Origin of the sequence: Bradyrhizobium centrosematis (genome assembly GCF_045571495.1) — a bacterium.
In the GTDB taxonomy this organism is placed as follows: Bacteria; Pseudomonadota; Alphaproteobacteria; order Rhizobiales; family Xanthobacteraceae; genus Bradyrhizobium; species Bradyrhizobium centrosematis.
The window spans coordinates 734,329-790,280 of the sequence record NZ_CP120703.1 but is presented as its reverse complement, the minus strand read 5'-3'; the positions used below and the strand labels follow the sequence as shown (position 1 = coordinate 790,280).

59 protein-coding genes and 1 pseudogene (2 of these 60 only partly in view) are annotated in these 55,952 nt (G+C 60.5%); 17 read left to right on the top strand and 43 right to left on the bottom strand.

The features are described from left to right. The 4 genes from tnpC to P6U31_RS03725 all read left to right on the top strand — a co-directional run. Nucleotides 1-1,052, top strand: partial view of an IS66 family transposase gene (gene tnpC, locus P6U31_RS03740; protein WP_407186920.1) — the 3' portion only. The gene continues 514 nt to the left of window position 1, outside the view; 1,052 of the gene's 1,566 nt are visible here — the last part of the coding sequence; the start codon falls outside the window, past its left edge; it ends in the stop codon at nt 1,050-1,052. Continuing rightward, nucleotides 1,049-1,651, top strand: a complete 603-nt coding sequence (locus P6U31_RS03735) for a plasmid pRiA4b ORF-3 family protein (RefSeq protein WP_407186919.1) — start codon at nt 1,049-1,051, stop codon at nt 1,649-1,651. The genes tnpC and P6U31_RS03735 overlap by 4 nt, the downstream gene beginning before the upstream one ends. Nucleotides 1,652-1,730: 79 nt before the next feature. Further along, complete coding sequence (locus P6U31_RS03730) at nt 1,731-2,231, top strand: transposase (protein ID WP_407186918.1); 501 nt, start codon at nt 1,731-1,733, stop codon at nt 2,229-2,231. Nucleotides 2,232-2,264: 33 nt separating this feature from the next. Further along, complete coding sequence (locus P6U31_RS03725) at nt 2,265-2,684, top strand: transposase (RefSeq protein ID WP_407186917.1); 420 nt, start codon at nt 2,265-2,267, stop codon at nt 2,682-2,684. Nucleotides 2,685-3,020: 336 nt separating this feature from the next. Here the strand turns inward: P6U31_RS03725 and P6U31_RS03720 are convergent, their stop codons facing one another. After that, the gene (locus P6U31_RS03720) at nt 3,021-3,341 is read right to left on the bottom strand and encodes a hypothetical protein (protein ID WP_407186916.1); all 321 of its coding nucleotides are present in this window, start codon (nt 3,339-3,341) and stop codon (nt 3,021-3,023) included. A gap of 236 nt (nt 3,342-3,577) precedes the next feature. After that, on the bottom strand, nt 3,578-4,846 hold the full coding sequence (ectB, locus tag P6U31_RS03715) for a diaminobutyrate--2-oxoglutarate transaminase (RefSeq protein WP_407190080.1): 1,269 nt from the start codon (nt 4,844-4,846) through the stop codon (nt 3,578-3,580). 1,278 nt (nt 4,847-6,124) lie between these two features. Between ectB and P6U31_RS03710 the strand changes: the two genes are divergently transcribed. The 6 genes and pseudogenes from P6U31_RS03710 to P6U31_RS03685 all read left to right on the top strand — a co-directional run. Then, nucleotides 6,125-6,892, top strand: a complete 768-nt coding sequence (locus P6U31_RS03710; RefSeq protein ID WP_407186915.1) for an SDR family NAD(P)-dependent oxidoreductase — start codon at nt 6,125-6,127, stop codon at nt 6,890-6,892. A 121-nt stretch (nt 6,893-7,013) separates the two neighbouring features. Beyond that, nucleotides 7,014-8,333, top strand: a complete 1,320-nt coding sequence (locus P6U31_RS03705) for a M20 family metallopeptidase (RefSeq protein ID WP_407186914.1) — start codon at nt 7,014-7,016, stop codon at nt 8,331-8,333. A 1,437-nt stretch (nt 8,334-9,770) separates the two neighbouring features. Next, nucleotides 9,771-11,147, top strand: coding sequence for an aspartate aminotransferase family protein (locus P6U31_RS03700; RefSeq protein WP_407186913.1), 1,377 nt, complete (start codon nt 9,771-9,773; stop codon nt 11,145-11,147). Between the two features lie 923 nt (nt 11,148-12,070). Beyond that, nucleotides 12,071-12,781: a hypothetical protein gene (locus P6U31_RS03695; protein ID WP_407186912.1), complete on the top strand. Its 711-nt coding sequence runs from the start codon at nt 12,071-12,073 to the stop codon at nt 12,779-12,781. A gap of 210 nt (nt 12,782-12,991) precedes the next feature. Further along, the gene (locus P6U31_RS03690) at nt 12,992-13,648 is read left to right on the top strand and encodes an isochorismatase family cysteine hydrolase (protein WP_407186911.1); all 657 of its coding nucleotides are present in this window, start codon (nt 12,992-12,994) and stop codon (nt 13,646-13,648) included. A gap of 230 nt (nt 13,649-13,878) precedes the next feature. Further along, nucleotides 13,879-14,076: pseudogene (locus P6U31_RS03685) on the top strand (IS3 family transposase); the annotation flags it as partial. Here the strand turns inward: P6U31_RS03685 and P6U31_RS03680 are convergent. Next, on the bottom strand, nt 14,040-14,504 hold the full coding sequence (locus tag P6U31_RS03680; protein ID WP_407186910.1) for an Lrp/AsnC family transcriptional regulator: 465 nt from the start codon (nt 14,502-14,504) through the stop codon (nt 14,040-14,042). The pseudogene P6U31_RS03685 and the gene P6U31_RS03680 sit on opposite strands and share 37 nt — an antisense overlap. Nucleotides 14,505-14,619: 115 nt before the next feature. Here P6U31_RS03680 and alr point away from each other — a divergent pair, with 115 nt between their 5' ends. The 4 genes from alr to P6U31_RS03660 all read left to right on the top strand — a co-directional run bounded on the left by alr (nt 14,620) and on the right by P6U31_RS03660 (nt 19,445). Further along, complete coding sequence (alr, locus tag P6U31_RS03675) at nt 14,620-15,762, top strand: alanine racemase (RefSeq protein WP_407186909.1); 1,143 nt, start codon at nt 14,620-14,622, stop codon at nt 15,760-15,762. A gap of 51 nt (nt 15,763-15,813) precedes the next feature. Beyond that, nucleotides 15,814-17,064, top strand: coding sequence for a D-amino acid dehydrogenase (locus P6U31_RS03670; RefSeq protein ID WP_407186908.1), 1,251 nt, complete (start codon nt 15,814-15,816; stop codon nt 17,062-17,064). Between the two features lie 337 nt (nt 17,065-17,401). Continuing rightward, the gene (locus P6U31_RS03665) at nt 17,402-17,683 is read left to right on the top strand and encodes a helix-turn-helix domain-containing protein (protein ID WP_407186907.1); all 282 of its coding nucleotides are present in this window, start codon (nt 17,402-17,404) and stop codon (nt 17,681-17,683) included. 847 nt (nt 17,684-18,530) lie between these two features. Next, entirely contained in the window at nt 18,531-19,445 is a 915-nt protein-coding gene (locus tag P6U31_RS03660; RefSeq protein ID WP_407186906.1) for a LysR substrate-binding domain-containing protein, read from the top strand. Here the strand turns inward: P6U31_RS03660 and P6U31_RS03655 are convergent. The 14 genes from P6U31_RS03655 to P6U31_RS03590 all read right to left on the bottom strand — a co-directional run bounded on the left by P6U31_RS03655 (nt 19,409) and on the right by P6U31_RS03590 (nt 32,207). Then, complete coding sequence (locus P6U31_RS03655) at nt 19,409-19,666, bottom strand: DUF2274 domain-containing protein (RefSeq protein WP_407186905.1); 258 nt, start codon at nt 19,664-19,666, stop codon at nt 19,409-19,411. The genes P6U31_RS03660 and P6U31_RS03655 overlap by 37 nt on opposite strands. Next, nucleotides 19,663-20,868, bottom strand: a complete 1,206-nt coding sequence (locus P6U31_RS03650) for a TrbI/VirB10 family protein (protein WP_407186904.1) — start codon at nt 20,866-20,868, stop codon at nt 19,663-19,665. The genes P6U31_RS03655 and P6U31_RS03650 overlap by 4 nt, the downstream gene beginning before the upstream one ends. Continuing rightward, complete coding sequence (gene trbG, locus P6U31_RS03645) at nt 20,859-21,938, bottom strand: P-type conjugative transfer protein TrbG (RefSeq protein ID WP_407190079.1); 1,080 nt, start codon at nt 21,936-21,938, stop codon at nt 20,859-20,861. Before trbG ends, P6U31_RS03650 begins: the two co-directional genes overlap by 10 nt. After that, nucleotides 21,935-22,624: a conjugal transfer protein TrbF gene (trbF, locus tag P6U31_RS03640; RefSeq protein WP_407186903.1), complete on the bottom strand. Its 690-nt coding sequence runs from the start codon at nt 22,622-22,624 to the stop codon at nt 21,935-21,937. The genes trbG and trbF overlap by 4 nt, the downstream gene beginning before the upstream one ends. A 2-nt stretch (nt 22,625-22,626) precedes the next feature. Beyond that, nucleotides 22,627-23,988 (bottom strand): P-type conjugative transfer protein TrbL, encoded by a 1,362-nt coding sequence (gene trbL, locus P6U31_RS03635; protein WP_407186902.1) that lies wholly within the window; start codon nt 23,986-23,988, stop codon nt 22,627-22,629. Beyond that, entirely contained in the window at nt 23,985-24,305 is a 321-nt protein-coding gene (trbK-alt, locus tag P6U31_RS03630) for a putative entry exclusion protein TrbK-alt (RefSeq protein ID WP_407186901.1), read from the bottom strand. The genes trbL and trbK-alt overlap by 4 nt, the downstream gene beginning before the upstream one ends. Nucleotides 24,306-24,317: 12 nt before the next feature. Further along, nucleotides 24,318-25,076 (bottom strand): P-type conjugative transfer protein TrbJ, encoded by a 759-nt coding sequence (gene trbJ / locus P6U31_RS03625; RefSeq protein ID WP_407186900.1) that lies wholly within the window; start codon nt 25,074-25,076, stop codon nt 24,318-24,320. Beyond that, the gene (gene trbE, locus P6U31_RS03620; protein WP_407186899.1) at nt 25,073-27,511 is read right to left on the bottom strand and encodes a conjugal transfer protein TrbE; all 2,439 of its coding nucleotides are present in this window, start codon (nt 27,509-27,511) and stop codon (nt 25,073-25,075) included. The genes trbJ and trbE overlap by 4 nt, the downstream gene beginning before the upstream one ends. 7 nt (nt 27,512-27,518) lie before the next feature. Further along, the gene (locus tag P6U31_RS03615; protein WP_407186898.1) at nt 27,519-27,794 is read right to left on the bottom strand and encodes a VirB3 family type IV secretion system protein; all 276 of its coding nucleotides are present in this window, start codon (nt 27,792-27,794) and stop codon (nt 27,519-27,521) included. Continuing rightward, nucleotides 27,794-28,135, bottom strand: coding sequence for a TrbC/VirB2 family protein (locus P6U31_RS03610; RefSeq protein WP_407186897.1), 342 nt, complete (start codon nt 28,133-28,135; stop codon nt 27,794-27,796). The genes P6U31_RS03615 and P6U31_RS03610 overlap by 1 nt, the downstream gene beginning before the upstream one ends. Continuing rightward, nucleotides 28,132-29,130, bottom strand: coding sequence for a P-type conjugative transfer ATPase TrbB (gene trbB, locus P6U31_RS03605; RefSeq protein ID WP_407186896.1), 999 nt, complete (start codon nt 29,128-29,130; stop codon nt 28,132-28,134). The genes P6U31_RS03610 and trbB overlap by 4 nt, the downstream gene beginning before the upstream one ends. 478 nt (nt 29,131-29,608) lie before the next feature. Next, nucleotides 29,609-30,019: a hypothetical protein gene (locus tag P6U31_RS03600; RefSeq protein WP_407186895.1), complete on the bottom strand. Its 411-nt coding sequence runs from the start codon at nt 30,017-30,019 to the stop codon at nt 29,609-29,611. Between the two features lie 40 nt (nt 30,020-30,059). Beyond that, on the bottom strand, nt 30,060-31,862 hold the full coding sequence (locus tag P6U31_RS03595) for a serine protease (RefSeq protein WP_407186894.1): 1,803 nt from the start codon (nt 31,860-31,862) through the stop codon (nt 30,060-30,062). A 42-nt stretch (nt 31,863-31,904) separates the two neighbouring features. Then, a complete protein-coding gene (locus tag P6U31_RS03590) occupies nt 31,905-32,207 on the bottom strand; it encodes a CU044_2847 family protein (protein ID WP_407186893.1) in 303 nt (100 codons plus the stop codon). Between the two features lie 334 nt (nt 32,208-32,541). Here P6U31_RS03590 and P6U31_RS03585 point away from each other — a divergent pair, with 334 nt between their 5' ends. Beyond that, nucleotides 32,542-33,525, top strand: coding sequence for a S1/P1 nuclease (locus tag P6U31_RS03585; protein ID WP_407186892.1), 984 nt, complete (start codon nt 32,542-32,544; stop codon nt 33,523-33,525). A gap of 68 nt (nt 33,526-33,593) precedes the next feature. Then, the gene (locus tag P6U31_RS03580) at nt 33,594-34,259 is read left to right on the top strand and encodes an SGNH/GDSL hydrolase family protein (RefSeq protein WP_407186891.1); all 666 of its coding nucleotides are present in this window, start codon (nt 33,594-33,596) and stop codon (nt 34,257-34,259) included. Between the two features lie 66 nt (nt 34,260-34,325). Here P6U31_RS03580 and P6U31_RS03575 read toward each other — a convergent pair whose 3' ends face one another. The 14 genes from P6U31_RS03575 to P6U31_RS03510 form a co-directional block, all read right to left on the bottom strand. Then, on the bottom strand, nt 34,326-34,763 hold the full coding sequence (locus tag P6U31_RS03575) for a CopG family ribbon-helix-helix protein (RefSeq protein WP_407186890.1): 438 nt from the start codon (nt 34,761-34,763) through the stop codon (nt 34,326-34,328). 7 nt (nt 34,764-34,770) lie between these two features. Beyond that, complete coding sequence (locus P6U31_RS03570) at nt 34,771-36,750, bottom strand: conjugal transfer protein TraG (RefSeq protein ID WP_407186889.1); 1,980 nt, start codon at nt 36,748-36,750, stop codon at nt 34,771-34,773. A 41-nt stretch (nt 36,751-36,791) separates the two neighbouring features. Further along, nucleotides 36,792-38,531: a relaxase/mobilization nuclease domain-containing protein gene (locus tag P6U31_RS03565; RefSeq protein ID WP_407186888.1), complete on the bottom strand. Its 1,740-nt coding sequence runs from the start codon at nt 38,529-38,531 to the stop codon at nt 36,792-36,794. Between the two features lie 576 nt (nt 38,532-39,107). Continuing rightward, entirely contained in the window at nt 39,108-39,860 is a 753-nt protein-coding gene (locus P6U31_RS03560; protein ID WP_407190078.1) for a lytic transglycosylase domain-containing protein, read from the bottom strand. Nucleotides 39,861-40,041: 181 nt separating this feature from the next. Further along, entirely contained in the window at nt 40,042-40,377 is a 336-nt protein-coding gene (locus P6U31_RS03555; protein WP_407186887.1) for a DUF736 domain-containing protein, read from the bottom strand. A gap of 34 nt (nt 40,378-40,411) precedes the next feature. Beyond that, a complete protein-coding gene (locus P6U31_RS03550; protein ID WP_407186886.1) occupies nt 40,412-40,957 on the bottom strand; it encodes a S26 family signal peptidase in 546 nt (181 codons plus the stop codon). Beyond that, nucleotides 40,954-41,472: a DUF2840 domain-containing protein gene (locus P6U31_RS03545; protein ID WP_407186885.1), complete on the bottom strand. Its 519-nt coding sequence runs from the start codon at nt 41,470-41,472 to the stop codon at nt 40,954-40,956. The genes P6U31_RS03550 and P6U31_RS03545 overlap by 4 nt, the downstream gene beginning before the upstream one ends. Continuing rightward, nucleotides 41,469-41,723: a hypothetical protein gene (locus P6U31_RS03540; protein ID WP_407186884.1), complete on the bottom strand. Its 255-nt coding sequence runs from the start codon at nt 41,721-41,723 to the stop codon at nt 41,469-41,471. Before P6U31_RS03540 ends, P6U31_RS03545 begins: the two co-directional genes overlap by 4 nt. Next, the gene (gene parA, locus P6U31_RS03535) at nt 41,720-42,358 is read right to left on the bottom strand and encodes a ParA family partition ATPase (protein ID WP_407186883.1); all 639 of its coding nucleotides are present in this window, start codon (nt 42,356-42,358) and stop codon (nt 41,720-41,722) included. Before parA ends, P6U31_RS03540 begins: the two co-directional genes overlap by 4 nt. Then, the gene (locus tag P6U31_RS03530; RefSeq protein WP_407186882.1) at nt 42,355-43,470 is read right to left on the bottom strand and encodes a replication initiator protein A; all 1,116 of its coding nucleotides are present in this window, start codon (nt 43,468-43,470) and stop codon (nt 42,355-42,357) included. Before P6U31_RS03530 ends, parA begins: the two co-directional genes overlap by 4 nt. Nucleotides 43,471-43,484: 14 nt before the next feature. After that, entirely contained in the window at nt 43,485-43,736 is a 252-nt protein-coding gene (locus P6U31_RS03525) for an AlpA family transcriptional regulator (RefSeq protein ID WP_247532350.1), read from the bottom strand. A 202-nt stretch (nt 43,737-43,938) separates the two neighbouring features. Further along, entirely contained in the window at nt 43,939-44,457 is a 519-nt protein-coding gene (locus P6U31_RS03520) for a DUF2285 domain-containing protein (protein ID WP_407186881.1), read from the bottom strand. Between the two features lie 61 nt (nt 44,458-44,518). Continuing rightward, nucleotides 44,519-44,749, bottom strand: a complete 231-nt coding sequence (locus P6U31_RS03515) for a transcriptional regulator domain-containing protein (protein ID WP_407186880.1) — start codon at nt 44,747-44,749, stop codon at nt 44,519-44,521. A 108-nt stretch (nt 44,750-44,857) separates the two neighbouring features. Beyond that, entirely contained in the window at nt 44,858-45,121 is a 264-nt protein-coding gene (locus P6U31_RS03510) for a DUF2285 domain-containing protein (protein ID WP_407186879.1), read from the bottom strand. A 229-nt stretch (nt 45,122-45,350) separates the two neighbouring features. Between P6U31_RS03510 and P6U31_RS03505 the strand changes: the two genes are divergently transcribed. Next, the gene (locus tag P6U31_RS03505) at nt 45,351-45,584 is read left to right on the top strand and encodes a helix-turn-helix domain-containing protein (protein WP_407186878.1); all 234 of its coding nucleotides are present in this window, start codon (nt 45,351-45,353) and stop codon (nt 45,582-45,584) included. Nucleotides 45,585-45,627: 43 nt separating this feature from the next. Here the strand turns inward: P6U31_RS03505 and P6U31_RS03500 are convergent, their stop codons facing one another. The 12 genes from P6U31_RS03500 to P6U31_RS03445 all read right to left on the bottom strand — a co-directional run. Next, on the bottom strand, nt 45,628-46,356 hold the full coding sequence (locus P6U31_RS03500; protein WP_407186877.1) for a class I SAM-dependent methyltransferase: 729 nt from the start codon (nt 46,354-46,356) through the stop codon (nt 45,628-45,630). 434 nt (nt 46,357-46,790) lie between these two features. Next, the gene (locus P6U31_RS03495; protein ID WP_407186876.1) at nt 46,791-47,117 is read right to left on the bottom strand and encodes a DUF736 domain-containing protein; all 327 of its coding nucleotides are present in this window, start codon (nt 47,115-47,117) and stop codon (nt 46,791-46,793) included. Nucleotides 47,118-47,720: 603 nt separating this feature from the next. Further along, on the bottom strand, nt 47,721-47,942 hold the full coding sequence (locus tag P6U31_RS03490; RefSeq protein WP_407186875.1) for a hypothetical protein: 222 nt from the start codon (nt 47,940-47,942) through the stop codon (nt 47,721-47,723). A 21-nt stretch (nt 47,943-47,963) separates the two neighbouring features. After that, a complete protein-coding gene (locus tag P6U31_RS03485) occupies nt 47,964-48,665 on the bottom strand; it encodes an urease accessory protein (protein ID WP_407186874.1) in 702 nt (233 codons plus the stop codon). A gap of 15 nt (nt 48,666-48,680) precedes the next feature. Beyond that, nucleotides 48,681-49,646 (bottom strand): hydrogenase nickel incorporation protein HypB, encoded by a 966-nt coding sequence (hypB, locus tag P6U31_RS03480; protein WP_407186873.1) that lies wholly within the window; start codon nt 49,644-49,646, stop codon nt 48,681-48,683. After that, nucleotides 49,646-49,987, bottom strand: coding sequence for a hydrogenase maturation nickel metallochaperone HypA (locus tag P6U31_RS03475; protein WP_025038302.1), 342 nt, complete (start codon nt 49,985-49,987; stop codon nt 49,646-49,648). The genes hypB and P6U31_RS03475 overlap by 1 nt, the downstream gene beginning before the upstream one ends. A gap of 9 nt (nt 49,988-49,996) precedes the next feature. Beyond that, nucleotides 49,997-51,064 (bottom strand): hydrogenase expression/formation protein HypE, encoded by a 1,068-nt coding sequence (hypE, locus tag P6U31_RS03470; RefSeq protein ID WP_407190077.1) that lies wholly within the window; start codon nt 51,062-51,064, stop codon nt 49,997-49,999. Further along, complete coding sequence (gene hypD / locus P6U31_RS03465; protein WP_407186872.1) at nt 51,061-52,191, bottom strand: hydrogenase formation protein HypD; 1,131 nt, start codon at nt 52,189-52,191, stop codon at nt 51,061-51,063. Before hypD ends, hypE begins: the two co-directional genes overlap by 4 nt. Next, on the bottom strand, nt 52,188-52,880 hold the full coding sequence (locus P6U31_RS03460; RefSeq protein ID WP_407186871.1) for an SIS domain-containing protein: 693 nt from the start codon (nt 52,878-52,880) through the stop codon (nt 52,188-52,190). Before P6U31_RS03460 ends, hypD begins: the two co-directional genes overlap by 4 nt. A gap of 4 nt (nt 52,881-52,884) precedes the next feature. Further along, nucleotides 52,885-53,175, bottom strand: a complete 291-nt coding sequence (locus P6U31_RS03455; protein WP_407186870.1) for a HypC/HybG/HupF family hydrogenase formation chaperone — start codon at nt 53,173-53,175, stop codon at nt 52,885-52,887. Further along, the gene (gene hypF / locus P6U31_RS03450; RefSeq protein WP_407186869.1) at nt 53,145-55,601 is read right to left on the bottom strand and encodes a carbamoyltransferase HypF; all 2,457 of its coding nucleotides are present in this window, start codon (nt 55,599-55,601) and stop codon (nt 53,145-53,147) included. The genes P6U31_RS03455 and hypF overlap by 31 nt, the downstream gene beginning before the upstream one ends. Next, nucleotides 55,598-55,952, bottom strand: partial view of an NHL repeat-containing protein gene (locus P6U31_RS03445; RefSeq protein WP_407186868.1) — the final stretch only. 845 nt of this gene lie beyond the right edge of the window; the window shows 355 of its 1,200 coding nt (coding positions 846-1,200); its start codon lies beyond the right edge, outside the window — the gene reads right to left on this strand; it ends in the stop codon at nt 55,598-55,600. The genes hypF and P6U31_RS03445 overlap by 4 nt, the downstream gene beginning before the upstream one ends.

The following is a 55,952-nucleotide window of genomic DNA, read 5'->3' as shown; positions in this document are numbered from 1 at the left end:
AGCGGCTCGTCGCGCATGTGATCGACGCCAAGTATCATTGGCATTTGCCGCTCTACCGCCAGGCGCAGATGCTGGCGACCCACGGAATTGCCATCGATCGTTCCACGCTCGCCTTCTGGGTCGGCTATGCTGCCCAGGAGCTGAAGCCCTTGTGGGGTCGTCTGCGCGAGGTTTTGCTCGCCTCCGCGAAGCTTTGTGTCGATGAGACCCCGGCGCCAGTGCTGGATCCGGGGCGCGGCAGGACCAAAACCGGCTACTTCTGGGCGCTCTCGCGCGATGACCGGCCTTGGGCCGGGCCTGATCCGCCTGGGGTGGTCTATGCCTATGCGCCGGGCCGTGGGGCCATCCATGGCTTGAGGCTGCTTGAGGGCTACCGCGGCATCATCCATTGCGATGGCTATGAGGCTTACAAGACCATGACCCGAGAGACGCGTGCGGACGCGCTGTCCGGCACGCTCGCCTTCTGCTGGTCGCATCTACGGCGCCAGTTTGTGAAGATCGAGCGCGAGGCTTCGCCGGCGCCGGCTCCGGTTGCACGCGAGGCCCTCGAGCGCATCGCCCAGCTCTACGCGGTCGAGAAAGCCCTCCGCGGCCGATCTGATGCCGAGCGTCGCGCGGGCCGACAAGCGCATGCCCGGCCTCTGGCTGCAGCCTTGAAGCAGTGGTTTGAGGCAATGCTTGATCACCTTGCGGGGAAGAGCGACACGGCGAAGGCTTTGCGTTATGCACTGCGTCATTGGGACGGCTTGACGCTCTACCTTGATGACGGGCGTATCGAGATGGACACGAATGCAGTCGAACGTGCGATGCGCCCGATCAAGCTCAATGCCAAGAACGCCCTGTTCGCTGGGTGCGACGAGGGTGCCGAGAATTGGGCATTGCTGGCTTCGCTCATTGAAACGTGCAAGCTCAATGGAGTCAGCGCCGAGCACTGGCTCTCCGACGTCCTCGCAAAGCTCGTCAATGGATGGCCTGCGGCGCGACTGGACGAACTGCTTCCCTGGGCGTCGACCTACACGATGCACGCGCACGATCCGAGGCTGGCAGCATGAGCCTGAACACGACCGCCGTCCGGATCAGGATAACCCTCAAGGACGTGAAGCCGGAGGTGATGCGTTGCCTTGTCGTACCCGTCACCCTGCGCCTTGATCGGCTGCATCTGACGCTTCAGGCGGCATTTGGCTGGACCAACAGCCACCTCTTCGAGTTCCTGGCTGGCGAAGGGCGTTGGGGCATCCCTGATCCCGACGGTGATTTTGGCCCCCAGCCGATCGATGCTCGCAAGGCGCGGCTCTCCGATATCGTTCAAGAGACAGGCGCCAAGACGATCCATTATCTCTATGACTTCGGCGACAGCTGGGACCATGTGATCAAACTCGAAAAATGGTTCGACAACACGACGATAGAGGGACTTCCCCTCCTGCTCGAGGCCGCCGGTCGTTGTCCTCCAGAGGACGTCGGCGGTGCGCCAGGCTATGCCGAATACCTCGACGCCATCAGCGACCCTGCTCATCCAGAACATGAAAATATGCGCCTCTGGGGCCCCGAACAGTTCGATCCCAACGTCATCGACCGGAAGACGATCGAGGCCGCCGTCAACGCATTGTCCGGAATTTGGAAGCCACGCCCGCGCAAGCTGCGATCAAAATAGACGCAAGCGCCAATCAAAAGGGCCGCAGAGCTACGCTTACGAAGAAACCAGCATTTGCGTTTTGGATCAGGCCGGCGGCGTGACATTCGAAGGTTGTGCGCCGACCAATCCGGAGGCGATCGCTAAGCTCCTGCGGCGTCACGCAGGCAATGCTGAGCGAATCGGTTTTGAAACGGGCTCGCTATCCAATTGGCTTTGGCATCAACTCAGGGCACTGGGCTTTCCGGTGATTTGCCTTGATGCGCGTCACGCCAACGCGGCGTTATCGATGCGCATCAACAAGTCGGATCAGAACGATGCCAAGGGGTTGTCTCAAATGGCCCGCATGGGATGGTACCGGGAAGCTGCCGTGAAGGGGGCGGAGAGCTGGAAAACTCGTTCGATGCTGGCGGCACGAACCAAGCTGGTGAATCTACGGCGAGATATTGACAACCAAATGCGCGGTCTGTGCAAGGGGTTAGGAATAGTGCTCGGCAAGGCCGGCTCGACCAGCCTGGCTCGCAAAGTGGACGCCGTGCTTGCTGAAACGCCGGATTTGCAAGATATTTTCGTACCGCTGCTGCTTGCCAGTCCTGTTTGACTGAACAAATCGAGAAGTTCGAATCGACAACTCATGGCAGTGGCAAAAGGCGACCAAATTGTTCGGCGAATGACGACCTTTCCCGGTGTCGGTCCCCTGACTGCCCTGTCCTTCGTCGTTACCATCGACGACCCCAATCGCTTCAGACATTCCGCCGAGGTGGGCGCCTATCTCGGCCTGACACCAAGACGTTATCAATCCGGTGAGATGGATCGCACTGGCCGCATCTCCAAGCGCGGCAACCACCAGATGCGCACTTATTTGTTCGAGGCTGCGAACGTCCTGCTGACTGTTGTCAGGCGAGGTTCTGCGCTCAAGCGCTGGGGCAGCAAACTGGCCAAACGCATCGGCACCAAGAAGGCCAAGGTTGCCGTCGCTGGCAAAATGGCTGTCATCCTCCATGCCATCTGGACTGATGGCACTGAATTCCAGGCAGAGATGCGCACCGCATGAACCAGTCTTAAACCAACCCAGATCCGCCTTCGGCGGAACAAGCGTCCCTGCCGGGACGATGGTGTGGGCAATCTCGAAGTCGTCCCTGCGGGCTTTACGCACCGCGCTCTTAACATCGGGATGCCACACCTCTTGAACGCCATCATGCGGCGCTCCTGCATAGAGACGACCGCGGAAAGAACCATGAACCCGGCAGCGGATCATTTGTGTCTATCGGGGTTGACATCGTGCCCGCGATTAAAGAACGGACGACTAGATCTCACGCCCGGTTCCAGCTTGTTGGTGCGTGGCCGGCGCTGGAGCCTCTATTCATCGCAATATTCGGTCCGGCCCTCCTCAATCGCTTTGCTGTTTGACACTTGCCATGGCTGCAGCAATTTCGCCGGACGGTCGTTCCAGGCAGTCCGACCGATGCGACCCTTGGATTCGGCGATTTGAGGTCTGGGCAACATGAGCGAACTCCAGCTCGGATATTCCGATTACTACCTCGGAACGCCCGCTTTCCAGCACGAACTTGACGGCTTGGGCGCGGTTCACGAACAGGCCGCCTAACGCGCCGTTCTTCTCTCGAACGACCCACTTACCTTGTTGATCCCTGTCGACAAAGAAGATAGACGCGGCAGGGCGACTCAACGGATCGATGGATTTACTCATCATATGCCTCTCCTGATGTTGAAACCGATCAGTCTCGCGACACGCTCTGGTTGATCAGAACCCCGGGGCTCAAGAACTTGAGGAGAAATCGGAGCTCCCTCCTGGAGGAAATAGTTGCGCGCTCCCTTTTCGATTGAAAAAATTACGCCGGGACGAGGTGAAGTTGCGTAAAGTTCCTGCGAGTACGTGCGCAACGAACGCTTCGTCGCACCTCGGGCTGCACAATGATCGGCGCGAAATCAGCCAGGCTTGCTTTTCTCCAGCCTAATTGCCTCCCTCACAGAGTCTTCAAAAATCTCAAGTCCCTGAGAGAGCGTCTCAAGATCAATCGTGAGTGCGGGCAGAAATTTTAAGACCTGATCAGTGGCCCCGCATCGCTCGATAATCAATCCTTTGGAAAACGCGATGCAAGCGATAGTGCCTGCAGTTTCTGCCGCCTGGCAATCAAACCCTAAGACCATACCGCGCCCTCGTACCGTAAAGCGGTTTCCGTACTCGGTTGCAACAGCTTCCAGGCGCCCGCGCATCACTTGAGCAGTGCGATCAATCGACTGTGAAAATGCCTGGCACCGCCAATAATTATTGATAGCTGCTGTTGCAGATACTAAGGCCAGGTTGTTTCCTCGAAATGTGCCCGTATGCTCTCCCGGCAGCCACGCATCAACTTGCTCCTTTATCAAAAGCATTGACAATGGAAGACCATATCCACTTAGAGATTTCGACATTACAACAATGTCTGGCGACAGCGCTGCGAATTCAAAACTGAAGAACTGGCCGGTGCGACCGCAGCCCATTTGGACATCGTCGATGATAAGGAGAGCACCGAACTCCCGCGCTATGCTTTGAATTGATTGCAGCCAATCCGCACTAGCCACATTTATTCCACCCTCGCCCTGGACGGTCTCAACTAGAATAGCAGCGGGCAAGTCGAGGCCGCTACTCTCATCGAGCAATGCCTTTCGCAGTTGGTCAGCTGTATCAACAGCCTGCCCAAAGTAGCCATCATAGGGCATGAAGGTGACGCCAGATAAATGTACGCCACTGCCCTTGCGATAGAATCGATTGCCGCTCGCAGCAACCGCTCCTAAACTCATGCCATGATAGCCGTTGGTGAACGAAATAACATTCTGACGCCCTGTGACTTTGCGGGCTAGCTTCAATGCTGCTTCGATTGCATTGGCGCCGGTCGGTCCGGTAAACTGAAACCGATAATGCAGTCCCCGCGGCTTAAGTATCACGGAGCAGAACGTTTCCATATACTCGCGCTTTGCAGGAGTGGCCATATCAAGACCGTGGATAACGGCATCCGACATCAGATAGTCAGCGAGAGCTTCTTTGATCGCATGGTTGTTATGCCCGTAATTCAGCGCACCTGCGCCAGCGAGGAAGTCGATTAGCTTTCGACCGCCCTCCGTCAACATAATAGATCCACGTGCCCTGCTGAAGATACCGGGAAAAGAACGTGAGTAAGTCCGAACGTTCGATTCTAGAGCTGCAATCGTTTGCATCCCCTTCAATTCGCTGGTCGGCATGTCCATGATCAACCCCAGTTAGCTCTGTGTCAGTGGCAGCCAGGTTTCCATTGCTGATCACCAGCCGAACGAATGGTAGTCCGAGGGTGCACTCGCGGGGCGAGTGGCCCGCTAACAACCTCTCCTGAATAGCCGAGTGCCCAGAGCAACGAGCCTATCAACGCTAGTAGTCGCCTGTGCGCGTGTCTGGCCTTCGCCCTCTTGGTTTGGTCGTTCCGCTTCAACCTTGTGCGGGAGAATGTCAGGCAAAGACGCCGTTCGATCTATTTCGCGACTCTCACCGTCAGGGGAAGCGCCATTTCTCGAGTCCTCGTATTTCTGACATGTTACCGCAGCAGGTCGCGTCGTGCAGAGACATCATGCCCTCAAGTATGTCGCGTGGATCGACAATGGGCTCAGAGCGCTTCCGGCGGCAATTGTAAGCTGAGACATCCCCGATCGGAGCGCGGGCGCTGAAAACGATTGTCCTAGCGAGCAGATAGGCCTCATCATTTCGAGGCCGCCCCAGAAGCAGCTCGACAACGCGCCGTCAGGCCAGGCGCGCCGGATGGCGATGGCTTCGCCATCCCCAGCCTCGGGAAGTGGCGGCTGCGGCGCCATCGCCAATCTCATGCAAAAAATGCCGGTACGCCTGGCGGTGAGCTCCTTTGCTCATCGCCACTCCTGATGTGCGGGACATCTTGTTGCTCCCAGTCCGGCAGCGCTCCACTCAATGCCCTGCCACTTTCCGCAGCGAACTTTGCGCATTCAACGCTCCCACGTGACGATGGCTCGCGCAAACCGAAATGACGCCATCCTTGCTCCGAAGCGATCGCTCCTCCGCGGTAGCGATCAATTCTCACCCGGTCAGCGCCCCCACCAAGACTAGTAGTGTCTTAGCCACCCTTGCATGTTGTATCGAAACGTTGTCTCGCAACAGATGATGTCTGACATCAGGACAGGACGGGGGATCTCGTAACGATGCCTGCTTAGCGCCTTGCATTTATCGCGCTTCCATCAGCGCGTGAGTTCCCCGCCTAGGAAGAGGCTTACCGCCGCCTCCCGGAATCAATCTAGACAACGAGATTGATATTAGACGTGAGGCGCCTGCCAATGGCATATACCAGACTTTCAGCCAAATCGATCGCTGCGCCTTCCACAATCTCGCTCGGCGCCCGCCGATGTCTACTGTAACCACGGGTTCTGCGAGTTGACGAAGATCCGGATCTTACTTGACCCTAGGGCGAAATTTGCGGGATCGGAGAGGATGAGCAAGTGGCTATTGTCTTTATTACGGGAAGTGCAGACGGTTTGGGACGCGCTGCAGCCGAAACGCTGCTGAGGGAAGGGCACAGAGTGTTGCTCCATGCCAGGTCAAAGGACCGCATTCATGCCATGGGTGACTTTGCTTCGCGTGCCGCTGGTATTGCGGTTGGCGATCTCTGCAGCGCCCGAGATGTCAGAAGCATCGCCGATCAAGTGAACGCGATCGGTCGCATGGATGCGGTCATTCACAATGCCGGCGTATACACCGAACAAACACGTGGGTTGACGCCTGAGGGGCATCCGACCACGCTTGCCGTCAATTCCCTGGCACCATACATGCTGACCGCTTTGATGAAGCGCCCGTCCAGGCTGGTTTACCTCAGCAGCGGTTTACATCGGGGCGGCGAAGGTTCACTCGGCGATCTCGACTGGACCAAGCGGCCTTGGGATTGGGCGAGAGCGTACGCCGAAAGCAAGCTCCATGTCGTCGCGCTCGCCCTCGCGCTGTCGGTACGATGGCCGCACGTGTTGAGTAACGCCGTCGATCCTGGCTGGGTGCGCACGAGAATGGGCGGCCTCGACGCCCCGGTAGACATCGACACTGGTCAGTGCACACAGAGTTGGCTCGCCGTGAGCGGCGAGCCAACAGCCAAGGTCAGCGGCCGCTATTGGCGCCACCTTAAGCAAGAAGCGCCTGAAAACGAGGCGACCCGTCCGGAATTCCAGGCGCGGTTGATCGCAGAGTTTGCCAGAATGACCGGCGTGGCGCTTCCTTGAAGATTCTGGGATCGATTACTCCCTTTAAAGTGCTGCCGCAAAAGGCGGCGGGGACGGGCGCTCAACATTGGTCTGGTCACCCCGATCGTCGCTATCAACCGAAACGCTGACAAACAAGGACATGATGGACTCAGTTGAAGCTGCAGTGAAGGCTGCCTGGGCGGCGATTGATCGCGAGCGTAGCTATGTGACAGAACTCACCCAAAAAATGGTTCGGATTCCATCGGTGAATCCAAAGTTTCTAATTGACCCGATGCAGAATCGCGAAGTCGCAGTCCAAGACTTGATCGCATCTACGCTGAAGTCACTTGGAATGGAGATTGACCGATGGGACGTGTTCCCGGCCAGACCGAATGTCGTTGGTCAACTCGCCGGCTCTGATAAGCGCAGCTTACTCTTGTGTGGCCACATCGACGTGGTGCCGATTGGCGAGCGGAGCGCATGGACAGTGGATCCATTCGGGGCCGAAATCAAAGACGGTAGACTTTACGGCCGCGGGGCCATTGATATGAAGAGCGGACTAGCAGCCGCCATTGCCGCTGTCAGAGGCATCAAGGCCGCGGGTATCGAACTTGATGGCCGGATTTCCATCCATTCCGTCATTGATGAGGAAGCTGGCGGCTTCGGCGCCATTGCTGCCGTGAAGCGGGGCCATCTGGCCAAAGCAGCCATCATCACTGAGCCAAGCTGGGGCAATATACTGGTTTGCGAAGGTGGCTTAGAATGGATTCGCGTCACGATCACCGGTCGCCAGGGCCATTCGGCTTGGCGCTACAACGAAATATGGCCGCAGCGCGAAGAGCCTAATCGATCGGGGCGAGCTGTAAATGCAATCGATATTGCTGCACGATTTCTGGACGCGCTCAGACACTACGAAAGCTCACGATGTCGGTATCGCCAGCATCCGCTATTGCCACCGGGAATAAACACAATAAACGTAGGTGCGATCCGCGCTGGCGCGGGCCTCGGGGCGGATGGTTTGCCGCTCGTCATGACCAATCCCGCAATTATCCCGGACGTCGCTGTCCTTGACCTCGACTACAAATTTCTTCCAAACGAAACGAAGGAAGATGTGCGATCCGAGTTTGAAGCTTTTGTGCACCACTTCTGTCAGCAGGACCTCTGGCTCCAGCAGAACCCTATCAAGATCCATTGGGAACTGAGCGGCCTGCATTTCCCGCCGATGAATACGCCATCGGAGCATCCGATTGCACAGTCGCTTTACAAGCGCCGAGTCCAACTTGGAGGTGAGCCAAAGATCACGGGATTCGTGGCTGTGGCAGACTGCGCACATTACGCCGGCGCCGGTGTGGATAGCATGATCTACGGCGCCTCTGGTGACGGTCTTCACGGCAGCGACGAATACGTCGTCATTGCTTCGTTGGAGCAGACAACGAAAACGCTGGCTGCCGGAATAATCGACTGGTGTGGAATCAGGTGAGTACATTTCTACGTGAAAACGCGGGGTCGGCACGCTGGGCACGCAAGCCGACAAGTTCGATTGCCGCATCACCGAAGAGCCAGCCCCTAAGGCCAAAAACTCCCTGCAGAAGATCGGGCCGCCCCAAACGAAGGTCGGCGGCCGATCTGGCGTTCGACACCTTCATTGGAGCTATACTCCCGAATATAGGATAGCGACCGCCTGTGGAGATATTGAGACTTAGCCAAATCGACTGACCGTCATGCCACAACGCCGAACCCCGCGATCATTAGCTTTTCAGCTCGAGCTTGAGCGTGATCGCCGCGGTTCAATCGTGCGACTGCATTGCCGTTCAGCATGTGGCCAGCACTATAAAGCGCCAACTTGAGAGCGCATACTGGATGGTATCACCAACCTGGCTTTTTGAAATAACTACTGCGGCGCCGCGCGGACTTGCGGGTCGAAAGCTCCCGCCGGGTGGACATTTCGGCTGCTCAATAAGGTGGCGCCCCGCCCTTTGCCCGGGACCATTGTGAGAAGAAGTGACGACTGCCGGCTGTAGGCTGTAGCACTACATCCGGCATGAGGGCCTCTTTCCCGCCGATCTCGAACCCCAAGTACGTACTTTCACTTAGCACCACGATTCGGGTTGCTTTCGTAAGATCATCAACAACCCACACCAGCTGGCGTGCGAGGCGATTTAGGAGGGCGAAGCGAGTCAGGCGCTTTCAGAAATCGCCGTCCGCAGCAAATGAACCTGCGCCTCTCCTCCCAAACCTCATCTGTTTTGGTTTTAGCTCTATCCAAACTCCTCAGGTCACCACCCTCGAACCGGAGCGCTCGTGTCCTACAGAAGCACAGGGCTTCTCGCCACCTAAGAGACGCCTCCAACCACAGCGGTCCTTTGACGTTCTATGGCTCGGAAATTGCTTTGGCATCCACGTCATCTTGGTCAACCTGGTTGCGAGCTTTGGAGTTGGCGAATGATTGCCGAATGGATGACGCAACTTCATCAGCGATGGCTGGCAATTCACGTCGAAAGAACGCTCGCGAAAACCACCAACGGTAGATCTATGTTGAGCTGCAGCATGCTCGTGACACCAGCGTGTGCTAGCGGAATTGCATCTAGCTCTTGGCATGATAAGTCCCGCCAGAAAAGCTTTCAAAAGACAGCCGTATAGCCGAGCAACCTGCCTGACCCGTTCGCGTCCCTCCGTGTTTGCCAAGCTCAAGCGCTCTCAGCCTGAGTGCCGCGCACCGTTGTCACGCCACTACCAACCTTGGCTGGGATCGGCCTCTTTTTTGCGACAGATGAGTTCTTTATTATCTCGGTTGTACCGTCCAACAGGATCGGAACTTACAGTGAGGCAAGCAGCCCATCGTAGAGTCATAAGCGGGGCACTTGTCGCCATAGGATATGGCTGATGCCATTTGATGCGATGTAGCAAAGGAAGCAGAATGTTCGATAAATCGAACGCACTCGTCGCCTGGGACCGCGACCACCTCTTCCACCCAGCTACGCAAGCTGGCGCCCATGCGCGAGGTGAAATGCAAACGCGCATCATAAGCGGAGGTAAAGGAGTCTACATCACAGATAGGTCTGGCAGAACTAGCCTTGACGCCTTTGCGGGGCTCTTTTGTGTGAATGTCGGGTATGGACGCCAGAAGATCGCCGAGGCGATTGCAAAGCAGGCGAACGAGCTCGCCTACTACCATGCATTTGCCGAGTACGGCACAGAAGCTTCGATCACGCTATCCAAAATGATCATCGATCGCGCGCCGGCTGGCATGAGTCGCGTCTTTTTCGGCCTATCGGGCTCGGACGCCAACGAGACAAATATCAAACTCGCTTGGTATTATAATAATGTGCTCGGACGGCCGGAGAAGAAGAAGATTATCTCACGCTGGCGCGCCTATCACGGCTCAACTGTCATGACGGCCTCACTGACGGGCCTTGAACTCTACCACAACGCCTTTGATCTACCGCGCACGCCGATCCTCCACACTGAAGCACCGTACTATTTTCGCCGCGCCGATACTACTATGAACGAGGAACAGTTCGCCCAGGCCTGTGTCGACAAGCTTGAAGAGATGATTTTGGCCGAGGGTGCCGATACAATCGCAGCGTTCATCGGGGAGCCGATCCAGGGTGCTGGAGGCATCATTCCGCCGCCCACCGGCTACTGGCCAAAGGTGCAATCCGTCTTGAAGAAATACGACATTCTACTTATCGCGGACGAAGTCGTCTCCGGATTTGGCCGCCTGGGGAGGATGTTTGCTTCCGACCACTACGACATCCGACCGGACCTGATTACTATTTCAAAAGGTCTGACCTCCGCCTACGCGCCCCTCTCCGGGGTCGTCGTTTCGGACAAAGTTTGGCAGGTTATCGTGAAGGGATCCGACCAACTCGGTCCTTTCGGTCATGGCTGGACATGTTCCGCGCACCCTATCTGCGCAGCGGCTGCCATTGCAAATCTCGAACTGATTGATGAAATGGGCCTGGTTGAGAACGCCCGCGATACTGGAGCCTATCTCCGTTCTGCACTAGCTGAGAGGCTGGGCCATCATGGAAACGTCGGCGACGTGCGCGGCGATGGGCTGATGGCCGCGGTGGAGTTTGTCGAGGATAGGGATAACCGTATCTTCTTCGATGCATCCAAAAAGGTCGGGGAGCATGTCGCTGCCGCGCTGCTTGAGCGGGGCGTCATCGGCCGCGCCATGCCACAGGGCGACATTCTCGGGCTCGCGCCACCACTGTGCTTAACAAGGGACGAAGCTGATGTCATAATCGAGAGCACACTGAAAGCAATCAATGCCGTCTTTGTCCATTAAGCGAGAACGAGACGGCAGTCGTTTTGAGAAATATCGAAAGGCGCCTCTACCACTGTCCTTTTCCCTCGCGAACATGATTTTTATGGCGGCCTAAGTGCGAAGCGGCGAGCTAAGCAAATCGCGCCGCAATCCGAGGAAAAGTGACGGTATATCCACGATCTCGCGATTGCCAGCCTCCGGCCTAGCCGAGATAAGAACAGAATCCGTTCAGCAGATCGTCACGCACCTCGCGGTTGAATCTTTCTGTGGGGCCTTTCTTCATGGGCTTCGCGAGCGAAATGGAGCCCCAACCGACGGATACCTCGTCGCACAAAGGGATATGGCGTTCAGGCGAGCTCGGCCCCGACTGTATCATTCCCGACTTGCTCCGTTGCTCGCCATTGCCCTTAGTTCACGGGCCGCGCGCCGCCCTGAACTGCCCCTCCTGAACGGCATCAGGCATACTTAGTGATGCCGCCGTCGATGCTGAGGATGCTAAAGCGACGGCCTCGCCGAACTGGTCCTGAATACAGTCCGCGAGCAGCTTGCACGCCGCAACAGGAGCGCTTGTCCAGCGCCCCTTGCGACGAGCCCTCCCTTGCGGACGATGAGGCGTTCCTCGCGATGTAGCGGGATACGATTGATCCCCGACGGCCCGTGCTCCGGCCTCGCGCTCCAACAGAGACAAACAGCGGGCGGTACCTAAAACGAAGCCGCTCGCTGGCGAAGTCACGCAGCCGGCCACCGCGAGCCACGTTGGAATGGAGCGATAGCGGATCATTTTCCGATCCGCCGCCGCCACGACCCCGCCCGCCATTCTGACAGGCGCACGATCGAGCGATCCTCCCTACCGGAACAGGTAGTGTGATGATTCTGACCAATGTTTTAACGACCTGTGACCGAAAGGTGCTCCGGTTTTAAACGCAAAGGTATGCGGCAATGCAATGAAGAACGCAGTTGACCTATTACACGTCGCGAGGGCGATTCGGAAATATGATGTCGACGCGTCTCAAAGGGGCATAAAGCTTTCGCTGGGCGTCGACTTTATGGAATACGTCTCGATTACTGAGTCGACTCCGACAAAGGGGCGTACATCTCCAATTTTTAGACCTGATCGCTCGCCGATTGAATCGGCGGAAGGATTTTGGGTCGTTGGTCGTGACAGGGACAATGAAGTTGCGGTTTTGGAGGCAGTGCGGCTTTACGAACTTTCAGGCAGTAACTTTGCAGAACATCTTGAAACTCTGAAGGCGTTTTACGGATCGCCGACGCAACATGCGCATCCTCACGACAAATGCGTATGTATTGCAGAAGGTGCAAAGAGAATGACCGGGAAAGTCGCCTACCACGGGGATGTCTGGGTGCGCCGAGACTACCGAGGCGCTGGGATGACAAATATCTTGGCAGGAATCGCCTTTGCCGTGTCTTTTGCTATGTGGGCTCCAGAAATCGTCTGTGCACTCGTGGCGCACTGGGCGATCGAGAAGGGTGTCGTCTCACGATACGGATATGCGCATCAAGAGAGAGGCGGCTCAGCACTGCGGCTGGTGGAAGAAGGAATTGTCGACGACGATTGGCTGGTTTGGCTGACCGGGGAGGAGCTGAGAAGCCGCATAGTCTCCGATGAGAAAACCGATCTGAGGTTAGGGTTCTAGCCATGCCGAAGTTTGGCTTGCCTCTGCTGCCGGCGATGCAGTTGCCAGTGAGCGCGACGGATTGCCAGTTGCAAGCATCAAATCAGCTCGAAGACGATCTCGCGGTCTGCTGGACACGGCCTGCCAAGTGTTCGATGGTTCTCGTGGGCGCGCAGCGCAATGGATAAACCTTGATCTCCGCTATCTGACCAATGTGAGGATGAGAGAAGTATGTCAAAAACACAGTGTCCGGCCACGCGCGAGATTCCGCTCGATCCGAAGAAGTCTGCCCTACTGTTCATCGACGTGCAAAACTTTTGTGTGCACCGTGATGGTGGCGAGTTCAAGAACGTGTCTAACATGGAGCTTGCAGCCAAGTATGGCTATTATTTCGACCGCCTAAGTACCATTGCGGTACCCAACATGCAGCTGTTGCAGGCAGCATTTCGTAGAACAGGCATAGAAGTGCTCTACACAACTATCGAGAATCTGACCAGAGACGGTCGAGATCGTGGGCTGAACTACAAGATCTTGGGCTTTAACGTGCCGAAGGGAGCATGGGACGGGAAAGTTATTGATCAGATCGCCCCCGGCGATGATGAAATCATACTGCCGAAAACATCATCGAGTGCGTTCGCGTCTACCCAAATCGATTACTTGCTGCGCAATCTAGGGGTTAGGCAACTCGTGCTGGCGGGGGTCCTTACCGACGAGTGCGTCGAGTCCGCCGCGCGCGATGCCTGTGATCTCGGCTACCTGGTCACTCTCGTACCAGATGCGTGTGCTACCTACAGCCAGGAGCGCCACGAGAACAGTTTGCGGGTCAGCGCAACTTATTGCCGTTTGATCTCTACCGAAGCACTGATTAAGGAGATTGGTGGCCTCTGATCAGAGGTGCCGACCATAAGTGCGGTCGATGAGGGATGTAGAGCGGCACCCCATGCGGCTGCGTCGTCCATTCGGCGTGGGAGCCTCGCTGGGCCCGATCCGAGTTTCGAGGTCGCGAGGACGCAAGGCGAAGCCGCGCCTGCTGGAGCGCTCAATCATGACGCGGACCCAGCGACTTCAGCAGCGAGAACGGTGATCTAGGGACGGAGAGTGAGGATCCTCGACCGCGGTTCAGCGGCAGGTGCTGTTCAGGGCGCGTCTCGACTAGGATGGAAGCAGCACGCTGCCTCCAGACGCTGGAGGACGCTCTCGCTCGCCCGCGGGCAGGCTGAAGATCTTCAACACGACGGGCTCGCGGTTCACCGGCTCCGCATTCACGTGTGCTCGCCAGTCATGGCACACAGCGTCGCCCCTTTGGCCGGTTCGCGAGTACGTTCCTGATCGAAAAGCTGGAATGAATACGTGAGATGCCTGGAAGCATCGAGAGGATCTCCTTGTGAATGCGCTCGAACTCGACAGCATTTGCCGCTTCCACTCGCAGGAAGTAATCCGCTCCCCCCGTCATGAGGTAGCACTCTTGAATCTCGGGATACTTGCGTACCGCAGCCTCAAATCTGTTAAGATACTCTACTGTCTGCCGTTCCAACGTGATGTTGATCAGCACGGCAAGACCTTGTGAGTCGGCACCCGTCTCAACGAGTGCCGTGTACCCGCGAATGATGCCCGCGTTCTCGAGCAGCTTGATCCGTCTCAGACACGCCGAAGGAGAAAGCCCAACTTCCTCCGCCAGATTTACGTTGCTCACGCGGGCGTTCACGCGGAGCGCGCGCAAGATGTTGCGATCTATGCTGTCCATAAGCGTGTACGATTTGTTCGAAAACTTGGTAGATTGTTCGAATCTATAGCAATCCTCGAATAATCGGGCAAGGAATGCCCGGCACTTGCTCGAATCTTGCGCTAAGCCTTTCCTCATGGAAAGCGAAGAGACATTGGACCGGACTGCTCCCGGGGCTGTAGAAGGAAAAGCGCGCGGTTTTCCCGGGTATATGACCGTCGATTTGGCCGCATTGCGCCGCAATTTTCAGCGCGTTGCATCGATCACGAATCCAGCTCGCGTGGCGGGAGTGGTGAAAGCTAATGCCTATGGCTTGGGCGCCATTCGAGTGGCGGCCACGTTGCTTGACGCCGGCTGCAGACACTTTTTCGTGGCGCATGCGGAGGAGGCCATTGCATTGCGGCCTCATCTCTCCAGCGGAGCGCAGCTCTTCGTGCTGAACGGCCTATTGCCCGGTGCGGAGGCTGTTTGTGCGTCTGCCGCCGTTACTCCCGTCATCAACTCCTTAACCCAGCTTCACCGTTGGCGCGCTCAGGCCCGCGTGGAGCGGAGACGCCTTCCTGCTGTTCTGCAGTTTGATACCGGCATGTCACGGCTCGGATTTGCGCCAGCTGAGCGCGCTGCAGTGCGCATGGAAATTGCGCAATCGCCGGAGCTCGAGGTCCTCTACGTCATGAGCCATCTCGCATCCGCAGATGAGCCCACGAGAGCCCAAAATGTTACGCAGCTCGCAGAGATGGAGAGGGTGGCCAACGAATTTGCGCCGCTGCCCTTCTGCTTCGCGAACTCTGGCGGCGTGCTGTTGGGCAGGGACTATCACGGCTCTCTTGTTCGTCCAGGAATTGCACTGTATGGCGGCGCGCCGCAGCCAAGTGTAGCAAATCCGATGGAGCCTGTAGTCAGCCTCTCAATTGCCGTTGTGCAGACCCGCAGGGTCCGAGGCGGGACCATGGTCGGCTACAGTGGAACGCACGTAACCAGCAACTGCACCCGGCTTGCTACACTTTACGCTGGCTATGCCGACGGGCTCCCACGCGGCCTGAGCGGTCGGGGAGCCGTCTACTTCCACGGTCAGCGTCTGCCTATCGTGGGGCGAGTGTCGATGGACAGTATGACAGTCGATATCTCCGATCTGCCGGATGACGCACTCGATCTAGGAAGCCTCGTCGAAGTGATCGGTCCCCATCAAACCCTCGAGATGCTGGCGACTGACGCCGGCACGATTTCCTACGAGATCCTCACCGGCCTCGGTAGTCGCTTCTTCAGAAGCTATTGCTGAACGTTCGCCGCAGATGAGCCGGCATCATCAAGCAAGACGTTGGATTAGATAATGAAAGTCACAATTCTAGGCGCAGGCGTTATCGGCGTCACAACCGCATATCAGCTTGCAAAGCTCGGGCACGAAGTCGTTGTTCTCGATAGGCAGTCGGGTCCTGCGCTGGAAACGAGTTTCGCAAACGCGGGGGAAGTTTCCTTTGGTTACTGCTCGCCGTGGGCTGCCCCGGGAATCCCCATGAAGGCCGTCAAATGGATGCTCATGCGGCATGCCCCGTTGATCCTTCGTCCGAAGCTTGATGCAGCCATGCTGTCTTGGCTTGTTCGCATGCTATTCAACTGCACGGCCACCCGATATGCAGTCAATAAAGGACGGATGCTGCGTCTGGCGGACTACAGTCGCACGGCACTTGCCGAGCTGAGAGGAGAGGTCTCGTTGAGGTATGACGAGCGCATGCAGGGAACCCTGCAGCTGTTCCGCACTCAGCAACAGCTCGATGCATCGGCAAAGGACGTGAAGGCTCTTGCGGCAGACGGCGTTCCTTTCGAGGTACTCGATCGCGATGGTTGTGTTCGGGCCGAACCCGCATTGCGCTACGTGCGCCACCGGATAGTCGGAGGACTTTTGACTCCGAAAGACGAGACCGGCGATTGCTTCAAATTCAGCAATGCGGTTGAGCAAAAAGCCGCAGCGTTGGGCGTCGATTTTCGTTACGGACATCTCATCAGCGGGCTGGAAATCGACGCTGGCCAGGTGCGTGGTGTGATCACCGATCGCGGGATTATTCGCTCGGACGCAGCAGTTGTCGCACTTGGAAGCTATTCACCGCTTCTCCTTAAGAAGATCGGAATCGAGCTTCCAGTGTATCCTGTCAAAGGATACTCGTTGACAATTCCAATCACCGACACTTCGCGTGCTCCCCAATCGACGGTCATGGATGAGACATACAAGATCGCGATTACCCGTCTCGGCGATCGAATTCGTGTCGGCGGAATGGCTGAGATCTCGGGCTATACGAATGATCTCGTCGAAGCACGTCGGCGGACCTTGGAGTACTCGGTGATGGATCTATTCCCCGGTGGAGATCCCAAGAGTGCATCCTTCTGGTCGGGCCTGCGACCTATGACTCCGGACGGCACCCCAATCATCGGCCGGACCAAGTTCAGAAATCTATTCTTGAACACCGGGCATGGCACTCTCGGTTGGACGATGAGCTGCGGTTCCTCTCGGGTCATAGCGGATCTTGTCTCGGGACGGAAACCCGATATCGAAACAGAGGATCTCGGCCTAGGGCGCTACGGATAGTTCCGCGTCATTCCATCAGTGGGCTGGGTTGACACTTGCCGTGATCCCGGTCGACGCTCGCCTGCCGTCGATCACGCTTGGAAAGCAGCTTATCCATTTCAAGTCGGCAGGACCTCCATGCAGCGCGTCATTCAGGCCTCTATTGGATGGAGGGCATGATAGCGCCGGACGACGATCGACGCGCGATAAAGAAGAGCCTCAACGGGCTGCTCACAAAACCGCAGCATGAATGCAGATCTTTCGCAGGCCCTTGAGCACACGTTACTGCAGAGGTAAGACCTAATAGTGGGATTATAGCCAGTGTTTTCACGGTTGGCCCCATGGCATGAGTTGGTGCATGAAAACTCGTGCGATTGTGGCCTGGAATGTGCGCCGGATTCGCGTAGATCAAGGTATCTCGCAAGAGAAATTGGCTTGCGAGGCCGGGATCGACCGCTCCTACATCAGTGGTCTGGAGCGGCAATCGAAGAATCCGACAATTGATCTTCTCGACCGCGTCGCCGAAACGCTGGACGTCCATTTATCAGAGTTGTTTGTTCGGCCGCCGAAAGGTGCGAGGTTTCCCAAGACCTTGCCTAAAACTCGCAAACCAGCGCGTCCACGTCGCAGGAAGAAATAATTGCGGCTGTCGCGCACCCACTGGACGGGACTTACAAGACCAATCTCGTTCTAAGATTATGTTTAGCAGCCGAACGGCAGCAAGGGGTATCCCATCCGGTGTGTTGTTCGGCTTTCATGTGATTAGTGAGGTCAGACAGGCCATACAGGGGCGCTGCGATGGATGACTGGATTCGTCTCCGAAAGTTGGATCAACGTGCCTCGTCCGACGTCATGTCCCAAAGCATCCGCTCTGATAGTTACATCCTAATCAGAAAACCGGTTCTCGCATCGACCAAACATACATCGCATCGCTAGATGATGTGTTCCGGTCTTCGATGAATGACGTAAAGACCTGCCGGCGCTTGGCTCTTTGGCCCAGAAATCCACGTGCCTCCTCTTCAGAGGCGGCAGCAGGGGGAAGGCTAGCCATCATTGTTGTCCTAGCGTCCCTTTCGCTCTAAGGGTTGGGTAAGCTTGAGTAACATCGAAAGATTCTAAAAGGCGCTGCCGATTGGGGAAAAGGCAGACACCCACCAACTTTAGCTTTTGGTGTTGGAAGAACAGAAGCGTCCCGATGATTCAAGATCTTCCTTCGCTTTGGCTCATAGACTGTCAGAGACTCGCCGCCCTCGGCTTTTAGTCCCCCGCTGTCGCTGGGCAGCGTTCAGCAAGCGACTGGCCTGAGGCAGTCTCGCGCAGAGGGGCCATGAAAACGGATATTCCCGGTATTACCCATTTCGGTTGAAACTTTGCTTCCGATGAATTCGGAGAAAGTTCTACTACCGGTTGATATTTTGTCGATCCGAACTGCATCGAATCGTGGCACTTGACCGAATAATACGAGTTAGAGGGGTTACGCTCCGACCGTGCCAGTGGAATTTCGAGACCTACGCTGGGCAATCGTCGCGTCCCAGCACCGAAGCCTTCGCCAAGCAGCAGAGGCGCTCAGGATCAAGCAGCCAACGCTCAGTCGCTGTCTTGGGAATCTCGAGCACGTGGTGGGTAGCAAGCTCTTCGAGCGCACCAATGCTGGGACGCGACCAACTATCGAAGGTCAAGAATTCCTCGAGGACGCCCGGCGCATCGTAGGCGCAACTGAAGCCATGACCGCTCGCCTCAAGACCCGCTCGCGTGGCGAGAGTGGTCGGTTGGTCATCGGCATTCACACCTCGCTCTCAGCCGGCAATCTCCGGGCCACTCTCCTTGAGCACCGGTTGCGCTTTCCCGATGTCGATAGACAATTTGTCGACGGCGCGAGCGATCATTTAATCTCGGATCTGACCAGATCTGCCGTCGACGTTGCCGTGGTGACTGGCTCCCATCCGAGCTGGAGCGACAGGTCATTGTTGCTCTGGAGCGAGCGTGTCGTTGCTGCCCTCCCAGCAAAGCATCCTCTCACAAATCGCGACCTTATTCACTGGAGCGAACTGAAAGGCGAACAGCTGTTGATCTCACAGCGTGCCCCAGGACCGGAACTTCTGAAGCTTCTCGTCAGTAAGTTGGAGTGCAACCCTTGTGCGCTTCTTCGCCACGAAGTGGTGCTCGATCAGCTGCTACCCTTGGTCGGCTCGGACTGGGGCATTCTGTTGGCATTGGAAAGTGCGACCGGCACTACCTTTCCTGGTGTCACCTTCCGCGAAGTTCATGATGCCGAAGGACCAACGCGGCTGAGCTTTCGAGCGTATTGGCGGGAGGCGAACGGCAACCCGTCGTTGCGTCCGCTTCTCGATCTGCTTCGTGAACGCTATCCGGATTTTTCTGTGGCGGCGGGAACTGACTGAGCAGCATTTCTGCGCGCCTTCGCAAACGCGCGGTCTGTTGTCATAAAACGCTCGATCATCGGCGCAATCAATCTGGCAGGTTCGGTCGGCGTCGTTGCCCCTCCGCTACGCGTTAGAATCTCGGCGTAGTTTTTGAGGTCCCTAAAGACCGCCGCCGGCAACTCGATGGTGAGCTTGACGGGTTTGTCGTCTTCAAGCGGCCCAAGCTTGAGCTTCGTCATCGCGTTACTCCCTTGCCGTAGGGTGACAATACCAAATCCCGCGTGACGATGACCCGCACCGGGAAACCTGGCCGGATGGTCAGTGTCGGCTGGATGTTGAGCTGGCGCTGAACGATTTGCTGGCCGGTCTGGCTGATGCTGTTAGACGCGCCGCTGCGGATTGCCTGAACGAGGTTGTTTTCATTCTGGCTCGTGCCCGCCTCGGCGCCGACGCTGAGCATGGTCGAGAGGACGGCGGCCTTGAACAGCATGCCCCAATGGTTGTCGACCTCGTCCTCAAGCCCGGCATAACCGCCGGTGTCGGCACCGGGCTGGCGCTCCAGCACGATCGAGTTGCCGTTCGGCATGATGATGCGGGTCCAGACCAGGAGGATTCGGCTCTGGCCAAAAGCCACAGAGCTATCGTACTGGCCGATCAGCTTGGCACCTTGGGGAACCAAAAGATATTTGCCGGACGGACTGTCATAGACCGCCTCCGTGACCGCGGCGGTAACTTGGCCGGGTAGATCGGAGCGGATGCCCGTGATCAGCGCAGCCGGGACCACGGTGCCTGCTTGCACGACGTAAGGAGAGACTTTGGCCTCGAGCCGGTCGGGACTGACGGTGCGCTTATCCGTCGAAGCATTGAGGAAGGCCGTCTTGCGGTCCTGCATGTTCTGAGCGGATCCGGCATCGACGGGCGGTGTCGCGGCCGGGGTCGTCGCGGTTGCGGTCGAGCTATTCGGAACGATTTGGCCGACGCTCTGCGGCTGCTGAACAGTCTGGGCGAAGAGGCGGCTGACGCGCGCCGCTTCAATCTCCTGTGCTCTATGCTGCGCCTCCGGATCGGCCGTCGTTCCGGGGACGGTGTTCAATGCAGCGCCCGCGTTGAGGATCGGCTTGCCGAGATCGCCGGGCAGCGGCGGCCCGAGCGGCGGCGCCTGACGCGGCAGGCCCGTGTAGTCCTTCGGCAGGGCCGCGAGGCCCTCGGCAGAAGGGCTATTCTGGGTGCTGAGCAGCTCCTGGCCGGCTTGCTGCCTGTTGCGGGTTTGCAGGGCGTAGCCGAGTGCTCCCGCCACTGCGAGGGCAGACACCGCGCCGACCCCGATCAGGATCTTGCGTGAGAGGCGTGTGACCGGTGGCCGCTCGGCGCGGAGCCGAAGATCCGGCGGCGCGACGGGTGGGACATCGCGTTGATGTTCGTCTTCGCCGCTTATCGCCATGAGCGCGGCCTTCCGTCGGTGCGGACAATGCGGACGCGCCGCTCGCTGTCCTTGTCGCCAAGACGCAATTCGGCGGCGGCGAACAGGCGATCGACGATGTAGTAGTTGCGGTTCGCACGGTAGTTGACCAGTTCGGAGCCGCCGGCCGGACCGATGACGAACAGCGGCGGCATTTCGCCCTGGGCGATGCCGCTGGGGAATTCAATGTAGACCTTGTTGCCGTCGTCGAAGGCGCGCAGCGGACGCCAGGCCGGATCATCGCCCTCGATCGCGTAGCGGAAGTTGATCGAGCCGAGATCGACCCCGGTGGCGATCGGCGCTGCGGCCTCCGCCGTCGCATTCTGCTGGCGAAGCGCGATCAGTTGATCCTCAGGATATTGCCAGGAGACCGAGGCCATATAGGTCTTCTCCGTCGAGCGCAGCTCGAGGAGATAGGTCCGCCGATCGGTGTTGATGACGAGATTGGTGATCAACTCCGGCCGCGTCGGCTTGACCAGGATGTGGATCTTCCTGGTCGCACCGGCGCCACTCTCGGTATCACCGATGATCCAGCGCACGGTATCGCCGGCAGCGACCGGACCGGAGCCTGTGAGCTGCTCACCCTCCTGGAGGGCGACATCGGTGATCTGGCCCGGTGCCGTATAGACCTGGTAAAGCGCTCCGCCGGAGAACGGATAGACCTGGACCGCGTTGATGAAGCCGTTGCGGACCGGCTGCACACGTGCTGCGGCGTTGGCCTGTTTGACGCGAACTTTTGGGTCGGCGGCTTCCGGTACACGTTTGCCAGCAGCGAGCGGTTTCAACTGCCCGGGAAGCGGGAGGGGTTTTGGCAATTCCACAATCTTGATCGGCGCGGGCGGATCAGCGGTGAGTGTTGCCGGCTCCGCGGTATCGTAGTTGATGTCAGGCGGAATGAAATTGTGCGCGCAGCCACCAAGGGCCGAGACGGACATCAGCAAAGCCGCCAAAGCGGATTTACGGAAGCACGTATCCCCGTCTTTCCGTTTTTGGTGAATGACGGAGAGACGTGCAGCCGGACCGCCGGCATGTGATGAAAACGGCGGGTTCATTGTCCCAGCTCCTTCGACCAGTTGATAGCGTTGACGTAGATGCCGAGCGGATTCTTGCGCAGCCGATCGGCATCGGTGGGCGGCTGAATTGCGATGGTGAGGATCGCGGTCCAACGTGTAGTGCCGGCAAGCGCCCCGTCCTGATAGCGGTGCTCGACCCAGGCGACCCGAAAACTGTCGGGCGAGGCGCGGATGACGCTGGAGACGTCGATCGCGACCTGCTGCTTGCCGAGACTGGCGAAGGGGTCATTGGCGCGGGCGTAGTCGTTCAACGCCATCGCGCCCGCCGTGGTCGTGAAGTCGTACGCCTTCAGCCAGTTCTCCCGCACGATGATCGGATCGGCCGGAAGCGAGCGCACCATCGCGATGAAGTGCGCGAGGTACCAGGCAATCTGCGGATCGCTCGGCCGGTAGTCGGTGACAGCAGGCGCCACGGCTTGCGCTTCGCCGAGCTTGTCGACCTGCACCACCCAGGGAACGACGGTGCCGTGCGTGGACTGCCAGACGAGCCCGGCGGCAAGACCACAGCTAAGGATCAGCGAACCGAAGGCCATCAGCCGCCAGTTCCTGGCCTGCACGCGCGCCGAGCCGATGCGATCGTCCCACGCTTGCGCGGCACGCTGATACGGGGTTGCGGGCTCGGGCGTGCGGCCGTAGCGGACCGACGATCGCCGAAAGACTGACATTATTATTCTCCTCTCGAGAGATCGACGGAGTGACCGCCGCCGTGGCTGTCGCCGGATTTGAGGGCTTGGGCTGCGGTCTGCGCGCCGTGAACGATCGTCTGATTGCGCCTGACGCGCTGGGCCCAGGCGGGTGGACCGCTCTCGCTTGCCGCTCCAGGGGTGGCTCCATCATTTGCGGCCGCGCCACGCTCGATGGTCCCTATGGTCGAGGAGCCACCGGTGTTTGCGACACCGGCGCGGGCGCCAGAGGTAAAGCTCTCGCTCATTGCACTGGCCGCTTGCGCAGCGGCACGTCTGGCGGGAGCTGCCACGCTGCTGGCCGCAGCACGGCCCGCGCCACCGAGACCGGAGGCAACTCCACTAGCGCCGGACCCGCCGGCTGATGCAAGGTTGTAAGCGGAGGACATGCCGCCTGCCGTCGCCGCACCACCACGTGCGGCCGCCGCAGCACCGGAGGTCGCGGCCATCGCTCCCCTCCCCGCAAGCCCAAGCCCTGCGCCCGCCGCCATCGCGGTGCCGGCGACGGCAAGGCCGGTGCCGACGGCTGCGCCCGCACCAAGCTGCGGTGCCCCGGACACAAGCCCGGTTGCGATGCCGGGCCCGAAGATCCCAAGGCCCAGCATGGCGAGCGAAGCGAGCACGACCGAGAGCGCCTGCTCGATCGTCGGCTGGCCGCCGGCATAGGCTGACGTGAACTGGGAGAAGAGTCCGGTGCCGATGCCGACGATGATGGCGAGCACCATCACCTTCACGCCGGAGGCGACGACGTTTCCGAGCACCTTCTCGGCGAGGAACGCGGTCTTGTTGAACAGCGCGAAGGGAATCAGGATGAAGCCGGCGAGTGTCGTCAGCTTGAACTCGATCAGGGTCACGAACAGCTGCACCGCTAGAATGAAGAAGGCGATCAGCACCAGCAGCCAGGACACCATCAATACGGCGATCTGCACAAAATTGGCAAAGAAGCTGGTAAAACCCATCATCTGGCTTGCGGCATCGAGCAGCGGCTGCCCGGCATCGAGGCCGACCTGCGCGAGCCGGCCAGGACGCAAAAAGTCCGCGGTCGAGATCGAGGAGCCGCCGGCTTTCAGGCCAAGGCCAGCGAAACTGTTGAAGATGACGCCCGAGAGATTGTTGAAATTGGTGACGACGAAGGCGAAGAAGCCGATATAGAGCGTCTTCTTCACGAGACGCTGGAGAACGTCTTCGTCAGCGCCCCAGGCCCAGAACACGCCGGCCAAGGTGATGTCGATGACGATCAGGGTCGAAGCGAGATAGGTGACCTCGCCTTTGATCAGGCCGAAGCCTGAATCGATATAGGTGGTGAAGGTATTGAGGAAGGTATCAATTACTCCGACGTTGTTCACCGCGCGTCTCCTTCCGTAGCCTTCGGCGTCGGCGGAGTGGCCGGCGCGGCCTGTGGCAGCAGAGGCCGCGCCGGCCTGCCGAAGAAGCGCGCGCGGTTCTCCTCCCAGACCGCCCTGCAGTGCGGATCTTCGGCATCCTCTGGCCCAAGCGCGCGGCAGCGACGCAGCTCGGCCGAGAGATCGTCGGGCGTGGAGACGGCGGGAGCGTCGGATGTGGGCCGCGGCTCGGAGCGCCGATGGATGAAGGATAGCGTGGCCATGAAGACGGCCAGCACAGCGATCATCGCGACTGCGCGCCAGAAATCCGAGCGATCCATAGTCCTACGCCTTCAGTTGCCGCTGAACATGGTGATGTTGCCGGGCTGGTAGCCGCTGCGCGTCGCAAAGATCTTGTATTGCTGGGCGCCTTGCGACTCCGTCGCCGTCACGCGCGCCTGCTCCAGCGCATCCGCTCGTCCCTTGGCGGCGAGAACCGCGACCAGGTCTGAGAGCTGCTGGGATTGCAGGGCAAGGAGCTGGTTGCCGGCTTGAGCTGCTTGCAGCGCGCCACTTGCGGACTGGCTGGCCGTGACCAGCGACGTCATCGCGCCGGAGTTGGTCGGGATATTGCCGACGACGCCGGCCTGCACCTTCAGCGAGTCCTCGAAAGCGCCGACCGAGTTCTGCCAACGGGTTTGGGCGGCGGCAAACAGCGTCGCGTTGGACCCGGTGGCTGGCGCTGTGCCATAGCTGCTGGAATACGCGGTCTGAACCTGCTGGACGTTGAAAGAGATGTTCTGCGCCTGGCTCAGCAGCGATTGCGTCCGCGCGATCGTCGACTGGAGCTGGGCCAGCGTCGACATCGGCAGGCTCGCCAGATTCTTCGCCTGATTCACCAGGCTCTGGGACTGGTTGGTCAGCATCTGGATCTGATTGTTGATCTGCTGCAGCTCACGCGCCGCCGTCAGCACGTTTTGGCTGAAGTTGCTGGGGTCGTAGACGATCCACTGCGCGTCAGCCCGCGTCGTCAAAAGCGGTGGAAGCGACAGGGCGAGTGAGAGGGCGGTCGCGGCCATCAGGCTTGCGCGCCGCATCTTACGGACGGTCATGATTGCACCTCCAGGTTTGTTAGGTCAGGGATGAGATCGGCGGCCCAAAGCAGCTCGTGATCGGCGAGCCAGGCCGCCGTAAAGTCCTCACGGCCATGCTCGGCCAGCAGCCGTTCGATTGAAGCATGGTCGGCTTTTGAGGATGCCGCGCAGAAGGCGAGCGCGATCGGCCCGAGACCGAGCTCGAAAAGCCGATTGCCGCGCCGCGATTGGCAGTAGTAGTCCCGCTTGGGCGTCGCTCGCGCGATGATCTCGATCTGACGATCATTCAGACCGAAGCGCCGATAGATCGGGGTAAGCTGCGGCTCGATCGCGCGCTCGTTCGGCAGGAAGATGCGGGTCGGGCAGCTCTCGACGATAGCCGGCGCAATGTTGCTGCCGTCGATGTCGGAGAGCGATTGCGTGGCGAAGACGACGGACGCATTCTTCTTCCGGAGCGTCTTCAGCCATTCGCGCAGCTGCTGGGCGAAGGCGGGATCGTCGAGGACGAGCCAACCCTCGTCGATGATGAGGAGCGTCGGCCGGCCGTCGAGCCGTCCCTCGATGCGATGAAAGAGGTAGGTGAGGACGGCCGGCGCAGCACCAGCACCGATCAGGCCCTCGGTCTCGAAAGCCTGGACTGACGCCAAGCCAAGACGCTCATCCTCGGCGTCGAGCAGCCGGCCGGAGGGACCGCCGACGCAGTACGGTTGCAGCGCCTGCTTGAGCGCGGTCGATTGCAACAAAACCGTCAGGCCGGTGATCGTCCGCTCCTCGACCCGCGAGGAAGCCAGTGAGGTCAGCGCCGACCAGACATGCTCCTTCGCCGTCGGATCGATGGTGATGCCTTCCTTGGCAAGGATCGCGGTCACCCATTCGGCAGCCCAGGCGCGCTCCGCCGCATCGCCAATGCGCGCGAGCGGCTGAAGCGAGACGGAATCCTCGGCACTATCAGACAGGCTGCCGCCGAGGTCATGCCAGTCGCCGCCCATGGCGAGTGCCGCGGTGCGGATCGAGCCCCCGAAATCAAAGGCAAAGATCTGGCTGTTGCGATAGCGGCGGAACTGGATCGCCATTAGCGCCAACAGCACGGACTTGCCGGCACCGGTCGGGCCGACGATCAGGGTGTGGCCGACGTCGCCGACATGCAACGAAAAGCGGAACGGCGTCGAACCTTCGGTCTTGCCAAAGAACAGCGGGGCGGCACGGAAATGCTCATCGCGTGCCGGCCCAGCCCAGACCGCCGAAAGCGGGATCATGTGGGCCAGGTTCAACGTCGAGAGCGGCGGCTGGCGGACGTTGGCGTAGGCGTGCCCCGGCAGCGAGCCGAGCCAGGCTTCGAGTGCATTCACCCCTTCCACCATGCAGGTGAAGTCGCGACCCTGGATGACTTTCTCGACGAGACGGAGCTTCTCAGTGGCGCGGCCGGGATCTTCGTCCCAGACGGTGACGGTCGCGGTGACGTAGGCCTGGCCGACGTCATCGGTGCCGAGTTCCTGCAAGGCGAGATCGGCATCGACGGCCTTGTTGGCGGCGTCGCTATCGACCAGCGTCGAGGCCTCGTTCGTCATCACCTCCTTGACGATGGCGGCGATCGACTTGCGCTTGGCGAACCACTGGCGGCGGATCCTGGTCAGCAGCTTTACAGCCTCGGTCTTGTCGAGCAGGATCGCGCGGGTCGACCAGCGGTAAGGGAAGGCCAGCCGGTTCAGCTCGTCGAGAATTCCGGGATGGGTCGCGGTCGGAAAGCCGACCACGGTGAGTGTGCGAAGGTGGTGGCTGCCGAGACGCGGCTCGAGGCCGCCGGCGAGCGGCTCGTCCGCGAGCAGCGCGTCGAGATGCATCGGCGTCTCCGGGAGGCGGACGCGCTGAAGCCGGGTCGAGATGGTCGAGTGCAGGTAAGTCAGGGTGTCGCCGTCATCTAGCCACGCCACCTCCGGCATGAAGCCTTCGACTAGTTGCAGGACGCGGTTGGTCCGATCGACGAAGCCGCGCAGAAGTTCGTAAGGGTCGACACCGTTCTGCGCGCGGCCCTCATAGAGCCAACTCTCGATGCGAGAGGCGTCCTCGGCCGGCGGAAGCCAGACAAAGGTCAGGAAGTAGCGGCTCTCGAAATGCGCGCCGGCCTCCTCGAAAGCATCCCGCCGCTCCAGGTCAACCAGCGCGGATGCGGGATCGGGAAAGGCGCTGTAGGGATAGGTCTGAGCAGCGGCGCGCTGGGCTTCGACGAAGATCGCCCAGCCTGAGCCGAGGCGGCGCAATGCGTTGTTGAGGCGGGCCGTCACGCCGACCAGTTCGGCTGACGTCGCGCTGTCGAGGTCCGGACCACGGAAGCGTGCTGTCCGCTGGAACGATCCATCCTTGTTGAGGACCACGCCGCGCTCGACCAGAGCGGCCCAGGGCAGGAAGTCGGGAAGGCTGGCGGGTCGATTGCGATATTCGGCGAGGTTCAGCATGGAAGCCTCATGTGACGAGGTAGGGCGGATAACGGAGGTGGCGTCGCACGACGTCCACGAACTGCGGGTCGCGCTTGGCCGCCCAGACGGCCGCGGCGTGGCCCACGGCCCAGATCAGCGCGCCGGGAATCCAGAGGCGCAGGCCAAGGGCAATGGCAGCCGCCAACGTGCCATTCGCGATTGCGACGCTGCGCGGCGCGCCGCCCATCAGGATTGGATCCGTGAGCGCGCGGTGGACCGGCGCGAAAAAGCCCGGCACCTCGGGATCGACCATCGCAGCCATCAGACCAGCGCGCCGCCCGAGAAGCTGAAGAAGGTGAGGAAGAAGCTCGAGGCAGCGAAGGCGATCGACAGGCCGAAGACGATCTGGATCAACCGGCGGAAGCCGCCGGCGGTGTCGCCGAACGCCAGCGTCAGGCCGGTCACGGTGATGATGATGACGGAGATGATCTTCGCGACCGGACCTTGCACCGATTCCAGGATCTGGTTCAGCGGCGTCTCCCACGGCATCGAGGAGCCAGAGGCATAGGCCGCAGGCGCGAAGGCGATCGAGATGAAGGCGATCGCCGCGACGAGGCTGAAGCGGCGACGCACGCGACGGATCGCGCAAGGAAACTGGATCATGGGGGATCTCCGGGAAGCGAGGGGTCACCGCCCGCCCCGGCGGATTGGACACGGTAGTCGCCGGTGGCGGGATCGAGGCCGGCGACGAGAGCAAGTTCGGCGAGGCGGCGTTCGCTGCCGCGGCCGCGCAGCACCGCGACGACATCGATCGTCTCTGCGATCAGCGCCTTGGGAACGGTGAGGACGGCTTCCTGGATAAGCTGCTCGAGACGACGAAGCGCGCCGAGCGCAGTCCCAGCGTGAATCGTGCCGATCCCACCGGGGTGGCCAGTCCCCCAGGCTTTGAGAAGCTCCAATGCTTCGCTGCCCCGCACCTCCCCAACCGGAATGCGGTCCGGACGCAGCCGCAGCGAGGACCGAACGAGATCGGACAGGGACGCGACGCCGTCCTTGGTGCGCAACGCGACTAAATTCGGAGCGCGGCACTGCAGCTCGCGCGTGTCCTCGATCAGCACCACGCGATCGGTGGTGCCGGCGATTTCGGCGAGTAGTGCATTGGTGAGGGTGGTCTTGCCGGTCGAGGTGCCGCCGGCAACCAGGATGTTCTTGCGCGAAGCCACGGCGGCCTTCAGAGCCGTCGCCTGACCGGCGGTCATCGTCCCCGCTGCGACGTAATCATCGAGCGTGAACACCGCGACCGCGGGCTTGCGGATCGCAAAGGCTGGCGCCGAGACGACCGGCGGAAGAAGTCCTTCGAACCTCTCTCCCGTCTCGGGAAGCTCGGCCGAGACCCGCGGCCTCTCGGCATGCACCTCAGCGCCCACATGGTGCGCGACCAGGCGCACGATCCGCTCGCCATCGGCGGCGGACATCGTGCGTCCGCTATCTTCCAGGCCACCTGACAGCCTGTCGATCCAGAGCCGGCCATCGGGGTTGAGCATCACCTCGACGATCGAGGGGTCTTCGAGGAACGTCGCGATCGCCGGGCCAAGCGCGGTGCGCAACATCCGCGCACCACGCGAGAAGGCTTCCGAATGGAGTGAAGTGCCCGCCACGATCGGTTCCCGTCGAGCGCCAATCGCAGAAATGCGATCGGCGACGGGGATGGATAGAAAAGGCAGGAAATGGGTTAGTTCAACAAGTATTCAGGCGTCGTATGGAGCCAGCGTAGAGCAGAGAAAAAATACTTGCTCTATCGAAAGCGTTCCGATCGCCGCGACTAAACATCTCTGCGATAGGTTGCGTCAATCAAGCTGTGGCTGCGCAGTCTCACCTTAGTCGGAAAGCCGATGTCGAAAAGCACGCGTCCCGCGTGCGTTATCGGAGCGAGCAATCGCACGCACTTCGGCATCCGCAACGGTGCCGCACACGGCTATGTCGACAAGAGGTTACGCCGGCACCACGTGCCTCGCCGGCTGCTTTGGGGCGAAGGTAACTCGGCCCTGCGATTCCGACCGCACCGCCGCTCGTGCGGCGGATGGGGTGCTAACCCGATCTGGAGAATCAGGATATTCGCACGCAGCTGCTTGCCGACTAGTTGCCGTCGCTTTGGATTTGTTTGAGCGCCTTTATCAGATAGTCGAGTTTTTCGTTGTCAGCAGGAGCCAAAAAGAGAACGAGGCTGGTACGGCTATCGAGTCCCAGATTTTGCGCTGCAAGCCTTCGGGCCTGAGGAGTGGCAGGGTAGCCGGCTTGTTCTAAAGTTCGGCCCCACGCTTCTCCGATCGTCTGTCTTCCGTTGCCGCAATCAACTTCGCCCGGCACAATGTCCTGAAAAACAGTAATGCCACACTTCTTCTTAAAATTATCCGCCGCGGTATTGATCTGCTCCAAAGTCGCTTTTGCGAGCGAGCGCCTTGCTTCGAGGCCGCTGCTGGCCTGAGCCATACAAGTGCGCGAACACGCCGAAGCGATAAGGATCACAACTAGACATTTCTTGAGCATGAGTTCTCCTGACTTTCTAATTCGCCCAGTTCGGAACAGTTTAAGTGTGAGTAGGCTTGTTTGCATCACCTGCAGCTCTTCGGCGAGCGACGCGCACATTCCACACCCGATCGCCGACGGCAAAGAGCGCGAACACCACGAAAGCGTGCCAGACAGTTACAAGTCCAAAGAGAGTTGCGCCCGTGAGATTGGTCACTAACAGACTACGGAGATTCTCGGTTCGCGAGGCCTCTCGATTCAGGGTCGCCAGTGGCCCGATAACGCTGGAATATTCGAGCAAATCGCTGAGTTGGACTTCTTGCAAGGCCGTTCCCATATCGAGTGACGTTTCACGCAGAGAGATGGCCAATCGAAGGGCTTTTAGGCTACCGCCAACCGAGAATTGTGCGTCGAGGTATGGGCCGTCTCCCAATTCGGAGCCGACATCGGGCTCGCCCCGCGGAAGCGTAGCGCTGATTTGCGATCCATTCGGCACGAATTCGAGCTTGTTGAGATCGGTGGCTACACAGCGGAGAGATTTTTGGCAATCTTCCAGAGGAATGCTCAACCCGGTGAGGACGGAGGTGCTGACGAGCGGTTCGAGGAAATTGTTGTTGTTGGAATACCAGGTGCCCGCTGCGGCTTGAACATAGTAGAATGCGTGTTTAGCCTTATAGAATGTGGTGGCCTTCCATCGCCGCCAAGCCCTAAGGCGAGCGGTAGCTTCCGCAGTATCCTTGGGCGGAGAGGCAACAAAAAGCCGGCAGATCTCAGGAGGATCCAATACACCTATCGAGTTAAAGGGCGGAGCAGCAATTTCGAGTTGGCGCTTTGCCGCTTCCTGCCGGCATTCATTCTGCACGGTGTTCGGGGTTGCGTAGGAGACGTCCCTCTCCGAAATGGCAAGGGCCGGAGTATCCTCACGAAAACTTCGTAAGGACCTTCTAATCGGGGTAGGTGCTATTTGAACGAAATCGCCGTCGCGCCGCATGACGAAGATCAGATTCGAGAACTCGGACTCGCCTTGAGCCTTTTCAAGGCCTCGCGCCCTCAGGTAGGACACTGGCGAAAAGTTCACTAGATCAAAAAGAGGTTGGGAGCCCAGAGGTCCCTCGCGCGAGAACAGGAGGCGGTTCGCCTGATACGTGCTCAAGATTATCGAGAGCAGAAAGAGAGCCGCAAAGCCAAGACCGCCGAGATAGGCAATTCGAAAAGCGGTCCGCGGTCGGAAATTTAGACTGAAGATTCGCGCCAACCACACCAGTAGCTGCCAATACCAGTCCCTTCTTCCTCTGGAAGACTGCTGGAGTTCGGGAAACTCAGTAAAAACAACTTCTAACGGACAGCCGATGCCGCCCGGTCCGGTGTTGAGCCGCCTGTAGAGCATCCCACATACCGCGAGCGTTTGACGATTGACCAGCGGCGATCCGCTTAGCTCATGGGCAAGGCGTGCCTCCGCTGCCAGGCAAAGCCCCTTGGAAGTGGATTGCCCAAGGGCGACGCGAGTGCCTTTGTAGATCAAGGGAATCGGTTCAAGCGTGACTTGCGAGGTCGACGTCTGAAAACCATAGCCGAGGAGACTCTGCTCGTACAGCAAAGCGTCATCCAGCACGACATACCGATTGGAAAGATCCTCCATCCTCAGCAGCGCCAGATCTGCCCGCTCGGACACCTCGATCTTGACTGGCTTTTGCTGGGCAAATGTGCCGTCAGAAGAAATCTTCTTAATCACAACGTCGAGAAGTGCACCCTTTTCGTCGACAACGTTGTGCTTGCAGGTGAGAACAAGACCGGGGCCCACAAAGAAGCCAGTTCCGTTTACCGATGCCCCCTTAGCTTCGGTCTTAACTGTGACCTCGAACATTCGAGGCATTACAAGGTTAAAGAGACGGCCGCGCATCGCTCGTTACCAATCGAGCTTCACTTTCAGATTTGCCTTGCCAGTGCCCTTGGCCAGAAGCGCGGTTAACGAACCAGTTTCCAAGCCAATCTCAAGCCCGAATTCCATGCTGGCTGATTTCGGCTTGAGGTCCACAATCGCGTCCCTCACCACTTCAGCGATGCCAGCGATCTTCTCTTTCAAATCAGAAAGGTTGATCTCCTTGCCCGCAATGTTTTCTTCGCGGTCGAGGAGTTGCACTTCGGCATAGATTATGGCGCCGTTAGGAAGCTTGATCTTCAAGATCTCAGTCGGAAGGTCCGTATCCAAGGCTCTGCTCCTGTCTAAAAGTATCGTCCAGCATAATTTTGGTTTCCGATGCGGACAAGCCGACCGACGAGCGGATTTCGTTCAGGAAATTAGATTTCCCATGTCAACGAGCTGCGCCGCGAACTGAATTTGCCGCGACAAGCACGCTAGCGGCGATAGGCCCCGAAATCCCACGACTTGACGAAGGCCAACTTGCCGCGTGGATCATACCTCTGCAATAGATCGCCATTATCATACGCCCTGTTGGGCTTTCCGTAGTCGGGTAGCTCGCCAAGATGTCGGCCCTCAAATATGAGCGTGCCGAGAAAAATCATTTTGACCGATGGATTGCAATATGACGGACGTTCTAGCTAAAGTCGAGACATTGATCGAAAATAATAATCGCCTGAATGGAGAGCCGGTGATGAGCAATCGATTTCCTTTCTGGAAAGGTTGGGCTTTTCTGACACTGGTTTTCACTATTTTTGCTTCCGACGCTTGGGCATGGGGTGAGGAGGGCCACTCGATCGTCGCCGAGATCGCTCAACGACGGCTCTCTCAGAACGCGGCCCAGGCCATAACCCAAATCCTTCGAGCCAATCCTAACACGACGCCATATTCGACTCCCTCGCTGGCATCGGTTTCAACGTGGGCCGATGAGGTTCGTTATGATGGAGGGAAGCCGAACGGAACCTACAACTGGCACTTCGTCGACATTCCAAGGCAGGATACGCGCTACGATGCGGCGACGGAGTGTCCGAAGGAAAAGCCCGAGCAAGGCGACTGCGTCATCAACGAGTTGTCACGCTTGAAGAACGAGTTGCGTTGCACCACCGGCGATCAGCAGCTTCGCGCTCTCAAATTCGCCGTCCACTTCGTAGGCGACGTCCACCAGCCCTTCCACACGATCTGGGAGAACATAGGGGGCAACGGGATCACGCTCACGACCGATAAACTGCAGTTCAAGGGAAAGACATGTTCGGCCGACAAATGCTCGACGCCGCCCGACAATCTCCACAAGATGTGGGACACGACTCTGATCCGCGCGATGGAGTACAATTGGCCGACCTTTGTCGACGACCTGGAAGCGGGCTGGCTGACGACCGATGCAGCCAAGAACGACAACAAAGATGACCCGGTCGCGTGGGCCGAAGACGCCCACAATGCGGCGATCGCCTTCAACGTCTGGGTAGATACGGGCGGCACGATCGGTCAAGCCTACTACGATCGAGTGACGCCGCTCATCAGCCAACAACTCGGCTTCGCCGGCCTACGGCTTGCGCGGTATCTGAACGATGTCTTCAGCTCTTCGCAGTGCCCTTATACACCGCGTCAGTGACGCCACGCGGCGATTGGCCATCGGGAGATCAAGATGCCGGCCCCCCCAGCTGCGAGACGCCGCCGGAATTGACTTCGCTGGGGCAGCCGCTGCCCCGGCTCGCCGAGGCGTTGCGAGGTACAGGCGACGTCAGCATCGTCGCTATCGGTTCATCCTCGACCTTCGGGGAGGGAGCAAGCCCGGGCAACGGGTACGTAGACAGGCTCGCGGCCGCACTTGCCGGCCACTTTCCGGGCCGCAAGATCAATATGCACAACGCCGGCGTAAACGGCGATGAAACGCCGAACGAAGCCGCGCGGTTCAAGAAAGAGGTCATCTCGTTCAATCCAAGCTTGGTGATTTGGCAGGTCGGCACCAATGCGGCTTGGAAGGACTACTTTTTAGACGATGTCGGAGCGGCAATTATCCGTGGCATCGATCATCTGTCAGGAACGAACGCCGACCTCGTCTTGATGGATCTTCAATACGCTCCTGCGTTGCTTCAAAAAGACGAGACGCCGACGGCCACCACGCAAGACATGCTCCGGATCATCGAAACGATTGCGGCCAAGCGCGATGTCGCGCTGTTCCGCCGCTTCGACATCATGCGCTACTGGCACATCAACCGCGGTATCCCGATCGACCAGATGATCAGCAACTTCGACGGCAATTGGCTGCACCAGAATGATTGGAGCTACAATTGCATAGCTCAGGCCCTTTGTGACTGCTTGACCGAAGCGGCTGCCCCCGACTGAGCCAAGGCGTCGCCACCGCGGTTGGATTTCCATCCACGCGGTGAGCGATCATTGGACGATAAGGCGCTACCCTCCCGTCGGCTCGCCCTCCTGAATATCCTCCGGGATTTCCTGTCGCAGTTTCGGTCCTTGACTGAGCCGTCGCCCCAGCGCCGCGACGAAATTGTCCCACCGCGCGCCCCCTTGCGCCCTCGCCGCCTTTGCGGCCGGCTCGGGGAGCGGCGGTGTCGTTGTGAGCCAGAATCGAACAAACAACGCCAGCGTCTCGACCGAGATCCCTACGTCGCGTTCGAGCCGCGCGATGCGGCGATCGACCTGATCGAGTCGCTTAGCAACCGCCGCCTCCCGCCGCTCGTCGGCGTCCGGTGACAGGAAGGATGCGATGGCGGCCTCTGCGATGAACGACAGCGATTGCTCACGGCGAGCTGCGTAGGCCGACAGGGCCTTCATGACATCAGGATCGAGATACACCGACATCTGGGCTTTCTTTGTTGGCGTGGTCATGCCTGCCTCACAATCCGAGATCGTCGCCCGGATCGAGCGATGCCTGGCGTGCGACGCCCTGCATCATGTCGTTGAGGCGCCCGATCCGCGGGGCATCTTCCTCGAGTTCGTCGGCAAATTCCGAGGCGAACTCGTTATCGAGGGGTTCCCTCCTCTCCACGGCGTCACGAGCCAGTTCCGGCTGCTGCCGGCGGTCGGCAGTCTTCGGATCCTCTGCGTCGGATTCATCGTCCGCCGAGGCTGCCGCTGTTGGGCGCGGCGGCAGTGGCCGCGAACTCCAGTCGTCCGGCCGGCTACCGCTGGGCTTGGTAAACGCCGGCGGCGCCAGGATGCGCTCCTGGAAACGTCTGTCCTCGTAATAGCGCGCCTTTTTGGCGCGGATCGGATGGAGGCCCGACATCATGACGATCTCATCTGTCGGGGGGAGCTGCATCATCTCGCCAGGTGTCAGCAGCGGGCGGGCGGTCTCCGACCGCGACACCATGAGGTGGCCGAGCCAGGGCGCCAGCCGACTGCCGGCATAGTTCTTCATCGCCTTCATCTCGGTCGCCATGCCCAACGCGTCGGACACCCGCTTCGCCGTCCGTTCGTCGTTGGTCGCGAAGCTGACCCGGACGTGACAATTGTCGAGGATCGAGTTGTTCGGCCCGTAGGCCTTCTCGATCTGGTTCAGCGACTGGGCGATCAGAAAACTCTTGATCCCGTAGCCGGCCATGAAGGCGAGCGCCGATTCGAAGAAATCGAGCCGGCCGAGCGCTGGGAATTCGTCGAGCATCAGGAGCAGTCGGCGGCGGCCGGCCTTGGCCTGGAGATCCTCGGTCAGGCGGCGGCCGATCTGATTGAGGATCAGCCGGATCAGCGGCTTGGTGCGGTTGATATCCGACGGCGGCACGACGAGGTAAAGCGTGGTCGCTCGCTCCGCCCCGACGATGTCGACAATCCGCCAGTCGCAGCGTCGCGTCACCTCCGCCACCACGGGATCTCGGTAGAGGCCCAGGAACGACATCGCGGTGCTCAGGACACCGGAGCGTTCATTGCCGGACTTGTTCAATAGCTCCCGCGCGGCAGACGCCACGACCGGATGGACACCGGCCTCGCCGAGATGCGGCGTCCGCATCATCGCGGCCAGCGTCGATTCGATCGGCCGCTTGGGATCGGACAGGAAGGCCGCAACGCCGGCGAGCGTCTTGTCCTCCTCGGCATAGAGGACGTGGAGGATCGCGCCGACCAGGAGCGCGTGGCTGGTCTTCTCCCAATGGTTCCGCTTCTCGAGGCTGCCCTCGGGGTCGACAAGAATGTCGGCGATATTCTGGACATCCCGCACCTCCCACTCGCCGTGCCGGACTTCCAGCAACGGGTTATAGGCTGACGACTTCGCGTTGGTCGGATCGAACAGGAGGACGCGGCCATGCCGGGCACGGAAGCCGGCGGTGAGCTGCCAATTCTCGCCCTTGATGTCGTGGACGATCGCAGATCCCGGCCAGGTCAGCAGCGACGGGATGACGAGGCCGACACCCTTTCCGCTCCGGGTCGGGGCGAAGCACAGGACATGCTCCGGTCCATCATGGCGGAGATAGGCGCGCTCGAATCGGCCGAGAACCACGCCATCAGGTCCAAGCAGCCCGGCCTGCGCGATCTCCTTCGGCTCGGCCCATCGTGCCGAGCCATAGGTCTCGGCATTCTTCACTTCGCGCGCGCGCCAGACCGACATGCCGATCGCAACCGCCGCAGCAATGATGCCGCCGGAAGCCGCCATATAGGCGCCCTCAATGAAGACATGTGGCGCATAAGCATCGTAGGCGTACCACCACCAGAAGAAGGCCGGTGGAAGATAGAATGGAAAGTGGAGCAGTTCGAACCAGGGTTGCCCGAGTTGGGGCTGGAAGCCGAGGCGCCAGGCCGTCCATTCCGTCGCAGTCCAGAACGTCAGCAGGACGATCGCGAAAACAGTGATGACCTGCCCCCAGAGCACTTTTGTCGCGGACATGGCGGCCGCCCTTTCCTGATGTCGGTGGTTGGAAGAATGGCTCACAGGCCAGGCCCTCGGCTGCGCCCAAAACCCCAATCGACGCCACCGTCGTCGCGGGCGACGCCGGAGACATGCCGGCCGAGCTGCTTTTCAAGTGAGGGCGTCCACGGCACGAGCTGGAAGCCGAGGCCATCATCGATCATGGCGAAGCGGCCGGAGGCGAGCGCGAAGCGCTGCCGATAGGTCCCAGCGACATATTCGCCGGTGACCGACGGATTGAATGCTTGGCCCGTCTCGGCCGCGACCTGCCGACCAAGAGCTTCCACCTCCCGGCGGCGCAGCGTGGCCACGAGGTTCTTCGAAAACACCAGTCCGCGTGCCTGGCGCTCGACGAGACCTTGCTCGATCAGCCCCTCCGCGCGCCGTTCCATGGCTTGCCGGACCTCGGCGCCAAAGCCGGCCTGTCCAAGTGGCACCGGATCGCGCGCGACCGCCTGTCGGTCGAGCCATGTCGCACCCCTTGCCGTCACCTGCGCTTCGATCGATAGATCTGAGCGCACGGCCAGCACCACGCGACGCTGCCCTCGCGCGTCGTCGAACTTGCGGAGCTCGACAATCGATCCCGGTGCACTGTCGCCGGCTGCCTCAATATCCGAGAGCCTGATGTGATGGGTGCGGCCATCGACGCCGTCGACGACGGCATAGGCCGTCGCCCTGAGTTCGTCGTCGAGGCCGCGATCGACGAGGCGTCCGATGACGGGGACATCGAGGCTTTCGCCTGCCAGCACGTAGCTCGCGGTCCCGCGCTCGATGCCGCGTTCTGTCAGGCTGCGGTGGATGCGCTTGATGATGTCGCCGCGATCGCCGAGCTCGCGCAACGTCGTCTCTGCGGCCTCGTCCATGACCCATTGGCCTGGCCCGACCTGATGCGCCAGGCCAAGGCTCTCGAGGCGCCCCAGCCGGCCGACCTTCAACGCATGGAACTGATCGGGCTGCTGCCCCGGGTCGGGCGCGAGGTCGATGATGCCATTGCGACCCGCGTCGCGAACAAGCTGGCGATCGAGCTGTGTCCAGCGTTCGGCTTTGACCTGGTGCTCGAGCGAGCGGCGAATGTCGAGATCGGAGCGCAGTCCGAGCTCCTGGGTGACCAGATCCTGCGCGCGGGCACGCATCCCCTCCTTGATGTAGGCGCGAGAAATGACGAGGTCCTGGTCATTCTCGGCGACCCCGCGCACGAGGATGTGGACGTGCGGGTGCTGGGTATTCCAATGATCGACGGCGACCCAATCGAGCTTGGTACCGAGGTCGACCTCCATCTGGCCAACGAGCTCGCGGGTAAAGCCTTTGAGGTCAGCCAGATCGGCTGCATCCTCCGGCGAGACAATGAAGCGGAAGTGGTGCCGATCATCTTGGCAGCGCTCGGCGAAGGCCTTCGGATCGGCATCCTCTGTCTCGGGGCCGAACAGGTGCGCCCTCTCCCCGTCCCGGGTGACGCCCTCGCGCCGGAGATAGCCGAGGTGCGAGGCGAGCGGCGTGGAGCGCGCTGTATGGCGAACGACGCGGGTCTTGATCGTCACCAGACGCGAGCGGCCGGTGAGCAGTCGGTTCGCCCGTTCACTGGCGACCCGGCCGCGGCCGAAGCGCGAATGACGATGGCTGGTGAGACGGCCAGCACGCGACACCTCGCCGCCGGCGCGCTGCGCGGCGGCGAGCGCCTGGGCGATGAAGGGCTTTGCCCGCTGGCTCCTTGAAGAGCGGATGCGACCAGGCCGAGGCTGAAATTCCTTCTCCTCAGCCATGGCCAGCCTCGGCAACGTGCGAAATCCAGAATCCGTGCAATGATTTGACGGTAAGACGCACATTGCGCGCCGAAGCCGCACATTGCCGGATCAGCAAAAAACCAAAGCAACAACAACCGACCGACCGAGCCGCACATTGCGGCCTTTTATCTCGCCATCGTTCCCATCGTTCCGGTCGCTGGTTCCCAGGGCTCAACTTCCAAGCCAACAGACTTTCGGCACTCGCGGCGATTTGCGACAAAACACGTCGTCTGGCGGCCGATTCATTGCGAAAGAGCCGCCCCGACCTGGCAGTCCACTTGCGAAGCCCCCACTGTTTGCGAGCGCTTGCGATAGCGATCGTTACCCGAAGGGCCGAGACACCCGTAGGGTGGCTCGGTGAGGAGCGAAGCGACGAGTAGAGCGCGGGCCGAAGGCATCGCCCATATGCCATCAGCACGTTATTATCACACTCGTCCGCTTCGCGGCCGATGGCGGTGGTAAGCTGCCATCGCGCGACCAATAGCCAGGCCTCCGCAGCAAGGACGCAGACGGGCGAGCGTCGATCCTTGTGTTCATGCTGATGACAACGTGAAGTCATCGCGATCCTCCCGTTGTCGAGAGTGCTACGAATAGACCATTCGACTGCGGTGCAATGGCCGAGAGATCGTGCACGGGAACCGCAGCCGGCTTGTCGGTCGTCGGTCGATCAGATGCCGCTCGTGTCGTGGAAGACAGTCCGTCAGCGCGGGTGAAAAACAGTGGCGCCCGCGTCCAGGATGAACGAGAAGAGGCCGCGACGAGGAGAGGTCCTGGCGCGCTCTCCGCATCGACAAAAGGGACGATGGCTGCGACGTAGGCGATGGTCTCCGCGGGCAGCGGACGATGTCGATCGCGAAAATCCTCGTAGCGGCCAGGACCTGCATTATAGGCCGCGAGAAAGCCTGGCGAGCCGTAGCGGTCAAGCAGCTCGCGAAGGAAGGCGGCGCCAGCCAGGATGTTGTCGTGCGGATCGAAGGGGTCGCGTCCGAGGCCATAGCGAACGCGCATCTCCGCCCAGGTCTTGGGCATGAGTTGCATCAGGCCGAGCGCGCCTTTGGGTGAGACGGCGCGCCGATGGCCATCGCTCTCGACTCGCATGACAGCGCGAATCCACGCTACCGGAATGCCAAACCGCCGTGCGGCTTCCGCCACATGAGTGGCATAGCGATCGCTTGCCTGTTGACGTTGGACTGGTGCTGCCTGCGCGGCCACCGCCGCCGTTGGCCCGCTAATCCCCAGCAGGCCGGCCAGCAGGAGAACGACAGCAGCGGCACCTGCCCTATCTGCACAGCGCGCGGAAGCCGTTATGCTCGCGTTCTTCGAGGGGACGCTCGATGCAGCGGCTAGGGACCGCACTTGACCACCGCTGTGCGCAGTGGCCGGCCGACGTTCGAGCGAAATGGCGAGATGAGGCCGCTTTCTGGCGACCAAAGGGATGGGGCTTGGATGCGCCTTGTGCGCGACGCACGCGACGGGACCCTGCATGCGATCAGTCCCGTTCGGTGCGCTGGGGCTGACGATTCCAGTTCAGCGTCCAGACCGACTTGTCGTCGCCCGACTGGAAGAGATTGGCACGGATCGGCCGCGGCAGCGTGGGATCGTCGATGACGAGCGAAACGTAGTCGCCCGCCTTCTCGCCGGTGCGCTTCCAGCCCGCGCCGATCTCGGGTCCTTCGCCATCGCCGAGGCGAATGCGGTAGTCGGGCGCGTTCTCAGCATCCGAGGATTCGGCCGGGACGAGGGTGAGAATTCGCTCGAAGAAAAGCGTTTCAATGCGCCCGGTGAAACCGGACTTCTCGCGGGTGAACTGACCGATTTGCGCCATGGAAGTCTCCTTGCTTGCTGGGTTGGGAAGCGGGTCAATGGGTGGCGGCACGCCAGACGAAACGACCGTCACCGACTTCGTCCGTCCAAAGCGGGATCGCGCGCGCGACGATCGAGCTGATGGGCAGTGAGCCGAAATAGCGGCCGTCCAGGCTGTCCGGGACGGTCGGGTTCATGAGGAAAACCTCGCCCGGCTGGAGCGTGGTGCATCCGCTCCAGCGCGGCAGCGGACGGCCAAGATGGTCGCGATCGTGAGCGGCGCCGACTTCGACATCATCGACGGTGATGGTGTCGCCGGACCGGCACACGGTCTGCCCGGCCAGCGCCATCACATGCTTTAGAAGCGGCACACTCTTTGGCAGGAAGCCGCCATCGGCGAGGAAGCTCGCGAACGGCTCCGGGAGCCGCACCACGACCAGTTCCAAATCGCGCAGCTCTCCAACGGGATGCAGCGTGTAAAATCCTGTCGGCGTGCTCGCGGTGGCGTTCCAGATCAGCCGCGGCGCGGGATGAACGAACACCACGCCACAGGCGGCGAGCATCACGATGTACGTCAGAACGACGTAACCGAAGCGAGTCATGGCGTGACGCTCCGGCGCTTGAGCCAGGCAACGTGCTGCTCGCGCGTGTAGGCGCGTGGTACGTGGCCGGCGGCGAGGCGGTTGTGCAGATGCCGCCAGTATTCTGGGGCGGCGTCGGCTGGATCGATGGCGAGCGCCTCGATGGCGTCGATCGCCTGCAACACGCGCTCGACCTTCGGCCAGCTATCGACGCGCAGCAGTATCTCGCCGCCGGGCCGCACGAAGGGCAACGTCTGATAGCGCTGGCCGGCCTCCACCGCGCGCACGATGTCCATGCGCGAGACCACTGTGCCGTAGTCGTTGGACGCCCAGCGGACGAAGCCAAAGATGCTGCCCGGCGCGAAGCTTGAAACGCTGCGGCGGCGGTCGAGGATCTTCTCTTCAGCGCGACGGCCAAAGCGCAGCCAGTGCTCGATCCGCTTCTCAATCCAGGTTAGTTCGACATGGGTGAGCGCAACGTCGCGTCGATGCGAGGACGGCACGGCACGCGGCGGCAAGGCCTCGTTGTCGTTCATGACGGCTCTCCGGTGTCGGTGGGGAACTCGCGCGCCAGCATCTCGCGGAGCATGTCGGCGACGGTGACACCGCGCTGGAACGCGGCGACCTTGATGCGGCCCCGCAGCGCTGGGGTGACGTCAATGGTCAGGCGCGCGGTGAATGCGGCCCCGTCATCCACACGGTGCGGCGGCGCGTCGCTGGCCTTGATCCAGCTTTCGGCGTCGCCAGGTCGCGAGACGAAGCCGCGTTTGGTGGAACGCTCGCTCATGGCGCGAACCTCGCGACCTCAGCGGCGAGCGCCGTGATCTCACGGGCGGCGGGGCTCTCATCGGCGAGCTCGAAGACGAGCCGGCCGGACTGCGCTGCGTCCGCGAAGGCGACGCGCTGACCGATGGTGCTCGCGAGCACCGGCGGATCATGATCGGCGAGTGTTTCAGCTGTCTCACGGGCGATGATCGTGCGTGCGCCGCAGCGATTGAGCACAAAGCGAGCGGCGAGCTGTGGACGATAGATGCGGGCTTCGCGCAGCAGATCCAGCATCTCGGCCGATGCCCAGCCATCGAAGGGCGAGGGTTGGACGGGGATCAGGACTAGGTCGGCCGCCAGCAACGCCGAGCGCATCAGTCCAGCGACCCGCGGCGGCCCGTCAATGACGACGTGATCGGCGGCGCGCGCGATCTCCGGCGCCTCACGATGGAGCGTGTCGCGGGCAAGACCAACGACGCCGAACAGCCGTGGAACGTTCTCCCGCGCCCGTTGCTGCGACCAGTCGAGTGCCGAGCCCTGCGGGTCGGCATCGATCAGTGTTACGCGCTTTCCGCGCAGCGCCCATTCGCCGGCGAGGTGCAGGGCGAGCGTCGTTTTGCCGACACCGCCCTTCTGGTTGAGCAGCGCAACGATCATCGCTTGCCTCCCGTCTTGGGCTCGGGAGGCGGTAGAGATTGTTCGCTTGGGCGCTTGGTTGGCGGCTCAGCATGCCCGTCGGAGTTATCCGCGAGACGCACGGGCCCACTACAACAGTTAGATTCTAAGTTAGACTCTAAGTTACGGCCCGAGATCGTCGCGTCGTGCCAAAGCGTTAGCTGTGATTTGCACTCCCGAAATCCCGATACCGGCACGCCCGAAGTCCCGATAGCGCGAACGCCCGAAGTCCCGAGCTGATCCACAGCGCCATCCACAGGTGCTGTGGATGACTTGCGCGGCAGGATGTGCAGCAGCTCATGCCGATCCCTGCGCTCGATGAGCAGGCGGTAGCCCGGCAGCGGCTGACGGGCAGCGATCCGGCGAAGATCAAAGGCGAAGTCAGCGAGCTTGGCGAGGCTGCCGGATTTCTCGTGGAGATGTGCAACCTCGAACAGCCAACCTCTCGGTTGGCGGCCGGCATGCTTGCGTGCGACGCGGTACAGCCAGCGCTCAATGCCGCCGGTCAGCCGGAAGTACGCCGGATCGATGGTGAGAACGAGTGAGCGATCGATGACGCCGCGATAGAACCAGTCGGGGAGGACAAACTCCATGCCTTCGACGCGACCGTCGGCCCTTGCGCATTCTTCCCATTCGTTGATCCAGGAGAACTGGTGGCGCCGCCAATGCTCGCCGTGCCTAATGCTGGTGCGGATGACGGTCGCCTGCAGGCGGGCCAGCGCCCCCTTGAGCAGCTTGTAGTCCCGCGCGCCGGTCTGCCTGCCGACTGCAACAAGAAGCTGGTAAGGGGTGAACCGCAGGAAGCGCGAGGTCCTCAAGCCGAGGTTCTCAGCCTCGACAATCTGGCTCGCCGCCCAGATCAGCACGTCGGCGTCCCAGATCGTCGCCATGCCGTGCTCGGGAACTGCATAGACTTCGACGCGGACGTCGCCAGCCGCGTAAAGGATCGGCCTCGTGCGCTTGGCCTTGGCGAGCGAGAAGAATGGCCGCTCCATCAGATCGCGCTGATCGCGTGGGCTGGCGTCGCCCGTGGCGACGATGAACGGGTCGAGCTTGCTTCGCTCGCTGGGTACAATGAGGCGGCGCGACGACATGGGCGAGCGTTGCCTTAGCGATGCGCATTGCCGGCGGCGCGGGCCTCGACGTAGCGAGGATCCGACGTTGACGTGCAGGCGGCCTGATCGGCCCATGCCTCGAGGTCGCCAATGGCGTAGACGACGCGACCGCCGAGCTTGCGGAACGTTGGGCCGTTGCCGTGGCAGCGGTACTTCTCCAGTGTGCGCGGCGAGAGGCCAAGGAGGCGCGCGGCCTCGGGGGTGCGCACGTAGCGCGTAGTGAGCTGCGCGGTCCGATCGAGCATGGGAGATCTCCGTCTTGCCTTGAAGCGCCGCAGCCAAGTCGCGGCTTGTCGGGGCCAGAGTGGCGGAGAGTTTCGGCGTTAGGGGTGGACGAAAATTCGCGTGGGATTGTGTCCCCCCATAGTAGCAACCGGGCGAAGCCAAGCGTTGCTAACGAGGCGTGGGTTAGCTCATCAGGGCGAACGGATTGGAGAGATCGAACTGCTAGTCAGAGCCGCGCAGGAGTTTCAGATAGCCGCGCTCGACCAGGGCTATCGAATCATGAATGAGCCGATTTGCTTTGCGGCGGGCATGCGAATCCTTCCACTCGACCGAGCGGCGGTGGGCATGGTCGGAGGCGAGCACCTTTGCCGCTACGTCTCGGGGGCCGCCGCCGAGGTCGTGAACGTCGAATGCGTGAAGGAGCTGGATCAATCGCCGTTTCTGGAACGACGTCAGCCGCAAAGCCGCCGGCAGAAGACCGGTGCGCTGGCCAGCAAGGCGGCGCGCGAAGTAAAGCGCCACGTCGGCACGCAGTTCGCCCATGCTGTCGAGCGGCAGAAGCACGGCAGGGCGCCGCGCGGCCTGTTCGTCGCGCAAACGGACATGCAGCTCACCCGAGCCGTCGGCGATCACCAGTTCACGACCATCAGCATCAGGCTGCTCAAGGAGCGGTTGCCCGAAAGCGCTGCGATCAATCGAACGGGGAATATCAAAGCCAGGCGGCGCGGGCTCCAGGATCAAGGTCCCCGGTGATGCCTCCGGGAGCCAAATGGCTGGCTCTGGCCCAACCGGAGAGACAGGGTCATGGGCGACACCGCAACCTCCATCGACGTGCGAAACTCATTCGGATGGTTTCGGGATCAGCGCCCTCGCGCGCGATCTGGCGCTCAGTGCGGGCGAAGTCGCGGCGGTAATCAGCATTGCGGCGAAGGAATTCGAGGGCGAAACCCGGGCGTTCGAGACGATTCAGGCGTTCAATCATCTCCGGCGAGCGCCAATACTGTGTGGGCATGGTGTCCTCTTGCTTCTTCACGTTCCGCGCTCCCCAGCGAAGGCCACGGCACGATTAGAAAAGAGGGCTCGGCAAGCTAGACCTCGAAGTTGCATCACGCGTGATCGCAACTCGCGTGACAGGAGCAGCTCACTGCATCCTGGGTTCCAACAAATGCTGATATCCGGCGTCCGTCATCCATCGTGCGCGGGCCAGATGGCTGTCATGGACGATTTTGGCACGATCGGGTTCTCGCGCGGGATCGAGACCGAAGAGCACTTCAACGACCTCACGCCAATCGGCGCCCTCTTCTTCGGCCATTAGCAACCGAACGTAGATTGCAAGATGTTTCTCGTCGTAGGCGTTCACGCGATCGGTTTGTGGCGGGCGATCCTGAAATGGCAGTTCGTTCATTGCAATCGTCTCCCCCAGCATCAAAGCAATGCCGGACATTCATTTGACGGCAGGAACTTTGCAACCTCGCGAAATGTCGCGCGACCCAGACTGTGATGCATAGGCCGCATCACGGCGTCCCCGCAAGGAGCAAACGACAACTTGTCAGGGCTTATGAATAACACGGCCTCGTACGAATCGGAACGATCGTTCCTGGAACGATCGTGCCGATGTGAGTTCCCTTGTCGCCATGGATCTCAAGGAGGTCATGGCGATCAATCTGCGTCGGATACGCCATGTGAAGAAGATGACGCAGGAGGAATTGGCCGATAGCGCCGGACTAAGCGTCCGTTACGTCGGCGCAATCGAACGTGCCGATGTGTCGGCCAGCGTGACGGTGCTCGGCCGGATCGCGCAGGCGCTAGGCGTCGAAGCCGTTGACCTGATCAAGCGCACGACAGTTCATCCTCATCGTACGCGATGACAAGATGCGCTTGCGCGATTGAGCTGACAACTGACTTTGGATGCTACCGTTGCGCGGAAACGAGAAGCATCATCGGGCGCTCCAACTCTTCCTCGAGTCCAGGCGTTTGTGTGATCTGCTTGGGGGACGGGGCGAACTCTTCGACGGCCAGGATCCGGAAGCCAGCACGGATCAATGTGTTGAGCGTTGTAGCGATGGTCCGGTGATACTTGATTACGCCTTTCGCAAACCAGTCGGTCTGGCGCTCACCTTCGATCGAATAGCAATTGACTGGCCAAGTCTTGCGCCCGTCCTCGTCGGCGATCCAATGCGGATGGACCGCCGCCATGAAGATCGGATGCTCGATGGTGAATACGATATGCCCGCCAGGCACGAGCGCCTGGTGGATCAGGCGCACGAGACGGCTGAAATCCCTGATATAGTGGAAAGTGAGAGCACTGTAAGCGAGGTCAAAGGCTGTCGCCGGCAATTCCATCATCTCCAAGTCTACGACCCGATATTCGATTTCTGGATCGTTGGTATCCGCCTTTGCCCGGCTGATCATGTTTTCGGAGAGGTCAAGGCCGAGCACCGAGTCTGCGCCTTGCTTGCGCATCCAGCGCGATACCCAACCGAAGCCGCATCCCAGATCGAGGACGCGCTTGCCGGAAACCGTTGGCAACATCGCGCGTATGGAAGGCCATTCAGGCGCACCGTCCAGACCGCGAATTTGTCTCGGAAGCTGGCTGTAACCGGCGAAGAAATCGGGATTGTCATAGATATTCTGTGCCATGGTGTTCTCCATCTGCTGAGATGGGACGAGGCACAATCACAAACCCGAAAACCTCGTCCGCGAGGGGCGAGGCCGAGCTTGGCGATACGCTTGATCAGTTAGCGCGATCGACATCCCGGCATCCCGCCTATGGGAATGCCGGCAAATCGGGAAACAATATGGGTGTCCTTGTCGATCATGGCTTGAACATCCCCTAATCAGTTGCTCTGGTCAAGTCATGCGACATAGTCAGCGCCAACAGCAGCTCTCGCGCGACATCGGCACACTCGCAAATGCCAACTTGCGCGCGATCGGCTTCCTTCGCTCCAAATAGATGAGGCAACGCCAGCCTATGCGGAACAACGCAAGATGCGTGGGCGCCAGGTCTGCCCGGCCAGTCCTTCATCATGGCGATGCCCCGCCCGGACCAGCCGGGCGAGGCATCGTGGATCTGCTCAGTCGCTGTTGCGACGGCTGGGGCGAGACCAGATCAGGCTGAAGCCCTCGCCGTTCTCATCGTCGAACAGGTTGGCGAAGATCGGAGCGGTGAAGCTTGGATCGTCGAGCTTAAGACCGAGGTAATCGCGGCCCTCGTTGGAGCGCTTGGACCACCCGGCCCCAATCTCAACTCGGCCGACAAAAACCCGGTGACTCGGAGCGTTGTCGCCGGAGCGGCTGGTTTCGGGGACGATCCGCACGTTCCTGGCCTGGAGCGAGAGGGTCACGATTTCGCCATTGAATTCGTTGTTGCCGGTCTTCTTGAAGGTGCCGATCGTCGCCATTGTCGTTCTCCTTGATCTCTGTTTTCCGAGCCCGCACCTTGCGGCCTCGATGGTGATCGACAGGCCGGAGGCGATCGACGGCGCACCCCGCAGGGGCTCGACAGCAAAGGAGCAACTTTCTTGTCTCGCGCGAGGAATGACGGCGCAGCCGGCAGGGGAAGAAAGTTGTGACGCCGCTGTTGCGCCTTAGGCGATCGAGGCTTCAGCCGGCCTTCGGCCAGATCAATCCATCAAAGAGGCCGTTCGGTGCGCCTCGGCCTGACAGAGCCGGCATCAGGGAGAACCTGGCGACTTCGACAGCACCGAGAGTCCGGCAAGTGAATTCAATGGTGGCGGGCGCCCTCTCCTGACAGCAACGGACGGATTTGGCGTTCGTGATCGCGCCTCGGCGGGACGGCCCGTTCACGCTTGTTGTCGGCCATATCCTTGAGACGACACCGCTTCGTCCATGCCTCCATGATGACATGACGACGCTGGCCCTTGCGACGATCGCTCAAGCTTCGTCAGCCAGATCGGCCTCATCCGACTCGGCGATAAGGACCGCGTGCATTTGGAGATCTGATCCAGTCCCGCCCGTCGATGTGAAGCTACAGTCCGCTACCATTACCCGGCAGGTCCGGGTGCGGTCATTCCAGTGATGCGGATGAATATCGTGATGCTGACGGCGATGGCACCCACGACAGCAAATATCGTCTGCCAGATCGGTGCAGCCATCGCCATCAGCGCGATTCCACGCGTAACGCTGTCACTGGCGACGGCAGAGAGCGCGCTGTAGAGAAAGATGAGCGCCCAAGCGAGCTTGGCCGGGAAGACATCTTCGCCCACCCGGCCGAGTCGGGAAACGGACTAACCAGGCACGACGGCAGTCGAGCATATGGTGATAATACCGATACCCACCGCCACCCCTCCAACCGCGAGTTGTAGAACACGATTGACCCACGAGAGCATTCGTGCCGAGATCACTAAAGGAACTGCGATGACCGATGAAAGGGCGGCCATACCAATCATCGAGCCGATCCCGAACAGAAGCATGTAGAGCAACGCGTCGCGACTATTGGGCGCCTGGGAAACGGTAAGAACCAGCAATGCCGCGGAGCCCGCCATTCCGTGCATGAGCCCGACAGCCAGCGTCCGCCAGCGGATACGATGTTTGTGGTCATGAGGGCTCATGCCATGCATCACGGTCTCCCCGATATGGCTATGCAGATGGAAGTGATCAACGCCACTACCATGTTGATGACGATGGAAGTGGATCCGTTCACGCCACAGCCGCCACAGCACGTTGCCTCCCAACAAGATCAACATGACACCGACGGCCGTCTCGAGCGGCCGTGTTAGACTTGCCGGAATTGCATATCCAAGGACCAAAGCCGCCCCTGAGAATAGGAACAGAGTAATCGTGTGACCCAGCCCCCAGGTCGCGCCGTGCTTGACGATCTCAACGACGTTCGTGCGGCGTGCTGCAATGCTCGACACCGCAGCGATGTGATCAGCTTCGAGCGCGTGCTGCATGCCCAGCAACAATCCCAGCCCCAATACCCCGAACATGGCAACTCCCGTACGTTACGAGGCGAAGACTGCGTCTCTTACCCGTTGACCTTCCCGTCGAATCCAATCGTACCACCCCTCGAATCCTGTACCGCTCCTTGCCGAAAGCTGAATGACCTCGATATTCGGATTGACCTCCCTGGCGTAGCCGACCGCGCGATCGACGTCGAAATCCACATGCGGCAGCAGATCAATCTTGTTCAAGATCATGAGGTTCGCCGACTGGAACATGTGCGGATATTTGATCGGCTTGTCTTCGCCCTCGGTCACGGAGAGGATGACGATTCGCGCATGTTCGCCGAGATCGAACATTGCCGGACAAACAAGATTGCCGACGTTCTCGATCATCACAATCGACCCGGACGGAGGACGGAGTTCCGAAATACCGCGGGCGATCATGTCGGCCTCGAGGTGACAACCCGTTCCCGTATTCACCTGCACCGCAGGAGCGCCGGCGCGCCGAATGCGTTCCCCGTCATTCGCGGTCGCTTGATCTCCCTCGATCACAAAAAGATCGGCCTCATGGTGCAAGTCACGTATCGTTCGCTCCAGCAGCGCCGTTTTTCCTGCGCCCGGAGAACTCACCAGATTCAGGGCCAAGATCTCGCGGCCAGCAAACCATGCCCTGTTCTTGGCTGCCAAGGCATCATTCTTCGCGAGAATCCGGGCCTCCAGGTCAACCACTGTGATCGCGCTGTGTGCGTGCTGATGGTGCGCATGGAGGTGGTCGTGAATATGATCATCGGCACCATGATCATGATGATGATGGTGATCGTGATGTTCGTGGCCGTCGTCGTGAGAATGCGAATGCCCGTGATGGTGTTCGTGCGAATGGGTGTGAGCAACGCCGTCGGCATGAACATGAAAGTGATCATACGCGTGTTCGTCCGGGCCGGATCGGTCAAGGGTCGCCTTGTCTCCTGTCTGGAGATTGAGAACCGTGGCTCCCGCCTTGGCGCCGCAACCACAATGTCCGCACATCAAGCAGCCTCCTCTTCGATTTCCATGCTTTTGATGCTCAATTCCTCACCTTGCAGGCGGGTAAACTGCCGCGACCCGCAAGGACACGGTGCGAACAGACTTGCCTGCTCGAATTCCGATCGGCATGCCGCACAAAGCGCCCGTCCGCCGACCCGCCTGATCTCGAGCGCGGCGCCGTCAAGCGGCGTCCCTTTGGCTACGGTCTCGAAACAGAACGCGACCGCCTCTCCCATCACACCGGAGAGGTCTCCAATATCGACGGTAATGCGGCGAACCTTGCGACCCTTGGCCGCGTCGCTGACGATCGCCACGATATTGCGGGTAATGCCGAGCTCGTGCATGGGCCCTCTTCAGCAGATCCGCGGCAGCTGCTCGCCGACCAGCATGTCGACCATTCGATGGCCGCCGAATATCGTGCGCATCGTGACGCGACGTTCCTGCTCCGAGAAGACTCGACCGATACGAGCGGAGCTTTCGCCAAGCGGATGTCTCCGCATTGCCGCCAGCGCCGCTTCCGCTTCATCGTCCGGAACGACAACGACAATCTTGCCTTCATTGGCGAGATACAGCGGATCGAGCCCGAGAACCTCACAGAAGGCCTTCACTTCCTCGCGGATTGGCGTCATGCGTTCCTCGATCTCGATGGACACACCTGAGCCATCCGCAATCTCGTTCAGTACCGTTGCGATCCCGCCACGCGTCGCGTCGCGAATGAAGCGCGTACTCGGTGCTGCGGCGAGGATGGAGCCGATCAGCTCATGCAAGCACGCGCAATCGCTTTCGATCGGCGTATCTAGCGCCATGTCGCCGCGGGCACAGAGGATGGCGGCGCCGTGGTCGCCGAGGAGCCCGTTCACGAGCACCGCGTCACCCGCACGAGCCTTGTCCACGCCGAGAGCAAGCGAAGCGGGAATGGTCCCAATTCCCGTCGTCGTGATGAATATCTTGTCGCAGGCACCCCGGGGTACGACCTTCGTATCGCCGGTGACAATTCGAACCCCGGCCTGCGCGGCTGTCCGCGCCATGGAATGCGCAACCTGACGCAACAGGTCGATCGACACGCCCTCCTCGATGATCACAGCGCAGGAGAGATACATCGGCATGGCGCCACCCACGGCGAGATCGTTCACGGTCCCGCAGACCGCAAGCTTTCCGATGTCTCCGCCGGGAAAGAACAGGGGATCGACGACGAAGGAATCGGTCGTGAAGGCGAGCCTGTCGCCGTGCGCCTTGAAGGCGGCGAGCTCGAATCGCGCCTGGTCCTCGAGCGGCTCGCACGCTTGCTCGCCGAATGCCGCCAGAAACACATCGTCGATCAGGTCCTTCATGGCCTTGCCGCCGCCGCCATGAGCGAGCGTCACGGAACTGACATTGACCTTGCCGAGCGTGCGAGCCTTGACGAAGGGGACGATATTCATACGACCTCCGCTTGCCGCTTCTGACCGCCATACTGGTAGTAAGCCGCGCAGGCGCCTTCGGAGGACACCATCAGCGCGCCGAGAGGCGTTTCGGGCGTGCAGGAGGTGCCGAACACCTTGCACTGCCACGGCTTGAGCGCGCCTTTCAGCACCTCTCCACACTGGCACGACTTGGGATCGGCGATCCTGACGTTCGGAATGGCAAATTTGCGCTCGGCATCGAAATGCGCGTAAGTCTCACGCAGCCGGACACCGGAGTGATCGATCGATCCGAGACCGCGCCATTCGAAGAACTCACGCAATTCGTAGACCTCGGCCACCGCACGGAGAGCTGCGTTGTTGCCCTCATCCGGCACGACGCGGGCATACTGGTTCTCGACCTCGGTCCGTCCTTCCCCGATCTGCTTCAAGAGCATCCAGATGGATTGAAGGATGTCGAGCGGCTCAAATCCGGCGACCACCATCGGCTTTCGATAATAGTTGGCGATGAACTCGTATGGCGCGGTGCCGATCACCATCGACACATGGCCCGGCCCCAGAAAACCGTCGAGTTGCAGGCCGGGACTATCAAGGATCGCCTTGATGGTCGGAACGATCGTGATGTGATTGCAGAAAACCGAGAAGTTCGAAATGCCCTCGCTCTCAGCCTGCAGGATCGTCAACGCCGTCGACGGCATGGTGGTCTCAAAACCGAGGCCGAAGAATACGACCTCCCGATCGGGATTGCGCCGCGCGAGTTCAAGCGCGTCCATCGGCGAATAGACCATGCGAACGTCCGCCCCGTCCGCCTTCGCCTGTAGGAGGCTCTTCCGTGAGCCGGGAACCCGCATCGCATCGCCAAAGGTGGTGAAGATCACCTCTGGATTCTCCGCAATCGCGACGCAGTCGTCGACCCGTCCCATCGGGAGGACGCAGACCGGACAGCCGGGGCCGTGCACCAGTTCGATCTGCTTGGGCAGCATGCCTTCTAGGCCGTAACGGAAGATCGAGTGGGTATGCCCGCCGCAAACCTCCATCAGGTACAGCGGCCGCCCTTCCGGAAGCCTCATGCGGGAAACCAGCGCCTCGATCTCGCCGATCAGCACGCGCGCCTTTTCGCCGTCGCGGAATTCGTCGACGTATTTCATGCGGCCGCTCCCTTGGTTCGCGCCGAGCCCCGGTCGTCGGCCAGCAGCGTGTGAACAAGATCCCAGAGGATATGGTAGGCGGTCACATGGCATTCCTGCGTGCGGTGGATCGAAGTTGTCGGGACGACCAGGCAATGGTCCAACATGCCCGCACTTTTCATCTTCCCGCCATCGCCGCCCGCAAGCCCGATCGTCACGATGCCCATCTCTCTGGCCTTGGCAAAGGCGGCCATCAGGTTTGAGGAATTGCCGCTGGTGGAAATTCCGATGAGCGCATCACCTTTCCGCCCCTGCGCGACGATCTGGCGGACGAAGACGTGCTCGAACCCAAGGTCGTTTCCGACGGCCGAGATCATGGCGAGATCGGCGACGAGGTTCATGGCGGCCAGCGCGGGCCTTCCCGCCGTGATCGGATGGACGAACTCGACGGCGACGTGCGAGGCATCGCAGCTCGACCCGCCATTGCCCATGGAAAACAGCCGCCCTCCACTGCGGTAGACATCCGCAATCGCCTTCGCCGCCGAGACCAGCACCGCCGCGTTCTCGGCAAAGAAGCGTGCGTTGGTCTCGCGCGAATCGCGGGCTTTCTCCTCGACCGAGAGCATCAGAGCGGCATCGAGCCGTGCCGGTTCCTGCTGTTGGCCGTGCAGAAACGGATAGAGGCCCTTGAGATCGCTGTTACCTGACATGACGCTACCCTCCTGCTTGGGCTGCCGAACGCTTTATGGCTTCGATCTCGGCCTGGGCTTCGCCAAGCTCGGTGAGAATTTTCAGCGTTTGCGCGGCTTCTTCCTCGTCGATACGGCTCATCGCGAAACCGACGTGCACGAGTACCCAGTCGCCAAGACAAGCCGCGACAGGATGATCTTCGCTCACGATACAGGCGATGTTGACCTGTCGCTTGACGCCGCTGATGTCGACGGTTGCAAGCTTGCGCGTCTCGTCGTCGATCCTTACGATCCGCCCGGGAATACCGAGACACATGCTGGATTTCCTTCCCTCGAGTTTTCGTTTGTTTTCATCAGATGCGCCGCTCCAATGACGGCCTGGCCGAGAGCGAGGCCACCATCATTGGAGGGAACGCGCGCATGCGAGAGCACGGTGAACTGCTCTCGCTCCAGCCGGCGCGCGACCTCCTCGAACAGAATGCGGTTCTGGAAGCAACCGCCCGTGAGCGCGATCGTGGAGAAACGTCGTTTGCCCTCCTCGGAAGGCGCCGCAAGCTTGCGTGCCATCGCAGCAACGGCTTTGGCCAGTCCCTTATGGAACCGTGTGGCCATCACCGGAGCTGGTGTCTTCAGGATCAAATCGCCGAGCACCGCATGCCACATCGCAAGCGGCTCGATATAGGGCAGTCCTGTCCCGGCGAGGTTTGGCACCGTGAGCGGATAGGCCAGCGCCTCGTCCTCGTTGATCAGGAGGTTCTCATCGACCATGGCTTCCAGCCGCGCCGCCGCTTCTCCCTCATAGGACTGCACATCCCGGCAGATGCCGAGAGCGGCGGCCATAGCGTCGAACAGGCGCCCGCAGGACGATGCCAGCGGTGCGGCAACCCGGTTGCGCACCATTGCATCCAGCATCGCACGCGGCTTTGCTTCCAGATACGAATAGAGGTCAAGCTCCCCGAAATTCATCGTCAGCTCGGGCCAGCTCATCTCCGCCATGAGATGCGCATAGAGATTGCGCCACGGCTCGCGCACGGCCTGCGCGCCACCCAACATCGGAATCGGCTTGAAGGTGCCCCCTCGCTGGTAGCTGGCGTAGTCGGCGAGCAGGAACTCTCCGCCCCAGAATGTCCCATCTGCGCTCCACCCCAAGCCATCAAGAACGATCCCGAGGACCGGGGGGGCATGAAGCGGATATCCGTTCTCCGCGAGACAGGCCGCCACATGGGCGTGATGGTGCTGCACCTCGATCAGAGGCAGCCCGGCGCCTGACATGCGCCCGCGGGCAAGCTTCGAGGACAGATATTCTGGATGCATGTCGGCAATCAGCGCCGAAGGCTTATGTTCGAAGAGCGAGGCATAGAGCGCAAGGTTCTTCTGGTAATCGTCGAAAGTGGCGACATCCTCCAGATCGCCCTGGTGCTGCGACAGGATCGCTGTGCCATCCTTGAGGAGACAGAAGGTCGCCTTCAGTTCTCCGCCCATTGCGAGCAGATCGGGGGCGGCCTCGAAACCCTTGGGTAAGGCCAGTGGCGCCGGTGCATATCCTCTGGCGCGCCGCAGCGACCGCGGCCGGCCGGCCACGACTCGAACCACGGAATCGTCGACCCGATTGGCGATGCGCCGATCGTGGGTGAGCGCGAAGGTCGCAATTCCGGCGAGGCGCTCCTTCATCTCTGCGTCCCGGATCACCTGCGGCTCGCTGGATAGATTGCCGCTGGTCATCACGACCGGCCGATCCATCCGCCGTAGCAGCAGCACGTGCAGTGGCGTCGCTGGCAGCATGAACCCAAGCGTTCCCAGTCCTGGCGCGATGTCGTCCGGAAGGCGCTCCGACCCATTCGCGCGCAAGAGAAGAATCGGCGTTGCCGGGCTGGTCAATTCGGCGGTCTCGCGTTCGTCGAGAGTGCAAAACCGGCGGATCATCTCGATGTCCCTGGCCATCAGGGCAAACGGCTTGCCGTCTCGCTGCTTCAGCTTACGTAACAGCCTGACCGTGTCCGCTCGTGTGGCATCGCACGCGATCTGGTATCCGCCGAGCCCCTTGATGGCGACAATTTCGCCCTTCTGGATCAGGCTGCACGCTGCATCCACATCGTCGAGCATGGAGAATTGCTCGAACGTGAAAGATCGCCCATCCAGCCGAACCAGCTTCGCCCTTGGCCCGCAGGCATGACAGGCAACCGGCTCGGCGTGAAACCGCCGGTCAGAGGGGTCGCGATACTCACGGGTACAATCGGCGCACATGGCAAACGCTGCCATCGCCGTCTTCACGCGATCATAGGGGATGCCCTCAACGATACTCAGGCGCGGCCCGCAATTGGTGCAATTGGTGAAGGGATAACGGAACCTGCGCGCGAAGGGATCTGTCGTTTCGCGCGCGCAATCGGCGCAGAGTGCTGCGTCCGGGGCGATCTCGGTATGCGCGCCGCCGTGCAGGCTGTCGACGATCGCAAAGTCGTCACGCAACACGCTCGCGCATAATTGTATTTCGATTCCATCGATCCTGCTCAGGGGGGGCGGGTTCCCGACGATACGGTCGACGAGCATGTTAATGATGGTCCGTTCCCCGCGCGCACGAACCAGCACACCCTCACCGTCATTGAGCACCTCGCCGCCCAGACCCAGCTCGCGGGCATGGCGCCAGACCGCAGGCCGGAAACCGACGCCCTGGACGCGCCCCCGAAATCGGATTTCGAAGCTCTCGACGAATGTCTGCGCCACGACGGGGTTGAGCCTGCTCATGGCGCTTTTTCCCAGAGCAAGATTCGATTGTTGCCGGTGTCGGCGATCGCAAGCGTTTTGCCGCAAGCCGAGGCAGCATACGGCCAGCAAAGGCTGTCGCGGCAGGCTGCCCGCCAGCGATTGTCACCCTTGTCGGCAAAGCTATGCTGAGCTGCCAGCCCGGTGGCCGGAGCATCCATCGCCAGTTCCTGAAGATCAAAACCAAGCAGCCGGGAATTGGCGGTATCGCAGACCACAAGTTGGTCGTCCCAAACGACAAGACCATACGGCATGCTCATCGCACTCGATGAGGGATCGTACATGCTCCGATTGTGGTCAGCGCGAGCGAAATCGTCTTGACCCAGCACGAAA

Coding starts and splice junctions, on each gene's coding strand:
- P6U31_RS03735 (WP_407186919.1), top strand. CDS start 1,049: ATGAGCCTGAACACGACCGCCGTCCGGATCAGGATAACCCTCAAGGAC.
- P6U31_RS03725 (WP_407186917.1), top strand. CDS start 2,265: ATGGCAGTGGCAAAAGGCGACCAAATTGTTCGGCGAATGACGACCTTT.
- P6U31_RS03720 (WP_407186916.1), bottom strand. CDS start 3,341: ATGATGAGTAAATCCATCGATCCGTTGAGTCGCCCTGCCGCGTCTATC.
- ectB (WP_407190080.1), bottom strand. CDS start 4,846: ATGCAAACGATTGCAGCTCTAGAATCGAACGTTCGGACTTACTCACGT.
- P6U31_RS03705 (WP_407186914.1), top strand. CDS start 7,014: ATGATGGACTCAGTTGAAGCTGCAGTGAAGGCTGCCTGGGCGGCGATT.
- P6U31_RS03700 (WP_407186913.1), top strand. CDS start 9,771: ATGTTCGATAAATCGAACGCACTCGTCGCCTGGGACCGCGACCACCTC.
- P6U31_RS03695 (WP_407186912.1), top strand. CDS start 12,071: ATGAAGAACGCAGTTGACCTATTACACGTCGCGAGGGCGATTCGGAAA.
- P6U31_RS03690 (WP_407186911.1), top strand. CDS start 12,992: ATGTCAAAAACACAGTGTCCGGCCACGCGCGAGATTCCGCTCGATCCG.
- P6U31_RS03680 (WP_407186910.1), bottom strand. CDS start 14,504: ATGGACAGCATAGATCGCAACATCTTGCGCGCGCTCCGCGTGAACGCC.
- alr (WP_407186909.1), top strand. CDS start 14,620: ATGGAAAGCGAAGAGACATTGGACCGGACTGCTCCCGGGGCTGTAGAA.
- P6U31_RS03670 (WP_407186908.1), top strand. CDS start 15,814: ATGAAAGTCACAATTCTAGGCGCAGGCGTTATCGGCGTCACAACCGCA.
- P6U31_RS03665 (WP_407186907.1), top strand. CDS start 17,402: ATGAAAACTCGTGCGATTGTGGCCTGGAATGTGCGCCGGATTCGCGTA.
- P6U31_RS03655 (WP_407186905.1), bottom strand. CDS start 19,666: ATGACGAAGCTCAAGCTTGGGCCGCTTGAAGACGACAAACCCGTCAAG.
- P6U31_RS03650 (WP_407186904.1), bottom strand. CDS start 20,868: ATGGCGATAAGCGGCGAAGACGAACATCAACGCGATGTCCCACCCGTC.
- trbG (WP_407190079.1), bottom strand. CDS start 21,938: ATGAACCCGCCGTTTTCATCACATGCCGGCGGTCCGGCTGCACGTCTC.
- trbF (WP_407186903.1), bottom strand. CDS start 22,624: ATGTCAGTCTTTCGGCGATCGTCGGTCCGCTACGGCCGCACGCCCGAG.
- trbK-alt (WP_407186901.1), bottom strand. CDS start 24,305: ATGGATCGCTCGGATTTCTGGCGCGCAGTCGCGATGATCGCTGTGCTG.
- trbJ (WP_407186900.1), bottom strand. CDS start 25,076: ATGACCGTCCGTAAGATGCGGCGCGCAAGCCTGATGGCCGCGACCGCC.
- trbE (WP_407186899.1), bottom strand. CDS start 27,511: ATGCTGAACCTCGCCGAATATCGCAATCGACCCGCCAGCCTTCCCGAC.
- P6U31_RS03615 (WP_407186898.1), bottom strand. CDS start 27,794: ATGGCTGCGATGGTCGATCCCGAGGTGCCGGGCTTTTTCGCGCCGGTC.
- P6U31_RS03610 (WP_407186897.1), bottom strand. CDS start 28,135: ATGATCCAGTTTCCTTGCGCGATCCGTCGCGTGCGTCGCCGCTTCAGC.
- P6U31_RS03600 (WP_407186895.1), bottom strand. CDS start 30,019: ATGCTCAAGAAATGTCTAGTTGTGATCCTTATCGCTTCGGCGTGTTCG.
- P6U31_RS03595 (WP_407186894.1), bottom strand. CDS start 31,862: ATGTTCGAGGTCACAGTTAAGACCGAAGCTAAGGGGGCATCGGTAAAC.
- P6U31_RS03585 (WP_407186892.1), top strand. CDS start 32,542: ATGACGGACGTTCTAGCTAAAGTCGAGACATTGATCGAAAATAATAAT.
- P6U31_RS03575 (WP_407186890.1), bottom strand. CDS start 34,763: ATGACCACGCCAACAAAGAAAGCCCAGATGTCGGTGTATCTCGATCCT.
- P6U31_RS03570 (WP_407186889.1), bottom strand. CDS start 36,750: ATGTCCGCGACAAAAGTGCTCTGGGGGCAGGTCATCACTGTTTTCGCG.
- P6U31_RS03565 (WP_407186888.1), bottom strand. CDS start 38,531: ATGGCTGAGGAGAAGGAATTTCAGCCTCGGCCTGGTCGCATCCGCTCT.
- P6U31_RS03555 (WP_407186887.1), bottom strand. CDS start 40,377: ATGGCGCAAATCGGTCAGTTCACCCGCGAGAAGTCCGGTTTCACCGGG.
- P6U31_RS03550 (WP_407186886.1), bottom strand. CDS start 40,957: ATGACTCGCTTCGGTTACGTCGTTCTGACGTACATCGTGATGCTCGCC.
- P6U31_RS03545 (WP_407186885.1), bottom strand. CDS start 41,472: ATGAACGACAACGAGGCCTTGCCGCCGCGTGCCGTGCCGTCCTCGCAT.
- P6U31_RS03540 (WP_407186884.1), bottom strand. CDS start 41,723: ATGAGCGAGCGTTCCACCAAACGCGGCTTCGTCTCGCGACCTGGCGAC.
- parA (WP_407186883.1), bottom strand. CDS start 42,358: ATGATCGTTGCGCTGCTCAACCAGAAGGGCGGTGTCGGCAAAACGACG.
- P6U31_RS03530 (WP_407186882.1), bottom strand. CDS start 43,470: ATGTCGTCGCGCCGCCTCATTGTACCCAGCGAGCGAAGCAAGCTCGAC.
- P6U31_RS03525 (WP_247532350.1), bottom strand. CDS start 43,736: ATGCTCGATCGGACCGCGCAGCTCACTACGCGCTACGTGCGCACCCCC.
- P6U31_RS03510 (WP_407186879.1), bottom strand. CDS start 45,121: ATGAACGAACTGCCATTTCAGGATCGCCCGCCACAAACCGATCGCGTG.
- P6U31_RS03505 (WP_407186878.1), top strand. CDS start 45,351: ATGGATCTCAAGGAGGTCATGGCGATCAATCTGCGTCGGATACGCCAT.
- P6U31_RS03500 (WP_407186877.1), bottom strand. CDS start 46,356: ATGGCACAGAATATCTATGACAATCCCGATTTCTTCGCCGGTTACAGC.
- P6U31_RS03495 (WP_407186876.1), bottom strand. CDS start 47,117: ATGGCGACGATCGGCACCTTCAAGAAGACCGGCAACAACGAATTCAAT.
- P6U31_RS03485 (WP_407186874.1), bottom strand. CDS start 48,665: ATGTTCGGGGTATTGGGGCTGGGATTGTTGCTGGGCATGCAGCACGCG.
- hypB (WP_407186873.1), bottom strand. CDS start 49,646: ATGTGCGGACATTGTGGTTGCGGCGCCAAGGCGGGAGCCACGGTTCTC.
- P6U31_RS03475 (WP_025038302.1), bottom strand. CDS start 49,987: ATGCACGAGCTCGGCATTACCCGCAATATCGTGGCGATCGTCAGCGAC.
- hypE (WP_407190077.1), bottom strand. CDS start 51,064: ATGAATATCGTCCCCTTCGTCAAGGCTCGCACGCTCGGCAAGGTCAAT.
- hypD (WP_407186872.1), bottom strand. CDS start 52,191: ATGAAATACGTCGACGAATTCCGCGACGGCGAAAAGGCGCGCGTGCTG.
- P6U31_RS03460 (WP_407186871.1), bottom strand. CDS start 52,880: ATGTCAGGTAACAGCGATCTCAAGGGCCTCTATCCGTTTCTGCACGGC.
- P6U31_RS03455 (WP_407186870.1), bottom strand. CDS start 53,175: ATGTGTCTCGGTATTCCCGGGCGGATCGTAAGGATCGACGACGAGACG.
- hypF (WP_407186869.1), bottom strand. CDS start 55,601: ATGAGCAGGCTCAACCCCGTCGTGGCGCAGACATTCGTCGAGAGCTTC.